Source organism: Streptomyces sp. MS191 (assembly GCF_008042125.1).
Lineage (GTDB): Bacteria > Actinomycetota > Actinomycetes > Streptomycetales > Streptomycetaceae > Streptomyces.
Genome location: NZ_RDBI01000074.1, coordinates 1 through 43,205 on the forward strand (window position 1 = coordinate 1; position 43,205 = coordinate 43,205).

Below are 43,205 nucleotides of genomic sequence, written 5' to 3' on the forward strand. Positions count from 1 at the left end.
CGTCTCCCCCTGGTTCGGCTACGCCCCGCTCGACCCGGCCCACCTGCCGACCATCGACGGCCTCGTGTACGTCGCGGACGTCCCGCGCACCTGACGCGGCGCCCCCGCCGCGCCGGTCGGGTGGGCCGGTGCTTCCCCGAACGGACGAGCCATCTCCCGGGGTTGGGCGGCGCCCGGTCCGCGGCACCCCCGCACTTCAGCGCGACGGCGGATGCGTGGTGAGCCAGTGGCGGGCGATCTGTTCGCGGGTGGCGACCCACGCGCCGCCACGCCGTGCGACGTGCCGCAGGAAGCCGTCGAGGGCGCGGATGCGGCCGGGCCTGCCCGTGATCCGGCAGTGCAGGCCGACGCTCATCATGCGCGGCCGCTCGGCGCCCTCGTCGTGGAGCGTGTCGAACGTGTCGATCAGGTAGGCGAGCATGTCCTCGGCGGTCGTGAAGCCGTGCACGATGAGGAACTTGAAGTCGTTCGCGTCGAGGCTGTACGGCACCACGAGGTGCGGCCGGCCCGCCGCCTCGACGTAGAACGGCAGGTCGTCCGAGTAGTCGTCGGAGTCGTAGAGGAAGCCCCCCTCCCCGGCGACGAGGCCCCGGGTGCGGGGGCTCGTCCGGCCGGTGTACCAGCCGACCGGGCGGCGGCCGACGAGCCGCTCGATCGTCGAGATCGAGCGCGCGATGTCCGCACGTTCGACGTCCTCGGGCACGTGCCGGTAGTCGATCCAGCGCCAGCCGTGGCTCGCCACCTCCCAGCCGGCATCCGCCATCGCCCTCGCCACCTGGGGATTGCGCTCGAGCGCCCGGCCCACGGCGTACACCGTGAGCGGGACGCCGTGGGCCGCGAGCGTGCGGTGGATGCGCCAGAACCCGGCTCGGGAGCCGTACGCGAACATCGACTCGACGTTCAGGTCCCGCCCGCCGACCACAGGGGGCGCGCCGATGATCTCGTGCAGGTAGCCCTCGGAGGCGGGGTCGCCCTCGACGACGCTCCGTTCCCCGCCCTCCTCGTAGTTGAGGACGAGGCTGACGGCGACGCGGGCGCCGCCGGGCCAAGCGGCGTGCGGCGGCTCGGCGCCGTAACCGACGAGGTCGCGCTCATGCTCGGACACGGGCCGCACCCTACCGCCGCACCACGCCGGGGCCGCGGGACCACGCCAGATCCCGCACGCCGCGCGTACGAGTGGTGCCGGGCGCCACGATCGGCCGCCGCACGGAGCCGTCGCACCCGGAAGCGGGGCACCGCCGCCGCTGCACCGCGCCCGCCTCTCCGGCCAGCGCGCCGGAGTGCCGGGGTGCCGGGGTGCCGGGGTGCCGGGGTGTCAGGGTGCCTGGCCGTCGGCGGGGAGGCCGAGCCGGGCGGCCACGGTGGTGAGCGCCGCTCCCAGCGGGAGCGCGACGCGGGTGAGGGCGTGCCGGTCGCCACGGGTCGGGTCGCGGTTGACGATCAGCACGGGTTTTCCGGCCTGGGCGGCCTCCCGGACGAACCGCAGCCCGGACATCACCGTCAGTGAGGAGCCCAGCACCAGGAGGGAGGCCGCGTCGCGGACCAGCCGGCGGCAGTGCTCGACCCGCGCGGGCGGGACGGCCTCGCCGAAGAACACCACGTCCGGTTTGAGGATGCCGCCGCAGACCAGGCACGGCACCACACGGAAGTCGCCGACCTGCTCGTCGGAGAGGTCGGCGTCGCCGTCCGGGTTGATACCGGCCGCCACCGGCTCGAATCCCCGGTTGGCCTCCTCCAGCCGCTCCGCGAGTTCACGGCGCGGGGTGAAGGCGCCGCAGGAAAGGCAGACGACCCGCTCCAGGCTGCCGTGGAGCTCCACGACGTCCTCGCTGCCCGCGGCCTGGTGCAGACCGTCGACGTTCTGGGTGATGACACCCGACAACAGGCCGTGCCGCTCGAACGCGGCCACCGCCCGATGCCCGGCGTTAGGGCGGGCACGGCCGAAGGTGCGCCAGCCGAGATGACTGCGCGCCCAGTACCGGCGCCTGGCCTGGGCGCCGGCGGTGAAGTCCTGGTAGGTCATCGGGGTGTGCCGACTCAGGCTGCCACCCTCACCCCGGTAGTCGGGGATGCCCGACTCGGTGGAGAGGCCCGCCCCGCTCAGCACCAGCACCCCGCCGGCCTCCAGCGCGTCGGCGACCGGACCCGGATCCGTGACGCCCGGCGGCAGGTCATCCGTGGGGGTCCAGCTGAGAGTGGGGCGCATCCTCATGCCGCCAGGGTACGAAACACCGGACCCGACCGCCGTCCCACCGGCGGCATCGCCCCGGCCGGCTGCGCCACGTCGCCGGTGCGGGGCGCCCCCGGTCCGGGGAAAAGCGGCTGTCCCCGCGGTTCGCGGCCCCTAGCCTGTGCCGCGTGCAGCAGCCCCGCAGGCGCGACCGGCGTCCCTCCCCCCGTGTGAGAGCGGCGCCGGCGCGCCGCCGGGTCGCGCCGCCCGTGACGGTCGCCGGGGCCGACGTGCTGGTCGTCGGCTACTTCTCCGCGAAGGAGAAGGACTTCGTCGCCCGCATGGACGCGGCGGCCGCGGAACTGGCGGCGCGGGGCGCACGGGTCGTCGGGCGGTTCGTGCAGCGGCGGGGGGTGTCGGCCGGAGGGGTGAGGAAGATGGCGTCGCCCTACTCCTCACGGACCGTCCTGGGGAGTGGAAAGGTGCGGGAAGTGGCCGCCGCCCGCGAAGCGACCGCCGCCGACGTGGTCGTCTTCGTCCGCGACTTGACCGAGTTCCAGCAGCACGCGTTGGCGGAGATCCTCGGCTGTCCCGCCGTGAGCCTCTCCGGGATCCTCGTGGCCGATTGACGGCGGCCGCGACCCGGACACGCGTCACGTCACATTCCCGGGGGCTGCGGCGTCCTACTGCTGAGACCTCGTCCAGCAACCTCCAGAGGAGACACCACATGTCGGCAGCGGGCACAGCAGGCAACACGGCGGCGCTCCACCGGTTCCACTCCGCCGTCAACAGCGGCGATCCGGACGTCGTGTCGAAGGCCATCGACGAGTTCGTCGCACCGGACGTGCGGTTCCACGCGCCCGTACCGATGGGCGCGTCCGGTGCGGAGGCTCTGAAGCGGGTGTGGGACGTGCTCCTGAGCGCGTTTCCCGACATCCGCGTCACCATCGAGGAGACGGTCTCCGAAGGAGACAGGGTCGTCGCCAGGAACACGGTGACGGGCACCCATCTGGGCGTGTACCAGGGCCTTCAGCCCACCGGAAAGTCCGTCAGCTACAACGAGATCTTCATCTTCCGCTTCGCCGAGGGGCGTATCACCGAGATCCGCGGCGTCGTCGACGTCCTCACCCAGCTGCGCCAGCTCGGCGCCCTCCCCTCCTGACGGGGAGCGGAGGGCCCGGGACTGCCGCGGGAGCGCCCGGGGCGTGACTCCCGTTCTCGTGCCGCTTGTTGTGCTCCTACGCTCGAATGTAGTACTTCTTATACATGAGCGAGCAGGTTCACAACAGGTTGGCTGTGGTCCGCGCTGAGCGGAAGGTGTCGCGACAGGCATTGGCCGAGGCAGTGGGCGTCCACTACCAGACCATCGGCTACATCGAGCGGGGCCAGTACAACCCCAGCCTGGACCTGGCTTTGAAGGTGGCCAGGTTCTTCGCGCTGCCGGTGGAGGCGCTGTTCTCCCTGGAGCCGTTCCAGCCGCTCACGGACGAGGTCTACGGGAGGAAGCAGTGATGACCACGACGCGCTACGACCGGCGGATGTACGCCGTGATGAACGACCGCCGGGCGGCCGCCTTCTACGCGACGAAGGGGCGCCGCCGGCTTCTGGTGGGGGCTCACATCGTGCTGACCGGCGTGGGGGTGGGCGCCTGGATCGGCACGGTGTCCGCCGCGGGGCTCGGGCCGGTCGTGCTCGTCGCCGCTGTTCTGGTGCCGTGGGTCCTGCTGACCGGGATGCTCAACGGGTCCACCCGCGGGCTGCTCGAACTGCGCGGTCGCATGCTGGACGAGCGCCAGCTCGTCGAGCGCGACCGGGTGCGGGCCCTGGCCCACCGGATCACCCTGTGGCTGCTGGTGGCCGCCGCGGGTGCGGCGGGCGGCTACGGCGTCGTGTCGGACGCGCCGCTGCGGGCCTCGGTGTTCCCGGTGCTCGTCGGGGTGCTCGCCGCGCACTGGATGATGCCGCTGTGGGTGGCGGGGCTGCGTGTCCAGGACGATCCGGCCGACGACTCCGACGACGAGTCGTAGTGCGGGCGCGTCGATCCCGCCCGCACCGGACCCCTGCCCTCGGGCCGTTCGACCCGGCGCCTCGCGATCTTGTGGCGGCTCCGGCGCCCGGAGTCTAGGGTTTCAGCATGTTCAAGTCAGGGGTGGGGATTCTCGCGTTGTTCGGATTCGGCTGGTGGCTGCTCGGTGCCAGCGCGTTCACGGGGGCGGTCTGGCTCGTGGCGGTCCTGGCCGGGCTCGCGGCCGCGGTCGGCCTGCTGCTGACCGCCCGGCGTCTCTTCGACGGGTCGCGGCCGGACCCGCTCGCCGACAGCGGGCGGCGCCGTCGGTTCAATCAAGTCAACGGCCTCCAGTGGCTGTTGATCGCCGGCGTGGCCGTCGGCTGCTCCGCGGCGGGCGTGCCGGTGCTGATCCCGCCGCTGGTCGCGGTCGTCGTCGGGCTGCACTTCGTGCCCCTCGCGGCGACGTTCGAACAGCCTCGTCTCAAGGTCCCGGCGGGGCTGCTCGTCGCGGCAGGGGCTGCCGGGGTGGTCGTCCATCTGGCCGACGGCTCTGACACGGCCGTGCGTCTGGTGGTCGGCATGGGCGCCGCACTGTCGCTCTGGGGCACGGCGACGGCGATGGTCCTGGGGATGCGGACGGGCGACGGGCCGCGTACCGAAGCGGCCAGGGGCTGACCGGAGCCGGTCAGGCGAGCAGGTTCACGGCGCGCTGGAACAGGCCGGGGAAGCGGACCGCCGCCGGGGTGATCAACGGGGCCAGCCGAGGCTGGTTCCGGGCCCAGAGCAACGACGTCGTCAGGAGCCGGTAGGCGCGGGACAAGCGGCCCCACGCCCGTTCGTACGCCTGCGGGCGGTCCTCCCGCAGGCACCGCACCAGCGCGTCCGCCGAGGCGAGGGCGAGCGTGAGGCCCTCGCCCGTCAGCGCGTCGACGTATCCCGCCGCGTCGCCGACGAAGAGCACCCGGCCGGCGACCCGGCGGCGGGCCTGCTGGCGAAGCGGACCGGCGCCTCTGACCGGTGTCCCCTCGGCAGAGCGCAGCCGGGACAGCAGAAGCGGGAAGTTCGCCAACTGCGCCTCGTAGGAGCCCTGGTGGGACGTCAGGAGGGCGACGCCGATCTGGCGTGGCCCGAGGGGCGTCACGTACGCCTCGCACTCGGCCGACCAGTGCACCTCCACCAGGTCGCTCCACGGCTCGACCGCGTAGTGCCGGCGCAGCCCGTAGCGCGGTGGGTGCCGCCGGGCGTCCGGCCGCACGGTCAGGCCGAGCGCGCGACGGGTGGGGGAGTGCAGCCCGTCGGCCGCCACCAGGTAGCGGGCGGTCATCCCGTCCGCGGAGACGTACGTGTCGTGCTGGCTCACCTGCCGGACGCGATGGGGGACGACCGGAACACCGAGTTCGGCGGCCCGCGCGGTGAGCGCCTCGTGGAGGAGCGTGCGGCGGGCGCCGAGGCCGTGCCCGGTGCGGAAGACGGCTTCGGCGCGTCGGCTCCCGGTGGCGTCGACATAGCGGATGCCCCGGAGCGCCTGGCCGGTCACCCGCACGTCGAGCGCCCGGAGGGCGCGGACGGCCGCGGGCATCAGCCCCTCTCCGCAGGCCTTGTCGACGGGCGCCGGACGGGGCTCGGCGACCACGACGTCCAGACCGCACCCCACGGCGTGGATCGCGGTGGCCAGCCCCGCGGGGCCGCCGCCGACGACGAGGAGGTCGATCACGGCGCGGCGCCGGGGGTGGAGAGGGAACGTGACGGCGCCAGCGCCGAGTTCTCGCAGCGGATGCGGGTCGCCAGCAGGGCCGCGTTCAGGAGCGAGAAACCCAGGGCCGTGATCCACGCGCTGTGTACCAGGGGGAGGGCCGCGCCCTCGACGACGACGGCCACGTAGTTGGGGTGCCGCAGGTACCTGTACGGGCCGGAGGTGACGAGCGGAAGGTCGGGGACGATCAGCACACGGGTGTGCCAGCGGGGGCCCAGGGTGCCGATGCACCACCAGCGCAGCCCCTGGGCGGCCAGGGTGAGGGCGAGGGCGGGCCAGCCGAGCAGCGGCAGGAAGGGCCGGTCGGCCACCCACGGTTCGACGAGACAGCCGGCCAGCAGCGCGGTGTGCAGGGCGACCATGGTGGGGTAGTGCCCGGCCCCGTACTCGCGGGCACCGCGGGCTCTGCTCCAGGCGCCGTTGCGGCGGGCGACGGCGAGTTCCGCGAAGCGCTCGGCGGTGACCAGGAGGATCAGTACGGCGTACGGCGTCATGCCGGCCTCACCAGCTCAGGAGGACGAGTTCGGACGAGACGCCGGGCCCCAGGGCGATCATCAGCCCCGTCGTCCCCGGCGGAGGTTGCGTGAGCTGCGTGTCACGGAGGATCTGCAGCACCGAGGCGGAGGACAGGTTCCCGGTCGCGGCCAGGGCGCGGCGGCTGAGGGCGAGGGCCGCGTCCGGCAGGCCGAGTTCCTCGGCGAGCGCGTCCAGGATCCGGGGGCCGCCGGGGTGGACGATCCACGCCGTGACGTCCGCGGGCTTGAGGTCGTGCCCGGCGAGGAAGGACTCGACCTCCTCGCTCACGTGCAGCCGGACGAGATCGGGGAGTTCCGGGCCGAGCACCAGGCTGAAGCCCCATTCGCCGACGTCCCAGCCGAGCAGGTGCCCGGTCCCCGGGTAGAGGCGACTGCGCGTGGCCACGACCGTCGCCCCGGCGACTCCGGTGTCTCCGCGGGCCGCGGGGGCGGCGGGAACGTCCGGAGCTCCGGCCGCGCCCGTCGGCGTACGGCGGCGGGCGCCGCCGGCGGCCACCAGCGCGGCGGCCCCGTCCCCGAAGAGGCTGCCGGCCACCAGGTTCGCCATCGACATGTCCGCCCGCTGCAGAGTGAGGGAACACAGCTCGGTGGACAGGAGCAGCGCGGTGCTGCCGGGCCGGACGCCGAGGTGGTCGTGGACGCGGGCCAGCCCGGCGGCGCCCCCCGAGCAGCCGAGCCCGAACAACGGCATGCGCGTGACGTCGGGCCGCAGGCCGATCCGGGAGGCGAGACGGGCGTCCAGGGAGGGGGTGGCGATCCCCGTGACCGTCGTCGAGACGACCAGGTCGACCTCTTCCGGACGCACGCCCGCCTCGTCGAGTGCCTGCCGGGCCGCGTCGGCACCGAGGTCGGCGGCCAGTTCGACGAAGAGCCGATTGGTCTCGCCGAAAGCGCCGAGGTCGCGGTAGCGGTCCAGGGGCAGGGCGAGATGACGCGTCTCCACGCGGGCCGCCGCGTGCAGTCGGCGCAGGAGGCCGCCGTCGGTCCCCGGCGGCAGGCTGGACACCAGGTCGTCGGTGATCTCCTGCTGCAGGTAGCGGTGCGGAGGGAAGGCCGTGCTCACCGCGAGGACGTGCGTCATCGCTCCAACATAGGGACACGGCGGCGCCCGCGGCCTGAACCCGGCCTTCGCGGGCGCGCCGTCGCCCAGGGCGTGTTGCGAAGCTGGCGCCGTCCGCCCAGAAGGGCGGGCCCTTCGCCCTGCGCTGCACCGCACCCGACGCCGCGCGCCGACCCACCTCGGATGACGGGACAACCCTTAGCGTGGTGCCATGCCCGCCACCACCGATGAGGGACCCCAGCACCGCACCGGGTATCCGCCGGGGGCGGCGACCGTCGAAACGCGCCTCCTCGTACCCCTTCTGAAGGCCAGTCATCCGGTGCCCGCGGCCGCGGTGACGGGCCTCACCGCACTGCTGGCCGTCGCCCTCGGGCTGGGGGCCGCCGCTGGGCTCAAGGCGGTCGCCGCCGTGGCCGCGGGTCAGCTGTCGGTCGGCTGGTGCAACGACCGGGTCGACCTGCGCCGCGACCGGGCCGCCGGACGCCGGGACAAGCCGCTGGCGGCCGGGACGCTGCGACCGGGTGTGGTGGGCACGGCGGCGCTCGTGGCCCTGTCCGCCTGCGTTCCGCTGTCGCTGGCCTGCGGCCTCCCGGCCGGCTCGGTCCATCTGGGCTGCGTCGCCGCCGCCTGGGCCTACAACCTGTGGCTCAAGCGCACGGTCCTCTCCTGGCTGCCGTACACCCTCGCCTTCGGCCTTCTTCCCGCCTTCCTGACACTGGCCCTCCCGGGCCGGCCGTGGCCGCCCTGGTGGCTGACGGCAGCGGCGGCCCTGCTGGCCACCGGCGCTCACTTCGCCAACGTGCTGCCGGACATCGAGGACGACCTCGCGGGAGGCGTGCGCGGACTTCCGCAGAGGCTCGGGCGGCGCGCCTCGCAGGCGTGCGCCGCCGTGACCGTGTTCGCCTCCTGCGTGGTGCTGGCGGTCGGGCCGACCGGATCCGTGCCCCCGACCGGGGCGGTCCTGATCGGGGCGACGCTGGTGCTCTGCCTGATCTCGGTGGCCGGCCCGCCCGCCCTCGCCGGCGGGCGGCTGCCGTTCGTCGCCATCATGGCCATGGCCGGAGCCGACGCCGTACTCCTGGTGCTGGCCGGCACGCACCCGGTCGGACAGGTCCGGCCGTGACCGAGGGAGGCGACGGAGGGGCGGGTGCCCGGTCCACGGAGCCGCCGGTACGGGCCCCGTAGGCTGCGGGCGACGGGGCGTCGTCGCCTTCGGCGCTCCGTCAGGCGCCACTCAGCGGCGATGCCCAGTCGGGATCGTGTCGCGACCTGTCCGTCAGACAGGTCAGCAGGTGCTCCGCCGTGTCGGAGGCGGTGTCCCGGGGCGCACCGGCCGACACCAGTGCAGCGCTGAGCCTCGGCTCCACGGCCTCCGGCACCTCCGCGTCGCCGAGCAGGGGGAGAAGCAACAGGAGCCGTACGGACATGTCCTCGACGCCTTCGGCGGCGGGGGACGACGGGGTGTCCGCGATGCGCACCAGCCGGTCCCAGGTCAGCCCGGTCCCCGAGAGACCCGAGCCGTCCTCCCGGCTCCCGACCGGCTCGGCGTCGCTCCGGTCCGGCTGCGTGAGGAGGTAGTCGACGCCGTACTCGCCCGGCATGTTGCGGCAGATCACCACCGCTCCCGGCCCGGATGCGGCCGGCACCCGGAACACCGGCCAATGCTCCGGGGAACAGAGCACCTCGGACAGGGCATCGGTATCGGCGGCGTCATCACCGAACCACTCCGGAACCGGGCGGGCGTCCCCCGGTTCATCGCCGAAGATCCGGTGGAAGTAACTCGACCAGAAGCCGGGCCTGGTCGTCAGTGACTCGCCGGCGACGAGCGGCCCGTCCTCGTATCCCTGGATCAGCACTCCTCGATCCTGCCGGCTGCCGCTGACGCGGTTCGATCCGGGAGCGGTGCGAGACCCTGCCCGGCTACGGGACTCGTCAGGTCCGGCTCCATGGTCCACGGCCAGGCGGCTTCCCGCCGGGCCTCGATGAGGCCGACCATGCGGAAAGCGGCGTCGGTGAGGCCGCCGAAGGTGTGCCGGTTGCGGCCGGTCGGCGCGTGGGCCGGCCGGTACCCGGCCAGGTTCCACGTGTAGAGCGGGACGCGGGCCGGGACCGGCTTGGTCGGTGTGACGGGGTCGTAGGAGGCCGTCTGCTCATCGGTGACGATCAGGACCCGGTCGTGGTCCCGGTAGTGCTTCCGGAGCGCCTTCGCGGTGAAGGTGCCGCCGAGACTGCGGAACCGCTTCAGCACCTCGAGCACGGGCTCGCCCGGCGCGAACGGCACCGTCGCGCTGCCCCAGCCGAACTCCACCAGGTCCGCCTCCTCGGCGCGCAGCGCGAGCGCGGTGCCGAACAAGGCCGCCGCGTCCGCGCGGGTCAGCCGGGACCGTTCGGAGACCGTGTCCCAGAACATGGAGTCGGACCGGTCGACCAGGATCAGTGTCCGGCCGGGCAGTGCCGGTACGTTGGCCAGGGAGTGACCCAGCGCCTCCTCCAGCGCGGCTGCCCAGCGCTGCGACGGCGCGTGCTGGTACGCGGCCAGGTACCGGAAGGGGAACTGACGGGACCTCGCCACCTCGGAGGCGTCCGTGAGCCGTGCGGCGACCGCGGCCGCCACCTCGTCCGAGACCCCCGCCTCGTCGAAGTTCCGCAGGTTCCGCAGGAGCGCCATCGGCGCCATCGCCGGGATGATCGCCTCCCACACGGCGGCGTCCATCGGTCCGTGCAGCCAGCCCGCCAGGGCCTCCCACGTCACGCCCGCCGCCGCCAGGCGTTCCGGGCCGCCCGGTCCCGTCACCAGAGCCCGCCGTTCGTCCGGAGCCGACTCCATCAGGGCGCGGTGGGCGGTCAGCATACGGTCGGAGGCCGGCGGTACCGCACGCTCCGGATGGTGGCGGCGGTCCAGGGCGTACCGGAAGAGCGGGCCCTGCCAGGGCTTGGCCGGGTCGGGAGAGGCGTGCACGAGATTGAGCACGTCGCCGAAGCGGAAGGCCCGGGACCCGGTGTCGTACTTGAGCAGGGACCGGGACGTGTACAGCCGGCGTACGCCGTCGGCGACGCCCCGCTTCACCGGCTGCGGCACGTTCCGCCCGTACGCCGAGATCCAGTGGGCGAGCAACTCGCCGGGCTCGTCGGCGCGTTGGAGCACCGAATCGATCACGGTCCGGTTGGACGGGCCGTGGGACACCCCGGCGTCGAGCCGGGCCCGCACGTACGCGGCGGCGCCGACCAGGGATGCCGAGCGCATGTCGGCCTCGCTCCGAAGCCAGCGCAGCAGGCCGGCCGTCCATTCGGGTTCCTGGACGGCGAGTTCGCCGACGAGCCGGGCGTAGCGGTCGTCCCGCTCCTGGCCGCTCTCGTAGAAGGTCTGCTGGGAGACGAAGTTGCCGACCGCGAGGAGGAAGAGCTCCTCACGAGGTTCCCGGACGAAGGCCGGACCACCGGTGTAGGTGAGCGGAGCCGCACCGGCGGACCCGCGAGAGAGGCGCGGTGAACGTGAGGACAGCGAACGAGCGGCCGCCGCGACATGCGGCGCCACGAGCATCTCGGGCCATTCCTTGGAGACGCGTCGGGTGTGACGAGGCAGTGAATCCCCCCGGATCCGGACGATCGGACGACCCCGGCCCTCGAGCCCGCCGGAGCGAAGACGGCCGCGCCTGCCGAGATCAGAGAATGGCGGCGGCGTCACTTGGATGTCAGAAGGAAGTAGCCGCAGCCGAGCGCATCGGAGGCGCGGTCGCGACGCCAACGTACAAGGGGCGCCGGGCCGCGCACCACCGAATATCCCCCAGGGCGGGTTGCGAGAGTCCAGCCCCCCTCCGGGCGGACGGCGCTCCTGTCGCGACTCGCCCTAGCGGGATCCGGTTTCCCGTACGGGCGCCGGTCGCGTGGTTCGGCGGTCCCGGTCGGCACCGGGACCTGTGGCGGTGAGCGGGATGCCCAGGCTCTGGCACATCCGCCGGGCCCGGGCGAGAGCGCTGAAGGTGGCGGGTGACGGGACCGGGGAGGGGAGTTCGACGAGTACCTGATCGGGCCGGTGGGCGGCGACGAGGGCTTCGATCTCCAGGGCGGCCGCCGCCCGGGTGGTGATGTCGAGTTCCCGCAGGAGCCTCACCTGCAGGACACCGTCTGCGAGCGTGTGGCCGATGACCATGCATGCCTCCCGGGCCGGCTCCGGTACACGGAGTGCGTACCCGACAGGCCAGGGGTCGAGTGTGACGAGAGGGGCCGACGGGAGCCAGCCGACGCGCTCATCGGGACCGAAGCTCCGGAGACCTCCGCCGGTGAGCGCGTCGCCGGCCGGCCCCGTGCCGGCCGCGGCGTGTACGGCCGCTGCGGGGGACCGCCTACGAGGTCGCCTCGGCGGAGGTCTGCCCGGGCAGGCGGGGGCCGTCGCCGGTCTCCCGGACCGGGCCCGGCTCGGTGGAGGGCATCGGCCCGGCGGCCGTCTCGACCAGGGCCAGGGGGATGTCCAGGCCTTCGCACCTCCTCTTCGCCCGGGCGATCGCGCTCAGCGTGGCCAGGGACGGCGGCGTGCCGGTCAGTTCGATGACGACGCGGGCGGGCCGGTAGGCGGCGATCAGCGCCTCGATGTGCAAGGCCGCCGCCGCACGGTTGGTGATGTCGAGGTTCCGGTGCAGCGTGATTCGCAGCGCACCGTCATGGGCATCGTGGCTGAGCAGCATCGGCGTTCCCTCCCGGGCCGTACGGACTGGCTGTCCGCCTGTGCCCGTATCGAAGGGGCGTGAAACCGCAGGTCAAGCCGTTCCGAGGCGCGCTGTCGATTCCCCGGGCGGGGATGCCCTCCAGCCCGTTCACGGGCGTCATCGGGTGTCACAGAGGCCTCTCGGGCCGGTCGCCGCCGCAGGCCCGCCCGGTCACGACGGCAGCGGCTGCTCCGTCCAGATGGTCTTGCCCTCGGGCCCGTAGCGGCTTCCCCACCGGCCGGCGAGCTGGGCGACGAGGAACAGGCCACGGCCCCCTTCGTCGGTGATACGGGCGCGGCGCAGCCGGGGCTGCGTGTTGCTGGGATCGCTGACCTCGCAGATCAGCGAGGTGTCGCGGATCAGGCGCAACCCCACGGGACCCTTCGTGTAGCGGATGGCGTTGGTGACGAGCTCGCTGACGATCAGTTCGGTGGTGAAGCCGATCTCGTCGAGCCCCCAGGCCGCCAGCTGTTCCGTGACGACGGTGCGGGCGCCGGCGACGGCCGCGGGATCGGTGGGGAACTCCCACCGGGCCACCGCGTCGGCGGGCAGGGACGCGGTGCGGGCCAGCAGCAGAGCGGTGTCGTCGCGCGCCGCGTGGGGACGGTCCGAGGCGACGAGAGCCCTCCCCAGGGCCTGCAGGGAGCCCGCGGGGTCATGCGGTGGCGACAGCCGGGCGACGACGTCGCTCACCTCGCCCCCGCAGCGCTCGATGAGTCCGTCGGTGAACAGCGCGAGGAGGCTCCCCGGGGGCACGTCGACCGTGGTCGTCTCGAACGGCATGCCCCCGACGCCGAGCGGTGGTCCGGGGCGCAGCGCCACGGGTTCCGCGCCGCCGTCCGGGAGGACGAGGACGGGCGGGGGATGTCCGGCGGCGGCCACCGTGCACTGGCCGGCCACCGGGTCGTGCAGCACCACCAGGCACGTGGCTCCGACCACGTCGCGCTGCCCGGGCTCCGCCTCGGCCGCCACCCGGGTCACGAGGTCGTCGAGATGGGTGAGGAGCTCGTCCGGCGCGAGCTCCAGGTCGGCCAGGGTGTGGACGGCGGTGCGCAGTCGTCCCATCGTGGCGCTCGCGTGGAGACCGTGGCCGGTGACGTCTCCGACGACGAGGGCCGTGCGCAGCGAGGGCAGGGCGATGGCGTCGTACCAGTCACCCCCGATCTCGGCGCCCCCGGAGGCCGGCAGATAGTGGCCGGCGGTCTCCAGCACCGTGGTGCGGGTGACGGCCTGGGGGAGCAGGTGCTCCTGCAGCGCCACGGCGGCACGGTGCTCGCGGGTGTAGCGACGTGCGTTGTCCACCGCCAGCGCGGCGTGTGAGGCGACCTCGGACAGCAGGTCGACGTCCCGCTGGTCGAACGGCTCGGGGCGCTCGGTGCGCCAGACCGCGGCGAGGCCCAGCACCAGCCCCCGGGCGAAGAGCGGGGCGACGGCCAGCGAGTGCCCCTTCTCCGGAGCCGTGGCCCGCACGAAGTCGGGATCGGCCAGGCCGTGCTCCAGGGTCGCGCGGTCGACGGTGACGGCGCGCCCCTGCTGGAGCAGGCGCACCAGGGGGCGGTCGGGCAGCGGCGGGATGCTCGCCCCCGGCTGCAGGAGCTCCGGCGCCCAGGGCGCGTCCCCGGGGCACACGGCGGCGCGGCGCAGGTTCAGATCGCCGCCGCCGAAGGTCTTGGACGGTTCGTCGCCGTTCAGGACGTCCGCCGCCAGGTCCACCCAGGCGAGGTCGCCGAAGGCGGGCACCAGCACGTCGGCGATGTCCTGGGCCGTCCGGATGATGTCCAGGGACCGTCCGACCGTGCTGGCCATCCGGTGGCGCAGCTCCAGCCGGTGTGCCGCCTGGAACTGCTCCGTGGCGTCGGTGAGCAGGACGACGACCCCGTCGGGGCGGCCGCCGCCGTCCTCCAGCCGCACGGCGGAGACGGAGAAGTCCCACTCCGCCGAAGGGGTGGCGAGGGAGCGTACGCGCTGCTTGCGGTTGACCACCGGCTCGCCGGTCGCCAGCACCTCCCGCAGCGACGCCTCCGCCTTCGCGGCGTCCTCGGCGTGCATCACGTCCGCGAGCCGGGTGCCCGTCCGGTACGGCACCTCGCCGAACAGGCCGGGTGTGCGGTTCGTCCGTACGACGGCCAGGTCCGTGTCCCGCAGGACGACACCGATGGCGTCCTGGGCCAGCAGCGCGCGCAGCAGCGTGGTGCCGTGCCGTACGTCCGCGGCCCGGTCGGCGGGCACGGCCAGGACGAGGAAGCGGTCGGGTGACGCCGTGGGCAGCACGCGGTACTCCACGTCGACCTGGCCCGCTCCGCCGCCGAGCCGGACCGTGCCGTCGAGGGGACCGCCGTCGGCTTCCGGGAGGCCGCGGGGAAGCCCGGCCGGGTCGGCCACCAGCCGCAGGACCGATCTCCCGCGCACGTCCTCGGCCTCCCGGGCCAGGAGGCGTGAGGCGGCGTCGGACCAGGACACGACGACTCCCCGGGCGTCGATCAGCGCGGTGGCGACGTCGGCGAGAAGGCCGTCGTCACCGGGGGAGGTCGAGCGCATGGAAGGATCACCGCCCGGTCGAGGCTGCAACGCTCTCATTATGGTGCTTCGCGCCTGTGCAGGCCTTTTCGTGTACTTCCCGCCGTTGCCGCGGGGCGGACGCGGCGGGAACGGACCGGGCGGCGCCCGACGGCTGTGCGGCCGGGCCGCGACGTGTGTCGGGGGCCGCTCCGGCACGCGGCCCACTGCTTCGACGGCGCCGAGTGCGCCGAGTGCGCGTTCTGATCGCGGGCGGCGCACCGGCCGCCGGGGCCGGTGCCCCTCAGGCGCCGCGGCCGGCGGTCCGGGACCGGCGGCGGGAGCGCGTGCCGCCGCCCTGCGCCGGATCCGTGGAGAGCCGGAACGTGACGGCGACGTGGGCGCCGCCCAGCGGGCCGCGGGTGATCCGGACGGAGCCGCGGGCGGCGAGTGCCGCGCGGCGGGCGATGTCCAGGCCGAGTCCGGAGGAGCCCGTGCTGCCGCCGCGGGCGAGGGCGCCGTCCGGGTCGGCGATGCCCGGACCGGCGTCGTGGACGACGAGCTCCACGGTGTGCGCGGTACGGCTCACGGAGATCTCCAGGGCGGCGCCCCACGGCGAGTAGCGGAAGACATTGCCCACGAGTGCGTCCACGACCGCCGTGATGTCCGATTCCGGCAGGCAGACGGGAGTCGTCTCGTCGGTGATCTCCAGGTGGCAGGGGCGCTCCTGCTGGTCGGCGAGCACGGCCCAGAACGCCGCCCGCCGGCGGACGACGTCGGCGACCTCGCAGCGTTCCGTGCCCGAGCGGCGCTCGTCGGGGGAGGCCTCCCCGCGCAGCACCCGGCCCAGCGGCCCGACGGCCAGTGGCGTGCGCGCCTCCGCGATGATCGCGTTGAGTTCCTTCTCCAGTTCGGCGACGGCCGCGTGGATGCGACCGGTGTCGGTGCTCGGCGTGATCCGCTCGACCGCCAGATGCAGCGCGGTCAGCGGGGTCCGCAGCCGGTGGGACAGGTCGGCGACCAGTTCCCGTTCCACCGCGAGCAGGTCCGTCATCCGGTCCGCCATGGTGTTGAAGGCCGTACCGGCCTCCTTGAGTTCGGGGGGTCCCTTGGGCTGGACGCGGGTGTCGAGGTTGCCCGAGCCGAGCCTGCGGGACGCCTCGGCCAGTCGCTTGGCGGCGGTGACGACGGCCGACCCCAGGCGGTCGGCGACGAGTACGGAGCCGGCCAGCAGCACCAGGGCCAGGCCGGCCATGACGCTCCACGACAGGGCGACGCCGCGGGTCAGTTCGTCGTCGGGCACGAAGTTCTCCACCACCGCCACCCGGTCCTGGGGCAGGATCACCGGCTGCAGGTAGATCCAGCCGCCGGGGACGTCCCGCGAGATGGACTCGCGTTCGTCCTCCGCCCGGCCGAGCAGGTCCGGCAGATGGATGACCATGTGCTCGGCGGCCCGCAGGCCGGCCCCGGCCTCGCGCAGTTCGGCCGCGTCGGTGGTGAGCGCCAGGATCGGCGCCATCGCCGCGGCGCTCTGCTCGGCCGCGGTGATGCTCTGCTCGCGGGCGAGCGACATCACCAGCAGTCCCAGCGGTATCAGGAACGACAGGGCGACCATCGACGTGACCGCCAGGGCCACCCCGGCCAGGGAGCGCCTCACCGCTCGGAACCGTCCGCTTCGCGGGGTGTTCGGGGACGTCGGGTCACGGGGGACAGCGCTCCAACGGGTGAGCCGCGCGTGCGGTGCGGGCGGTCTGGGGGTGTCGCGCCCTGGCGGGCTCCGACGGGGCATCCGGCACGGTTCCCGCCGCGGTGCGGCCGCCGCACGCTGCCCCGGGGGCGGCGGCCGCGAACCGTCAGCCGGCGTCGAACGACAAGCCGTCCTCGCTGGTGAGCAGGGGTACGGCCCGGTCGGCCACGGGGATCGTACACCCCTCGGTCGAACTGCAGCTCGCATAGCCGACCAGCACGTTCGCCCTGCCCGGCGCGGTCGCGCGGATCGGCAGCGTGACCGTGACGGGCCCGTCCGGATACACCGGGACCGCGCCGCGCACCCCCGGCACCTCGATGGTCCTGACGGGCGCGTCGACGGTCGGCTCGCCGGCGGCGGCGACCGCACCGCTGGTGCGCAGCTCGGTGGGGCGCCCCACCCCGTCGATGCCGTCGGCGGGAAGGGCCGTGCTGTACAGGTGGAATCCGGCGTCGTCGGGAGTGAAGGTGGCGACCAGGGTGCCCGCGGACGCCTTCCAGTCGGAGACGGTCAGCCGGACGGTGACACCGTTCTCGTTGAACTCGGTGACGGCGGCGGGACGCCGCGCCTGAGCCTCCTGCCCGCATCCGGTGAGCGAGGCGGCCGCCAGCAGCGCGGCCGCGGCCCAGGGCAGGCGTGCCCGCGCGGTGCGGCGGGCCCGGGTGGTCGGGTTCACCGTGGGTTCGTGTCGTGTCATGTCGTACGTCGTCCTTCTCTCATGCCAGGGGTGTTCGCCGGTGCGGCCGTGCCGGGCCGTGGGCGGTCGCGCTACAGACCTGCGCTCGTGCCGTCCACCCGTACCTGCAGGGCGTAGACGAGGTCGGACCAGAGCCCGGTGACCAGCAGGACACCGACCAGGACCAACAGGGCGCCGCCGCCCCGCATGACGGCCCGGTGGTGGCTCCTGACCCAGCGGAACGCGCCCAGGGCCCGCCGGAACGCCAGCGCGGTGAACAGGAACGGCGCACCGAGGCCGAGGCAGTAACAGACCATCAGCAGGGCGCCCCGCCCCGCGCTCGCCTCGTTCCAGGCCAGCGCCTGGACGGCGGCCAGCGTCGGCCCGATGCACGGGGTCCAGCCCACGCCGAACACGATGCCCAGCAGGGGCGCGCCGGCCAGGCCGAGGGCGGGCCGGCGCCGGCTGCGCAGCTCCCGCTGGGTGAAGCCGGGCAGCCAGCCCGCGAAGGCCAGGCCCATGGCGATCGTGAACAGGCCGAGGACCAGGGTGATGGTGTCCTGGTAGGTGAGGAGGTTCCGGCCGACGTATCCGAACAGGGCGCCACCGGAGACCAGGACGCTGCTGAAGCCGAGGACGAACAGGGCGGCTCCGGCGACCATCCGGCCGCGCCTCCCGCCGTCCGCCTCGGCGAGATCGGCCACCGAGAGGCTGGTGACATAGCTGAGGTAGCCCGGTACAAGCGGCAGGACGCAGGGCGAGAGGAAGGACACCAGCCCGGCGGCGGCGGCCACCGGCACGGCCAGCAGCAGCGTGCCCGACACCGTGCCGGTGGCCGCACCGGAGGCGAGCGCGGTCCACGCGGGGCCGGTCACGACCCCTCCTCGGCGACGCGGGTCACCAACGGCTCCAGTTGCGCGCGGGTGACCGGTCCGGAGACGGCGGCCGCGATCCGGCCCTGCCGGTCGACGACGAGAGTCGAGGGGATCGCCTGCGGGTTGAGCAGCGCCGGCGGGTAGGCCAGGAGGAGCTTCCCGTCGGGATCGTGGATGCTCGGGTAGTGCAGGCCGTACGCCTTCTCGAATGCCACGGCGGGTCCGGTCGACCGGTCCCGGACGTCGACGCCCACCAGTCGCACCCCCCGGGGCTCCAGGGCGCCGCGCAGCGCCTCCAGTTCGGGGGCCTCCGCACGGCAGGGGGCGCACCAGGTGCCCCATACGTTCAGGACGACGACCTTGCCGCGGTACGAGCGCAGTGCCAGGTCCCGGCCGGCGAGGTCCCGGCCGGCGGTGTCGGGGGCCGGCAGGCGTTCGGCCACGGGCAGGACGGTCGCCGTCGCGGCGGTACCGGCCCCGGCCGCCGCGGCAGGGTCGCCGCCCGGGCCGTCGGTCCCGGCCGAGGCGGCCCCGCCGCAACCGGTGACCATGGCGGACAGGAGGAGCAGGGCGGCCGCCGTGGTTCCGCGGCGTCGGGCCGCCATCAGGCCCACTTCCGCAGGAACGCGCCGAGGCCGGCGGCGGTGAGGTCCGGGTTTCCGGTCGAGTGGGTCTCGGTCACGACGTTCCCGTTGCCGTCCAGGACGACCAGCACCGGCATCTTGTACGCGCCCTCGCCGGAGCAGTAGTCGCGCAGCAGGTCGAAGGCGCCGGAGTCCTGGCTGCCGATGTCGACCTTGACGACGTGGTACGAGGCGTCCAGCAGGGCGCCCACCTCACTCGTGGCGAAGACCTTGTCCGCGGCCTTGCAGTTGCCGCACCAGTTGGCCCCGAAGTCGATCAGCACCTTCTTCCCGTCGGCCTTGGCCGCGGCGACCGCCGCCTTGACGGCCCCGCGCGCGTCCGCGCCGGTCGGGTAGCCGGACGAGAACCCCGAGGAGCCGGATCCCGAACCGCCCTTCGGAGCGGCCGGCTTGCCGGATCCGGCGGGTCTCGCCGTCCTGGCCGGCCGCGGTGCCGCCGTTCTCGCGGCGGCGCTCCTGGCGGCCGGGGAGGAGGCGGCCGGACGCGACGTCGGGGAGGCGGAGGTGGGGGGGGCGCGGAGGAGGCGGGGTTCTGCCCGGTGACCAGGTTGCGGTCGACGACCACGTGGCAGGCGAGCTTCTTCAGGACCTCCGCCGCGAGGGGCGCGGAGGAGGCGGGGTTCTGCCCGGTGACCAGGTTGCGGTCGACGACCACGTGGGGCGCCCACGGCTCGCTCACCCGGACGTCGACGCCCGCGCCCGCGAAGGGGCGGGCTTCACCTCCCTGCCGGTACGGGGGCCGGCTCAGGCGCCCGCCGCCTCCCGGGCGATCCGGTCGAACTGGGCGCCCATCGCCTCCGACAGCGCCTTGGCCGCGGACAGCGGGCGCACCATGACGGTGAAGTCGTCGATCCGGCCCGCCTCGTCGAAGTGGAGGAAGTCGCAGCCCTGGATCTCCCGGCCGTCGACGGTGGCGGTGAAGACGAGGGCGTGGTCGCGGCCGTCCGGGTTCGCGATCTCGCGGACGTACGTGAAGTCCTCGAAGACCCGCATGACACCGCGGAGGATCGCGGCCGTGATGGCCTTGCCCTCGTACGGCTTGAAGGCGACGGGGCTGGTGAAGACGACGTCCGGCGCGAGCAGCGACTCCAGGGCTTCGGTGTCTCGATTCTCGACGGCCTTGCGGAACGGGTGCATCGGACCCCACTTACTCAAGTAATTGACTAGGTGCGAGTGAGGCTATTCCGACGGCACGGCCCTGTCCAGGGCGACCCACGCACCCGACCCACGGCGACCCCGCACCCGTCGGCGGCGCCGGGCGCCGCCAGGTACCGTCCCCGTTCTCCCGCGGCCGGTCGGAGAGGTACGGTCCGACCGGCCCGGACGGCGAGGTCACCTCACGCGACGGCGGTGCCCTCGAGTTCGACCAGCTGACCGGGGATCGCCAGTCGCGTCACCCCGAGCATCGTGGTGGTCGGCGCCACCCCCGCGGCGCCCAACCGCGCCGCCAGCAAGCCGTAGTGGCGGAAGAGCAGGTCCACGTCGGTCGTGTAGACGTTGAGCCGGACGAGGTCGGCAGGCGACATGCCGGCCTCGCCGAGCACGGCCTCCAGGTTGTCGATGCTGAGCGTCAACTGCGCCGCCATGTCACCGTCGTGCCGGGGTTCGCCGTCCTTGCTCATCGCGGTCTGCCCCGAGATGTAGAGGGTCCGGGTGTGCCCGGAGACCACCTCGCCCTGATTGAATCCCCTCTCCACCGACCAGGTCACCGGGTTGATCGCGCGTCGTTCCATGGGCACTTGAGCTCCATTCGCTTCGTTCGGGGTACACGCGTCCGACGACTCCGGAGCCGTCCGCTCGACGTCGCGTGAACGAGCCTCGCAACAAATCACGACACCCTCGGTCATGTATGTCGATAGGTTTCCGGCATGCGCGCCGACCGGTTGGTCTCACTGGTGCTCCTGCTGCGGCAGCGGGGTCGGCTGACCGCCGACACGCTGGCCCGCGAACTCGACGTCTCCACCCGCACCGTGCTGCGCGACATCGAGGCGCTGTCCGCGGCCGGTGTCCCGGTCTACGCCGAACGCGGCCGGCACGGCGGCTTCGCGTTGCTGCCCGGCTTCCGGACCGAACTCACCGGCCTGAACCACGACGAGGCCCTTGCCCTGCTCGCCGCCGGATCGGGGCGCGGCGAGCAGGTGTTGGGCCTCCGCTCGGCCCTCGCCTCGGCCCGGCGGAAGGTGGTCGACGCGCTGCCCGAGGGCCACCGGGCCGCCGCGAGCGACGCGGTCCAGCGCTTTCTCGTCGACCCCGAGGCCGACCTGCTCTCACGCAGACCGGTCGCCGAGGAGGTGACCGACACCACGATGATCGAAATCCGGCGGGCGGTGCTCGCCGGGCACAGGCTCCGCATCCGCTACGCGGCCACGGGCCAGGCGCCGCGATGGCGCACGGTGGACCCGATCGGCCTGGTGACCGTACGCGACCGGGGCTACCTGCTCGCCACGAGATCCGGCGAGGACCGCACCTACCGGCTGGCACGGGTGTCCGCCGCCGAGGAACTGCCCGAGGCGGCACGACGACCGGACCGGATCGATCTGGACCTGATCTGGCGGGAGCGCTCCGCGCGGTTCCTCGCCGGCGGCGACCACGTCACCGCGCTGGTGCGGGTGAACCCGGCGCGGCGGGAGGAGCTGCTGGACACCGCGCTGGCCGTCCGCGCGGAGGAGCCGGACGCGGACGGCCGGCTGCGCCTGGAGGTGACCTTCCAGGATTCACGGCACGCCGAATGGGCGCTGTGGCAGCTCGGCATGGACGCGGAGGCCCTGACCCCGCCCGCGTTGCGCACCGCCCTCCGCGACCGCGCCGCCGCGCTCGCCGACCGCTACACGGACACGACCTGAGAACCCTCCCCCGGCCCCCTGGTCGTACGGGATGACCGGGCGCGGGCGCGCGGCGGCCGAAGGCGACCGCCCGGACAGGGCCCGGGGCTCGTCGGGCGGGACTTCCGCCACACGCCCTAGCCGGCCGGGCGTGTGGCGGTCAGTACGCCGACCTTGTCGATGCGGTGCTCGGGATTGCCCTGCGCGTCGCGCCAGTAGTTCCCCGCCGCGTTGTCCTCGGGTGTCGCGCAGGTGGAGAGGGTGATCATGGCCTTGGTGGCCTTCTCGCCGGGCTTCCCCGGCACCGCGGCGCGCTGCTCGGCGAGGGAGCGGGCGGAGCGGAAGGACGTCGTCCGAGACTCGGTGATCCGGTACTCGTACACGGTGTCACCCTGGGTGACGAAGACCGAGTCCCCCACGCGGACCGAGGGCAGCTCCCGCAGCGGTCCGCCCGCGGAGAGGCGGTGGGCGGTCACCAGGTAGTTCCCGACCTCGCCCGGTCCGACCCCGCCGCGTTTCCCGTACGGGCTGGCGGCCACGCCGCGGTCCTGGATGCGGGTACCGGCGGCGTCGTCGGTGGTTCCCTCGTAGGGGACGACGCGCAGGCCGGCGAGGCCGATCGCGGGAATCGCCAGTTCGGCGGTCCGGGTCCGGGCGACCGGCTCGGGATCGGGGGCCGGCGCCGCCACGGGGATCCGCGCCGCGGACGGCACGGGGGCGGACGACGACGCGGGGGCGGTCACCGGCGCGGGGCTGCTCGCGCTCGTGGCCACGGCGGACGCGGCGGCGTCACGCGGGCTCGGTGGGGCACCGGCCGGGGCGGCGCCCGCGCCCGTCTGGGCGGAGCAGCCGACGAGCAGGCCGACGGTCATCGCGGCTATGACGGGGAGAACGACTCGGGGACTCGGCATGGCATTCCGGAGGGTTCGTCACTCTCGGTCGCTGTCGGGTGCGCGCAGGGCGCCCGCAGAGACCGCTTCAACCAGTACAACGACCGGAATCGCGCACACATTCCCCTGGATATGTGTACGGAACGTCGCCGGCACCCCACGCCTCAGAAACACCATCGGTCACCCGCGTCTCGACTTCGGCGATTCGGCCATCCACGGTCGACCCCGGCTCCGGGCCGCACAAGGGTCCGTGGCCTCTGCATGCCGCGGCGGACGCACCGCCCCACGGATCCGTCCTCGGCTCACATACGTGTGCTCGACTCCCCCGCACTCGTCGTTGGTCCCGGTACTCACCACTCCCCCCAACGACCGCCCAGGAGAAGAGCAGTTGACCGCTGATCCCGCCCCGCGGACCGCGTCGGTCCCGTCCCCGTCCACACCGCCCGGTACACCGCCGCTGCCGCCTCCACCCGCCGAGATCACGTACGCGGGCGAGTTCGGCGTGAACCCGCTCGGAGGGGCGTCCTTCCGCGCCCTGTGCGCCCGGCTCCCCCGCGTCCTGCTGCGCATCGGACGGATGTCCTGGCGCGTCGACCGCCGTGCCGTCCTGCTGCTCCTCGGATGCCAGCTGGTCACGGGGGTCGCGGCAGCGGTCCTGCTGACCGCGACCGCCCGGGCCCTGCGGTCCGTCCTCGGAGCGGGGGCGATCGCGGACCGCCTGGACCAGGCGCTGCCGGCCCTCGTGGTCGTGGGCGTCGCCGCCGGCCTCACCCGTACTGCCGTCGCCCTGTCCGGCTACGCGGAGCGGCTCCTCACGCCGGGACTCACCACCGGGACCGACACTGCGCTCGTCGAGGCGGTCTGCCGGGTCGAGGCGGCGGCCTACGCGGTGGACGGCTTCGCCGACCGCCAGGAGGCGGCGGAGATGGGGGTGATCCGGGCCCAGGTGATGGTGGCCGACGCGCAGCGCTTCCTGTCGGCGCTCGTCCGCATGGTCACGGCCGCCGGAGCGCTCGCGGTGCTCAACCCGCTGGTGGTGCCGCTGCTCCTCCTCGCCGTGCTGCCGGCGGGTGCCGGGGCGGTGCTGACCGCCCGGGTGGACTACGAGGTGCACTACGCGAACATCGCCGACCGCAACGTGCGCGGCATGATGCGCTGGTGGGCGACGAACACCAAGTACGGGGACGAGGTCCGCGCCAACGGGATGACCGGCTACCTCCTCTACTGGTTCCGCTCGCTGTCCGAGCGCTGCGACCGGCGCACGCTGGCCGCGGCCCCGCGCACCCTGCGCATCGCGCTCGCCTCGTCCTTGGTCGCCGGTGTGTTCCTCGTCGCGTCCTGGGCGGCGCTCGCCTGGCTGGCCATGACCGGCCGGATCGCTCTCGCGCTGGCCGCGACCGCCGTCGTCGCCGTCCAGACGACACTGGGCGCCCTGTCGCAACTGGTCCTCAACGGCGCCGCGCTGTTCCACACGGGTCTCTACCTCGGCGACATGGGGTCCTTCCTCGACGACGCGGCCGCACGCGCGCCCCGACGCGGCTCCGCCACCGTGAGCGCCCCGGTCGACGAGATCCGGCTCGACGAGGTCGTGTACCGGTACCCGGGCAAGGACAGGCCCGCCGTCGACGGCGTGTCCCTGACCCTGCGCCGTGGGGAGATCCTGGCGATCGTCGGCGTGAACGGCTCCGGGAAGTCGACCCTCACCCGCCTGCTCACCGGCGTCTTCCTGCCCGACGAGGGTCGGGTGACCTGGAACGGAACCGATCTCGCCGACGTCGACCCGGCAAGCGTCTGGAGCTGCACCGGACTGGTCCCGCAGATCTTCGCCCAGTGGCCGCTGCGGGTACGGGAGAACGTCACCCTCGGACAGCCGCGCACATCCCACGACGGTCCGGTCTGGGACGCCGTCGACGCGGTCGGGATGCGCGAGGCGGTCGAGGACCTGCCGGCCGGTCTGGACACGCTCCTGGCGCGGGAGCTCTTCGGCGGCGCCGAGCTGTCCGGCGGCCAGTGGCAGCGGCTGGCCTGCTCACGCGCCCTGTACCGCCGCCCGCCGCTGCTCATCCTGGACGAACCCACCTCGCAGATGGACCCACGCGGCGAGCACCGCGTCTTCGAGCGGATCAGGTCGATCGCCGGCGACCGCATCACGATCGTGGTCACCCACCGTCTGGAGAACACCCGGATCGCCGACCACATCGTGGTGATGGAACACGGCCGCATCACCGAACAGGGCCGCTACGACGACCTCGTCCACGCGGGCGGCACGTTCGGGGAGCTCCTCGCCCTCTCCCTCGACCGCTGACATCGGCCCCGGCCGCCGAGAGGCCGGGGGCCGGAGGGCGGAGCCGGTCGGGCGAGCCCGGGGCCCCGTCGGCGCGGAGGCGCACGCACCGGATCGGGCCTGCGGCGCCCTGCCCGCTGCCGCCCCGCCCCGACGGCGACCGGTCCTACGGGGGCCGGCCCCGCTCCTCGCCGGGGCGCGGGGCCGGGCCGGTCGGGTGGTGTCAGTCGCCCTCCGGGGTGGCCGGGCGGCGGCGGTGGAAGCCGTCGGCCTCCGGATTCAGGTCGAGTATGTCGAGGAGGGCCGCCAGATCCGCGGCGTCGGTGGCGTGCTTCGCGACGGTCAGGCGGGCCGCGCGCCGCTGCGCGAGGGCAGGCTCGCTTCCTTCTGCTCGCTCCATGACCACGATGCGACCACGCCGGGTGCGTCGGCGCAGCCCGGGTGCGGGCCGTTCAGGCGCGCCCCGCGGCCTTCTGGGTCTTCCGGGAGAGGGAGTCGACCACCACGGCGGCCAGCAGGACCGCACCGGTGATCATGAACTGGACGGCGTTGCTGACACCCATGATGTTCATCCCGGACTGGATGGATCCGATGACCAGCGCGCCGAGCAGGGCGGACCAGACCGAGCCGCGCCCGCCGAACAGGCTGGTGCCGCCGATGACGGCCGCGGCGATGACGTTCATCAGCAGGTTGCCGCCGCCGGAGGTCTGGCTGGCGGACTGGATCTGCCCGGCCAGGAAGAGGCCGCCGACCGCGGCCATCGTGCCGGAGATCGAGAAGACGCTCATCCGGACGAACGGCACGCTGATGCCCGCGCGGCGGGCACCCTCGATGTTGCCGCCGACCGCGAAGACGCGTCGGCCGTACGTGGTGCGGCGCAGGACGAAGTCCAGGACCACCAGCAGGATCAGGAAGATCAGGAGCGCCAGCGGCAGGCCCTGGTACTGGTTCAGGATGTAGGCGGTGACGAAGGCGATCGCGGCGAGGACCACGGTGCGCAGCACGATCTCGGCGAGCGGCCGGGCCGGAACCCGGGCCGCCCTGCGCCGTTTGGCGTCCAGGAGGGAGGCGGCGAGGAAGAGCCCGACTCCGACGGCCGCGGTCACGTACGCGGCGGCGGGGCTGTGGAAGATGGTCGAGTAGAGCTCGGAGACGATGCTGTCGCTCGGGATGTTGACCGTGCCGCTGGTGCCGAGCACCTGGAGCATCAGTCCGTTCCAGGCCAGGTTGCCTGCCAGGGTGACGACGAAGGCCGGCACACCGACCTTGGCGAAGAAGAACCCCTGGATGAGCCCGACGGCCGCGCCGCCCGCGATGGCGATCAGGAGCGCCAGCCACTGGTTCATGCCGTTGATGACGTTCAGTACGGCGAAGATCGCCGCGCACAGGCCGCTGACCGAGCCGACCGACAGGTCGATCTCGCCGAGCAGCAGGACGAAGACGATGCCGACCGCGATCATGCCGGTGCCGACGATCTGCTGGCTGAGGTCGGAGAGGTTCTGGGCCGACAGGAACGTGCTGTTCAGGCTGCCGAAGACGGTCCAGATGATGATCACGGCGAGGACGACGGGGAGGGAGCCCAGCTCACCGCTGCGCAGCTTGCGCCGGAACTCCCCCAGGTACCCCTTGATGCCCTCCTCGCGGACGAGGAGACGGGTGTCGACCGCGGGCATGGAACCGCGGGCCGGGTCCTGGGACGAGGTGTCGTCGGTGCCTCGGTCGCGGCTCATGATCCCTCCCCCAGCTTGCGGGCCTGGCGGCGGGTGACGGCGCTGTCGGTGGCGCCGGTGATGGCGGAGATGATCTCCTCGGTGGTGGTGGAGCGCTTCTCGAAGAAGCCGTTGTTCCGGCCGAGGCGCATCACCGCGATCCGGTCGGCGACCGCCATCACGTCGACCATGTTGTGGCTGATCAGGATGGTTCCCAGGCCCTGCTCGCGAAGCCGCTCGACGAGGTCGAGGACTTCGGCGGTCTGCTCGACGCCCAGCGCCGCGGTCGGCTCGTCCAGGATGACGACCTTGGGTTCGCCGATCAGCGAGCGGGCGATGGCGACCGTCTGGCGCTGCCCGCCGGACAGCGACGCGACGGGGATGCGGACGCTGGGGATGCGGATGGACAGCGTCTGGAGCAGCTCCCGCGCGCGCTGGTCCATGCGGACCTCGTCGAGCACGCCGAAGCGGCGCAGTTCGCGGCCGAGGAAGAGGTTGCCGACCACGTCGAGGTTGTCGCACAGGGAGAGGTCCTGGTAGACGGTGGCGATGCCGAGGTTCTGGGCGTCGTGCGGCCGGTTGATGGACACCGGGCGGCCCTGCCACTCGATGACGCCTTCGTCGGGCTGGTTCACCCCGGCGATCGTCTTCACGGCGGTGGACTTGCCGGCGCCGTTGTCGCCGACGAGGGCGACGACCTCTCCGGGGTGGACCTCCAGGTCGAACTGGGACAGCGCCTGGACCGCGCCGAACCGTTTGGAGATGCCCCGGAGTGTGAGCACAGGTGCTTCCGTCACGGAAACCGCCTCCTCCGCTCGCCCGCTGGTGCGGGCCGCCTCGCCCCCGCCGGGATGAAACGCTCAAGCGGTCAGGTGAGTCCGGCCTCCTTGCAGGCTGCGGCGTAGGTCGGAGTGCAGATCTCCTGGACGGTGTACATGCCGTCCTTCACGACCGTGTCCTTGATGTTGTCCTTGTTGACGACGACCGGCGCCAGCAGGGTGGCCGGGACCTTGTCACCGCTGCCGTTGGTGACGGTGACGGGGGTCAGGTCCTTGGGCAGTTCCTTGCCCTCGGCCAGGTTGACGGCCATGGTGGCGGCGATGTCCGCCTCGGGCTTGTACGGCTTCTGGACCGTGATGGTCTGGGTGCCGAGCAGGATGCGCTGGATCGCGTCGAGCTGGGCGTCCTGACCGGTCAACGGCACGTTGATGCCGGACGACTTGAGGGCGGTGGCGATGCCCGCGGCCAGCCCGTCGTTGGCGGAGTACACGCCCTGGATGTTGTCCTTGCCCAGCGCGCTGATGGCACCGGACATCTGCTGGTTGGCGTTGTTCGGGTCCCAGTTGGGGGTGTCGTACTCCTTGCCGATCTTCACCTTGCCGTCGAGGACGGAGTGGGCGCCGGCCTTGAACTCGGCGGCGTTCGGGTCCGTCGGCGAACCGTTGTGCATGACGATCTGGCTGTCGGCGGCCTTCGAACCGAGCGCGGCCAGCAGCGCCTTGCCCTGCAACTCGCCGACCTTGCGGTTGTCGTACGAGACGTACGCGTCGACGGGGCCCTGGGCCAGGCGGTCGTAGGCCACGATCTTGACGCCCGCGGCGTTGGCCTTCTCCACGGAGGACTGGATCGACTTGGCGTCCACGGCGTCCAGGATCAGCACCTGGTCACCCTTGGCGAGCGCGGTGTTGACCTGCTGCTGCTGGGTCGTCGCGCTCTCGGCGGCGTTGTAGTAGTCGATCTGCGCGTTGGGAGCGAGTTCCTTGATCTTCTGCTCGATGTACGGCCGGTCGAACTTCTCGTACCGCGTGGTCTTGCTCTCCGGCAGCAGCAGACCGATCTTCACGTCGTCCTGCTGCGCCGCGGAGCTCACGTCCGGCCCTGCCGCGACGCTCGTCGCCACCACGCTCAGGGACAGGGCCGCGGCTCCGGCCAGGGCTATCGCGCCCCGCAACATACGGGTCATCGGAGGCTCCTTTCGCGCTCCCGCGCCCCCGGGCACCGAGAGGGTGACAGGAGGGGAGTGCACCTTTGGCCTATATATCGACATTAGCCGCAACCCGGGCTCCGGCAAGCGGGTGAATGCGTACCGGCGGCCCGGAAACCCTCTCCGACCTGGGCGGACCTCTTCTGATGCGCCGTTCGACGTCGGCGGCGCGGCCACCCGGAGCGGTGCCCGCCCACTCTGCGTGACGCCGGTGGGCGCCCGGGCCCGGGCCGCGGGCGGTCCGCCGAAATCGCCGCCTGACCGACCAGGCACCCCTCAGGAAGCGTCCTCCGCGGCGGCGGGGTGCCGGAGGTACAGGTAGAGACCGGCGCCGGCGGCCAGGACGGTGACGCAGGCGGTGAACGTGAGCCCGGCCGTGTCCAGGCCCACCCACATCGTCAGCGCCCCTACGCCCACGACGGGCAGGGAGATCCCGGTGTAGGCGACGACGAAGAACGAGGAGATCGTGGCCGCCCGGTGCGCGGCGGGCGCCGCGTCGCCGACCGCGCTCAGGCCGGCGCGGAAGGCGAGCCCCTGGCCGAGGCCGCCGCACATCCCGCCCACCACCAGCAGCGCCAGGGTCTCCACCCACAGCGACGCGCCGACCAGCAGGAGGCCGGCGACGAGCACCAGGCAGCCGAGCGGGAGGGCGGTGCTCACCGGCATCCGGCCCGTCAGCGACTGTCCCGCGGTCGAGGCGAGGAACACCGAGAAGACGACCAGCCCGGTCACGGCCAGATTGTGGATGTCGAGGGTCTGGGAGACGAAACTGGGAGCCACCGCGGTGAACAGGCCGAGCAGCGAGAAACCGGCGAAGGCGGCGACGGCCGAGGGGGTGAAGACGCCGCGGACCTGCGCCGGCACGTACAGCCCCTGCGGCCTGGGCCGCGCCCGCAGCCGCGGCTGACGGACCGTCTCCGGCAGCAGCAGGACGACGACGCAGGCCACGGCCACCAGCCCGAGGTGCACGAGGAAGGGAAGGGTCAGCGGATCCGGGGCGTACTGCGCGAGGAAGCCGGCGAGCAGGGGGCCGCAGCCGAGCCCGCCCATGTTCGCCGCGGTGGCGGCGAATCCCGCGCGGGACTTCTGCTCGGGCCGGGCGAGTTCCAGCACGGTGACCGTCCCCGCACCGCTGAGGAGTCCGGCGGAGAAGCCCGAGAACAGCCGGCCGGCGAAGAGCAGCGGCAGACCGCCCTCGTTCAGGAAGCAGACCGCGCTCGCCGCCGCCATGGCCAGCGCGCACCACAGCACGGGACGGCGCCCGACGACGTCCGAGTGGTTGCCGACCAGCAGGAGGGTGGCGATCACGCCGACCGCGTAGCTGGCGAAGATCACCGTCACCATCAGCTCGGAGAATCCCAGCTCCTGACGGTAGAGACCGTAGAGCGGGGTGGGGAGCGTCGTGCCCGCCATGCCGATCGCGAAGACGGCGGCCGCCGCCGGATAGCCCAGGCGCCTGCCGCGGGACGGTTCGAGCCGGGCTGGACGTGATCCGCTGGTCATGCCGAGCACCCTAGGTCCTGTCCGGGCGATCTTGGAGGATCGGCCCGCGGCGTCGGATGTGGTGCATCGCAAGGCGGAGGATCGCCCTCGTACCGGGTGTACTCGGGCGACTCCGACAACGCAGCGAGGTGCCGCAGCCGTCGTCGCCGGCCCGGGAAGACCGCCCGGGAAGACCGCCCGGACAGGGCCTACGCGGTGCTGACCCCGCTGCGGGCGAGCGCGAACACCCCGAAGACGATCAGGCCGACACCCATCACCTCCGGCACCAGCCACCACCCGCCGCGCACGTGCTCCTCGTACAGGAGCACGCCCAGCAGGAGGCTCAGCAGCGCGTCCCCGAGCGTGAGCGCCGGCTGCGAGGCCACGAGGGGGCCGCCCTGCATCGCGTGTTCCAGCAGCAGGAGCGCCGCGATGCCCGTCACGCAGAAGGCGTACGTCTGCCAGGTCGTCAGAAAGGCGCCCAGGCCGCCGTCGTCCAGGATGTGCATGGCGGCCTTCATGAGCGCCGCGGTCAGCGCGTAGCAGATCGCCGTGGCGGCGCCGAGGCAGGCGGCGCGGGCCCGGCCCGGTGGCCTGCGCAGTCCGGCGGCCGCCAGGGCGACCGCCGCGACACCGCAGGCCACCAGTGCCGGCACCCAGCGGTCCAAGGCCACGTGGGTCCGGTTCCCGTCGGGCGAGGCGGCGACCAGGGCGACGCCGAGCCCCGCCACGACTCCCGCGACCGCGAGCCACTGGCCCGAGGGCAGCCGCTCCCGGGCCAGCAGCGACGCGATCAGCAGCGCGAGCGGCAGTTCCAGCACGAACAGCGGCTGTACGAGCGACAGCGGCCCGGTCGCCAGCGCCGCGGCCTGCCCCACCCCGGCGGCGATCACGGCGACGATGCCGGCCAGCCAGAGCGGCCGCTTCAGCAGGTCGAGGATCAGGCCCGGCCGGAAGGAGTCGGACTGGGGAACGGTCAGCGCGGCCCGGCGCTGCAGCACCGTGGCGAGCGCGTTGCTGAACGCGGCGAACATGGAGAAGAGGACCGGCAGCACGACGCCCATCCCCCGATCCTCTCCGGCGCCGGCCGACGAGCCGGTGCCGACACCGGCGCGGGCTCCCGGTTCACCCGGCATTCGCCCGTCCGGCCCCCGGCCGGACGCGTGTGGGTGACGGTCGGGCGAATGTACGGCCTCGGGCGTGGACGGCCGGGGCCACGGTGGTACGTGGTTGGCCATGCAGCCAGGCTCACCACCCCCGGTGGTTCCGTTCCTTCGCACCGCCGCCGCCTACGCATGGCGCCTGCTCGTCGTCGGAGCCCTCGTGTACAGCCTGTTCGCCCTGCTGGGGCGTTTCCACGAGATCGGCGTGGCGGTGTTCCTCGGGCTGGTGGCGACGGCGCTGCTGCGGCCGGTCGCCGACCTGCTCGACCGGTGGCTCCCCCGTCCGCTGGCCGTCACCGTCACCGTGCTCGGCAGCATCGTGGTCGTGCTGGGCGTGCTCGCCCTGGTCGGCGAGGCCGTGGAGGGCGAGCGGACGACCCTGGTGAGGGAGTTCCGGACCGGCATCGACCGGATCGAGGACTGGCTGGAGCGGCCGCCCTTCCGGCTGAACCCGGACGCCCTCACCGACCTCCAGTCCCGGATCGGGCAGTTCCTTTCGAGCCACCGCTCGACCCTGGTGAGCGACGCGCTGAGCGGTGCCCACCGTCTGGTGGCGGTGCTGACGACGCTGGCGCTGGCCTTGTTCACCTCGGTGTTCTTCATCCACTCGGGCGACCGTCAGTGGGCCTGGCTGCAGGAGCAGTTGCCGGCGTCCGTGCGCGGCCGGACGGAGATCGGCGGCCGCGCCGCCTGGCGCACCTTCACCGGCTACACGCACGGCATCGTGCTGGTGGCCGCGGTGAACGCGACCCTCGTCGGGCTCGCCCTGTGGCTCCTGGGGGTGCCGCTCGCGGTCCCGCTGGCACTGCTGGAGTTCATGGCCGCGTTCGTCCCGCTGATCGGCTCGCCGGTCGCCCTCGCGGTGGCCGCGGTGGTGGCGCTGGCCGCGAAGGGGCCCTTGGTGGCGGGGATCGTGGTGGCCCTGATCGTGGTCATCGGGCAGATCGAGGGCCATCTGCTGCACCCGCTCGTGATGAGCTGGGCGGTCCGGCTGCACCCGCTGGTGGTCGCGATCTCGGTGATCGCGGGGTCGATCGCGGCCGGCATCGTGGGAGCCGTGGTGGCGGTGCCGATGGTGTCGGTGATCTGGTCGGTCCGCACGGCACTCCGGGAGGCCCGCGAACCGGCCGAGGCGCCGGACACCGGCGGGGTCGCGCCGGACGCCGACGGGGCCGGGTGACGACCCGGCGAGCGGCAGCCGGTCCGACCGGGGCCGGGCGGACCCCGTGCGAGTCCGGTGCCGAGCCCGCGACGGAGTGCGAGACCCGAGACCGGACGCCGCGGGCCGGGCAGGGCGGGCCCGTCCGKGGACGGGCCCGCCCGGTGTGCCTTACCCGATGCCGGGGATCTGCCGCGCCGTGAACGCCGCGCGGACGGCGTCGGCCGCCCCCTTGCCGTACATGCGCTCGGCCGTCGCGATCGTCTGGCGTGCCGCGTCCGCGAAGCTCGTGTCGGGCGCGAAGCCGAACTGGGCGTTGACGATGACGCGGTCCGCGGCCCGGGCCCCGAGCGCTCCGCGGATGTCGAGCAGGGCGCGCGACCAGATCTCGCCGTCCGCGTGCACCTCGCCGACCCGGTCCGCGTACACCTTGGTGCCGTCGATGCGGCGCAGGCAGTGCGGGGCGGCGCTGTACTCGACCGCGTCCCAGTCGGCGACGCACGCCGGGTCCGCCTTCTGCGGCCAGCCGTGCCGCGCGGCGGCGTTGGTCCCGACCGCGACGGCCAGGTAGTCGCCGAACGCCTCGCCGATCGCACCCGCCTCGGGGCTGGTCCCGAAGCCGGGCACCTGCGCGTTGTGCACCGCGTGGCCGTACTCGTGGACGATCACCTCGGCGTCCTCGGCGTCGTCGACGCCGCCCTTGCCGAAGCGGATCTCGGCCTTCTTGTCGGTGAAGAAGGAGTTGTCCGCGCCCCACTGGTTGATCCGGACCGGCTGCACGCGGTCGTTCGCGCCGGGCAGTTCGCTGCCGAACCCGAGGCCCTGGAGGTACTCCTGCGCCTCGTTGACCCAGAAGTAGGCCATGACCTGCTCGAACTGGTCGTCGTGACGGTCGTACGCGCCGACGTCGGCGACCTTCGCGGAGCCTCCCGTGTCGGACCTCACGGCGGCCCATCGCCCGGAGAGCGAGCCGCTGCCGTCGAGGTTGCGCAGGGCGGCCGTGGCGTAGGCGCCGGCGGGGACGGCGGAGGCCGCGTCCTTGCCGTCGGTGAGCGCCTGGTCGCCCGTGGACTGCACGGGGTTGACCATGAAGATCCGGGCCTGGGGTGCGGCAGCCGGGGCCGGCGGGGCCGAGGCGGCTGCGGCCGGGGCGAGCAGAGCCGCGGTGGCGGTGGCCGAGGCGACGGCGATCAGACCGCGGGGTATGCGGCGAGCCATGGACGTCCTCCCGTTGAGGGAATGGGGGTGGCGTGGTGCGGGCGTGATCCTTGCGCACACGCACCGGTTTTGACCAGGCCCCGAGCACGCTCGTCGGACATCGAGCGGGTCCACCAACAACAGGTCGGCGTCGGCGGAGAGTGAGCCCTCCGGCGATCCCGCTCGTCCGTCCTGGCGCCGGGAGTGGGTGCCGATCGCCGCCGAACGCGACGGCTTCCACGGCTGGTTCGTGGACACACGCACCGGAAGCATCGGTTCGTGGCGCGAGGGCTCGTTCCCCGAAGAGGGGCGGTTCGCCTCGCTGTCCGCCTTCTTCCAGGAGGTGGCGGACCACCTGGAAGGGGTCCGCCGCGGTCACGCGCTGCGGACGGCCGGAGGCCGGGCGCGCGACGCCGGTCCGGGGATCGACGCGATACGCGCCTGGGCGCGCGTGAACGGCTACGTGGTCAACGACAGGGGACGCGTGCCGGCGGCCGTCCGCGAGGCCTTCGAGTCGTCCCGCTGAGCGCGGCGCCCGCCGGACACGATCCGGCCGGGCGCCGGCGCCGCGGTGACCTGCGCCGGGTGACGGAAGCGGGTCGTCCGTCACCCGGCGGCCTCACGGACGGGCGAAGGTGCCGACCCGGTCGGTCACGCCGCCGCCCGGGTGATCCAGCGCTGGAGGGCGAGGTGCGTGGTGTCGTCCAGGGCGCACAGTGCCTCGATGGCGTCGAGGTCGCCCGGCAGCGGGGCGATGCCGGCCGTGGTCAGTGCCGCGTGCAGGTCCAGGCGGCGCCGGTCGGCCGGCCGCAGGGGCAGGGGGATGCGGCTGCCCGGCGCGGGCGCGGGCAGCGGGTACTCGGCGGCCTCCATGAAGCCGTGGACGGAGTGCGTCTCCTCGGGGAGGTCCTCGATGAAGAGGGCGGGGAAACGGTACGGGTCGAAGTCCAGCCGCGAGGTCGGGGCGGTGGGGAATTCCTGGAGCCGCGTCATGGGTGCCTCCTCGGGTGTCGTGCAACTGGTACGGAGGACTGCACGAGGGGTCCGGGCAGTTGCACCGGACGCCGCTTACCACCCGAATGCCGTCAATCCCATCTCGTCACAAGAACGATGAGCCCACGCACCGGGGCCCGTCGCTCCTCCCGGCGACGGGCGGGCGCGGCCGCGTCGTCGCCGGGGCCGGTCCACGGGCCTCGGCGGCGACGGGGCCGCCGCGACGGTTCCGGACCGCCGGACGGGCTGTCCGGCCGCCGCGCCGCCCCCTCGTCCCGCGCGTCACGTGGGGATCGCCGCGGCACCGTCCTTCGTGATCTCGAATCGGTAGACGCGACGGGCGAGGACGTGGTCCCCGCCGTCGACCAGGGCCACGCGCACCTCGTACACGCCCCGGGCCCGCGGTCCGATCGGGAGCCGTTCCGGGGGCAGCGACAGCTCGTACGGACCGCCGTGCCGGAAGTCGCCGAGGGCCACCTCGCGCCCGCCGACGGCGACGCCGTCGCGCAGGCGGCGGTCCACGACGCGCAGGCCCGTGGCCTGCCGTCCGAGGACCTGGAACTCCACCACGGCCCGGCACTCGATCCCCTCCCGCAGCGGGAAGGCGTCCGGTTCCTCGCCCGCCGGGGCCACCGGGACCGCGACCGGGGCGTCGGGCTCGGCGAAACGCAGACTCAGGCGGATCAGTTCCACGCCCGATCCGGCCCGCGCGGACGTCGGGCCGGGGGCATCGGCAACGGAGATCATGACGTCCTCACTCCATGTCGTCGCCGTGCTTCTTCATCCGGCGCATCGCCTCGGCCGCCGTGACCTTCGCCTTGCCCGCCACCTGTTCGCCACGGCCCTCGGCCTGCATCCGGCGGTCGCCGACGGTCTCGCCGATCTGTTCCTGGGCCTTGCCCTTCATCTCCTGGGCCTTGCCCTTGGCCTTGTCCTTCGACTCGCTCATGACGTCGCCTTCCGTGTGGCTCCCCCGGTGAGGGGGCTCGGCATGGACGTCCCGCGCCTACCCCTCCCGCGGTCCCCCACACGTCGACCGTGATCCGCCTGTCACAAACCATCCAAAAAGGGGCAAGAGACACATAGGACAGCTACGGCTACCCACGAGGAGGAGGGCAGCACATGGAGGCCCATGGCCGGACCGGAGACCGGAACGCCGCGCGCACGGAGAGGTTCCTCGTGGAGACGCGCCAGGCGGGGACGCCCGGCGTGGTCGTCCTGGCGCTGACCGGCGAGCTCGACCACGACACGGCGCAGCCCCTGCAGAGCGCGCTGGAGGCGCAGGATGGCACGACGAGGATCGTGATCGACTGCTCGGACCTGCGGTTCTGCGACTCCACGGGACTGAACGTCCTGCTCAGGACGCGGCTACGGCTGATGGAGACCGGAGGGCGGCTGGATCTCGCCGGGCTGCACGCGCCGGTGGACCGGATGTTCGAGATCACCGGGGCGCGGAGGGTCTTCCGGGTGTACGACGGTCTCACGGATGCGCTGGCGGACAGCGGGCAGGGTGAATAACCACGCGGGACCCGCGGCTGCGGAGGGAGACATGGGCGACCAGGACGGCAAGATGGCACAGGTGCGACGGCTCGTACTGTCCGGCACCAAGGGCGTGGTCGGCCGGTGCCGGGACTTCACCACGGAGGCTCTCGCGGACTGGGGCTGGATCCCCGCCGAGAGCGAGGAGGCCGAGCAGCGGGTGGACGACGTCCTGCTGCTGGTCTCGGAGGTGGTGACGAACGCGTGCCTGCACGCCGGCGGACCGGAGGAGCTGGTGCTCCGGCACGCGGACGGGTACCTGCGCTTCGAGGTCTCGGACGCGAACCCCGAGCACCCGCACGCCTACCCGGCGCGTTCACCGTCCCTGCCCGGCGGGCACGGGCTGATGGTGCTGGACCGGCTGGCGGGCGACTGGGGCTCCGAGGTCCGGGGCGGGGGCGCGGCCGGCAAGGTGGTGTGGGTGGAGGTCAGACGTCCGTCCCGCCCGCCGTGGCACCGGGGTCGCCGAGAAGACCGTCCTTGAGGTCGTCGAGTATCCGGGCCAGCAGACGCGAGATGTGCATCTGGGAGAGGCCGAGGCGCTCGCCGATCTGCGCCTGCGTGAGTTCCTGGCCGAACCGCAGCGACAGGATCTCCCGGTCCCGCGCGTCGAGCCCGGCGATGAGCGGCTTCAGCGACTCCAGGCACTCGACCAGCTCGTAGGAGGACTCCTCGGCGGCCAGGTGCCGGGTGCCCGTACCGGGGTCGGCGCGGTCCTCACCGGCCGGCGCGTCGAGCGAGCGGGCGACGTAGCCGTTCGAGGCCAGTTCGCCCTCGGCGACGCTCTCCACGTCGACGTGGAGGTGGTCGGCGAGTTCGGCGCGGCTGGGACGGTGGCCGAGCTGCTGCTCCAGGACGTCGACGGCCTTCGCCACGTCGATGCGCAGTTCCTGGAGGCGGCGGGGCACCCGGACGGCCCAGCTGGTGTCACGGAAGAAGCGCTTCATCTCGCCGACCACGGTCGGCAGGGCGAACGCCGAGAAGTCGATGCCGCGCTCGGGGTCGAAGCGGTCGATCGCCTTGATCAGGCCGATCGTGCCGATCTGGATGATGTCCTCCATCGGCTCGGCGCGGTTCCTGAACCGGCGGGCGGCGAACTTCACCAGGCTGAGGTTGAGCTCGATGAGGGTGTTGCGGACGTACGCGTACCCGGGTGTCCCTTCCTCCAGCTCCGCCAGGCGTGTGAAGAGCGCCGCGGAGAGGGTGCGGGCCTCGCCCGTCGGGACGGCCGTCGGCCTGGCTATCTCCGGCACCCCGCCCAGCGCCTCCCGACGCAGCGCGGCGTCGGTCTGCGTCCGGTCGATGACATTCGGTGTGCCGGTGGTGGATGACATGCGGTTCCCTCCACGAAGGCGAAGGTCCTCCGCCGTGGCCCGGCAGGCGACGGCGGGGCCGTCGGGCAGGCGCCCTGCATAAAGAATGCCCCCTTTGAGTGGTTTGACACGGAATGGCCATGGAAAGCGGCACAGCATGGCCATCGGCAACGACCGGGCGACCTCCCGCACACGGCGGTACGACCTGCGTGGCGGGTCCGGAGTGGTGAGCGAGTGCCGCGACCTGACCCGCCTGGCCCTCTCGGACTGGTTCGGCCCGGCGGGCGACCCCGGGCGGCTGGCCGCCGGCGACGCCCTGCTCCTCGTCTCGGAGATCGTCGCGAACGCGTGCGCCCACGGTGGCGTCCCGTACGAACTGCGGCTCGACCACACGGACGGCCGCCTCTGGGTGCAGGTCAGCGACACGAGCCCGGTACGGCCCCGGCCGCACGGCCCCCATCGGGCGGAGCGCGCCTCCGGTCACGGTCTGTACCTCCTGGAGCGGCTCTCGGCGGCCTGGGGCTCGGTACCGCGGGGCCCGGGCAAGGCGGTCTGGTTCGAGGTGGAGGTACTGGCCCCGGACGAGCCGTCTCGCTGATCCGGCCTGATCGACGGGACACGCCCCAAGGGCTGTCCCGTCGTCCGCGGCGGGTCGGCGGAGCCGGCGTCGTGCGCCCGCCGGGGATCACGGGACAGCCCTTAAGGTGGAGACGTGGTGCGGCAAGCGACCGTGCTCCGCGCCTCGGGCCGTTGACCGATCGTCCTGTGCGAGGTCCTCATGGCAGAGCGCAGACCACCCGCCGGCGCGGACCTGACGCACGCCGAGTTCGGCGAGGACGGCCTCCGTCAACTGCTGGCCGGACTGACGGCGGTGCGGGACGGAGACCTGTCCGTCCGGCTGGCCGGGGCCGCCGGAGGCATCCACAACGAGATCGCCGGGGTCTACAACGACATGGTCGCCCAGCTCACGCTCGTCACCTCCGAGGTCACCCGGGTCGCCGGCGAGGTCGGCGGACAGGGGCTGCTCGGCGGCCGGGTCCGCGAGCCGCGGGCGCGCGGCGTGTGGCAGGAACTGACCTCCGGGTTCAACCAGATGGCCGACAACCTGACGTCCCAGGTGCGGTCGATCGCACAGGTGGCGACGGCCGTCGCCCGCGGGGACCTCACACAGAAGATCCGGGTGGACGCGCGCGGGGAGATCCTGGAGCTGAAGGAGACCATCAACACCATGGTCGACCGGCTGTCCTCCTTCGCCGAGGAGGTCACCCGGGTCGCCCGCGAGGTCGGCACCGAGGGCAAACTCGGCGGCCAGGCCACGGTCCGCGGGGTCTCCGGCACCTGGAAGGACCTGACCGACAACGTCAACTCGATGGCGGACAACCTGACCAACCAGGTCCGCAACATCGCCCAGGTCACCACCGCCGTCGCCCAGGGCGACCTGACCAGCCGGATCGACGTCTCGGCGCGCGGCGAGATCCTGGAGCTGAAGACCACGATCAACACCATGGTCGACCAGCTGTCCTCCTTCGCCGCCGAGGTCACCCGGGTCGCCCGCGAGGTCGGCACCGAGGGCAAACTCGGCGGCCAGGCCGAGGTCGAGGGGGTCTCCGGCACCTGGAAGCGGCTCACCGAGAACGTCAACGAACTCGCCGGCAACCTCACCCGGCAGGTCCGCGCCATCGCCGAGGTCACCAGCGCCGTCGCCGAGGGCGACCTGACCCGCTCCATCGCCGTCGAGGCGCCCGGCGAGGTCGGGGAGCTGCGCGACAACATCAACTCGATGGTCGAGTCGCTGCGGGCCACCACCCGGGCCAACGAGGAGCAGGACTGGCTGCAGACCAATCTCGCCCGGATCACCGGGCTCCTCCAGGGCACCCGGAGCCTGCCGCAGATCGCCGAACTGAGCATGACCGAGGTGCCGCCCCTGGTCTCCGCCCAGTACGGGGCCTTCTTCCTCGCGCGGGACGACGAGCGCGGCACCGAGTTCGTCATGACCGCCTCCTACGGCTCCCCCGACGACCCGGACGAACCGCAGCGCCGGTTCCGCGCGGGTCAGTCCCTGGTGGGGCAGGCCGCCCGCGACCGGCGCGCCCTCGTCGTCGAGCAGGTGCCCGCCGGGTACGCGACGATCGTCTCCGGAGCGGGCTCCGCCGAGCCGAGCACGCTGGTCGTGCTACCGATCGTGGTGGAGGAACAGGTCCTCGGCGTGGTCGAGTTCGCCGCGCTGCGTCCCTTCACCGCGTTGCAGCGCGACTTCCTCGACCGGTTCGTGGACAGCGCGGGAGCCGTCCTGAGCTCCCTGTTCGCGAACCTGCGCACCGACGAACTGCTCGGCCAGTCCCGGCGCCTGGCCGACGAACTCCGCTCCAGTTCCGAGGAGCTGCGGATCCGGCAGCAGGAACTCCAGCGATCCAACGCGGAGTTGAAGGAGAAGGCGACGCTCCTCGCGCAGCGCAACAGGGACATCGAGTCCAAGAACCTGGTCATCGAACAGGCGCGCCAGGAGCTGGAGGTGCGGGCCCAGCAGCTGTCGCGGACCTCGATGTACAAGTCGGAGTTCCTCGCCAACATGAGCCACGAGCTGCGGACCCCGCTCAACAGCCTCCTGATCCTGGCGCGGCTGCTCGCGCAGAACCCCCAGGGGAACCTCACGGACAAGCAGATCGACTACGCCGAGGTCATCCACTCCGCGGGCTCCGACCTGCTCCAGCTGATCAACGACATCCTCGACCTGTCGAAGGTCGAGGCGGGCAAGATGGAGATCCGGCACGAGCCGTTCGCCCTGCGCGAGCTGATCGAGTACCTGGAGGCGACCTTCGGTCCGGTGGCCGACGAACGCGCGCTGGAGTTCGCCGTCACGGTCGCGCCCGACGTGCCCGAGGAGCTCACCACCGACGAGGCGCGGCTGCGGCAGATCCTGCGCAACCTGCTCTCCAACGCGCTGAAGTTCACCGACGAGGGCCGGGTCGAACTCTCGGTCGCCTGGGCGGATCCGCAGGAGGCGCCGGCGGCCGTGCGCGAGGGCCGGCCCGTCCTCGCGTTCCGGGTGACGGACACCGGCGTCGGGATCCCCGTCGAGCGGCTGGAGAACATCTTCGAGGCGTTCCAGCAGGGCGACGGCACCACCGCTCGCCGGTACGGCGGCACGGGCCTGGGTCTCTCCATCAGCCGCGAGGTGGCCGGGCTCCTCGGGGGCACGATCGAGGTGGCGAGCACGCCGGGGCGGGGCAGCCGCTTCACCTTCTACCTCCCCACCGCACACCCGGCGGGCGGCGGCGCGGCGGGCACGGCCTCGGAGGCGGGCCGGGAAGCCGCCCGGGGGGTCGCCGTCGCCACCGGGACCACCGCCGCCGGCACTCCGGCGGGGGGTGCCGGAGAGGCGACCGTCCTCGTCGTCGACGACGACGTCCGCAACGTCTTCGCCCTCACCGAGGTCCTCGAGGGCCAGGGGCTGCACGTCCTCACGGCGGACGGCGGCCGGGCCGGGCTCGACCTGCTCGCCGCGCACGACGAGATCCGGCTCGTCCTGATGGACGTGATGATGGCCGGCATGGACGGCTACACGGCCATCAAGGAACTGCGGAGGCTGCCCGGCCGGGCCACGCTCCCCGTGATCGTGGTGACGGCGAAGGCCATGCCGGGCGACCGGGCGCGCGCTCTGGAGGCGGGCGCCGACGACTACGTGGCCAAGCCGGTGGACGAGGCGGAACTGGCCGCCAAGATCCGCGCCTGGCTGCGGGACTGACGGGCGGACCGGACCGGCTCGCACGGCCGGCTCGCACGGCTCCCGCACGCGCTCGTCCGTGCGGTCGTGGGCGCGTGCGGTCGTCCGTGCGTGCGCCAGCGCCCCGTGGCACCGGCGGACCCGTGGCGGCCCGCCCGTCCGCCCCGTGACGCCGCGGCGGACCCGTGGCGGCCCGCCCCCCGTCGCCTCAGTGGCCCCGGGCCCGCCCGCGGAGCCGTACCGCGACGATGCTCGTGTCGTCGTCCGTGTCGCCGGTGGCTGCGCTGAGCAGGCCCTCCACGAGCCGGTCCGGTGCCCGGCCCGCGAGGCGCTCCGCCTCGGCCGCCAGCCGCTCCAGGCCCGCGCCGAGATCGCCGTGGCGGCGCTCGATCAGGCCGTCGGTGTAGAGCAGCAGCGTGTCGCCGGGGCGGAGCGGGGTGCGCTGTTCGCGGTACGCGATCGCGGGCGCGGCGCCGAGCAGGATGTCGCGCGGCGGGTCGAGCAGACGGGCCCGGCCGTCCCTGATCAGCAGCGGGGGCAGGTGCCCGGCGCTCGACCAGACCAGGCCGCGGTCCTCCGGGTCGTACAGCGCGCACACCGCGGTCGCGGTGATGCCGCCGCCGGTGCGCAGGGTGACCTCGTTGAGCCAGCCCATCAGGCGTCCCGGCGGGTGGCCGGTGAAGGCGAGCGCGCGCTGGGCGTTGCGGAGCGCGACCATCCCGGTGACGGATTCGATCCCGTGGCCCGCGATGTCGCCGACGGTCATCAGGACATGGCCGTCGGGCAGTTCCAGGACGTCGTACCAGTCGCCGCCGACCCGGTACTCCTCCGCGGCCGGCCGGTAGCGGACCGCCACCACCAGGTCTCCGGGGAGCTCCTGGACGCCCGGGACCTCGGGCACGATCGCCTGCTGGAGCTGGAGGGCGAGCTGGTGCCGCATCTCCGCCTGGTTGCGGACCTCGGTGAGGTGGTCGAAGGTCGCCGTCAGCGCGACCTCGGTGCGCCGGCTGTCCGAGACATCCTGGAACACCCCGGCGAAGCCGGTGAGCGTGTCTCCCGTGAGCAGCGGTTCGGCCGCCACGCGCACGTGGCGCACCCTCCCGTCGGGGAGCACGATCCGGAGCACCGTCTGCGCCCCGCTCCGGCGCCGGGTGAGGGTGGTCAGCAGCTCGGTGAGGGCCTCGCCGTCGTCCCGGTGCACCCGCGCCCGCAGCCCGAGCAGGGGCACCGGCGTCTCGTCGCGCGCCATGCCGAACATGTCGAAGGCCTGCTCCGACCAGACCGTCCCGGCGTCGGCCAGGCTGTCCTGGAAGGTGGCCACGCTCTGCAGTCGCGCCACGGCCCGGCGCGTGGCCATGCCCACGTCGCCGACCGTGTGCCAGAGCACCACGGCCCGCTCGGCGCCGGCCGGCAGGACCCGCACGTCGAGCAGCGGCGCCTGTCCGGACCGGGCCGTCGCGGGGAGGCGGGCGGCCCGCTGGACGCGGGCGCTGTCCACCGCCCGGCGTGCCAGGTGGGCGAGGTCGCTGTGGACCAGCGGGAAGACGAGGGAGAGGGAGCGGTCGCCGGCGGGGGACGCGTCCCCGAGCGCCGCGACGCCCTCCTCGTMGACGTGCTCCACGGTCGGCGAGCCGGCGTCCCCGCCCGCGCGCAGCAGCATGGCGGGGCGGGCGAGCGCGTCGAGCACGTCCACGAGCACCGGGGCGGCCGGCTCCTCGGTGTCGTCGGTGTCCAGGACCGTGCCCGCCACCTCCATCAGGCCGGTGACGGCTCGTCGGACGGTGGTGTCGAGCTTGGTGGGGCCGGGCCAGCCGACGAGGGCGAGACCGACGGTCGTGCCGCGCCGGCGCAGCGGCAGCACGGCGCGGGCGGCGTGCGCCGACGGGCCCGGGAGGGGCGTGTCACCCTGCGGTCCGTCGTCCAGCCAGACGGGGACGCCGTCCTTCAGGACGGTACGGAAGGGCCCGGGCGCCGCCGGGGGGATCCACTGCCAGGCCGCGGCCTCGGAGGCGCCAACGCCCGCGTGTCCGGCGAGCCGCAGGCAGCCGGAGTCCGCGCTCCGCCACAGCCACAGGCTCTCCGCGCCGTGGGGGGCGAGTCCGTCCGCCAGCAGGGTCCTGGCGGCCTCGCCGACGCTGTCGGCGGTCTCGGCCGCCGCGGCGGCGCGGCGGGCCGTGCGGGCGGGGCCTCCGTCCGCCAGCAGGGTCCTGGCGGCCTCGCCGACGCTGTCGGCGGTCTCGGCCGCCGCGGCGGCGCGGCGGGCCGTGCGGGCGGGGCC

The 43,205-nt window shown here is 73.5% G+C and carries 44 protein-coding genes and 1 pseudogene; 14 read left to right on the forward strand and 31 right to left on the reverse strand.

Translation table 11 applies throughout. The features are described 5' to 3' along the window. Positions 1-196 precede the first annotated feature (196 nt). Both puuE and EAO71_RS33190 read right to left on the reverse strand, forming a co-directional pair. Complete coding sequence (gene puuE / locus EAO71_RS33185) at positions 197-1,105, reverse strand: allantoinase PuuE (RefSeq protein ID WP_147981536.1); 909 nt, start codon at positions 1,103-1,105, stop codon at positions 197-199. A gap of 210 nt (positions 1,106-1,315) precedes the next feature. After that, positions 1,316-2,212 carry an NAD-dependent protein deacetylase gene (locus EAO71_RS33190; protein WP_147981537.1) on the reverse strand — a complete coding sequence of 299 codons (897 nt, stop codon included), beginning with the start codon at positions 2,210-2,212 and terminating at the stop codon, positions 1,316-1,318. Between the two features lie 248 nt (positions 2,213-2,460). Between EAO71_RS33190 and EAO71_RS33195 the strand changes: the two genes are divergently transcribed. The 5 genes from EAO71_RS33195 to EAO71_RS33215 all read left to right on the forward strand — a co-directional run bounded on the left by EAO71_RS33195 (position 2,461) and on the right by EAO71_RS33215 (position 4,853). Further along, positions 2,461-2,799 carry an HflX-like GTP-binding protein gene (locus tag EAO71_RS33195; protein WP_261992469.1) on the forward strand — a complete coding sequence of 113 codons (339 nt, stop codon included), beginning with the start codon at positions 2,461-2,463 and terminating at the stop codon, positions 2,797-2,799. Between the two features lie 98 nt (positions 2,800-2,897). Continuing rightward, entirely contained in the window at positions 2,898-3,332 is a 435-nt protein-coding gene (locus tag EAO71_RS33200) for an ester cyclase (protein ID WP_147981538.1), read from the forward strand. A 104-nt stretch (positions 3,333-3,436) separates the two neighbouring features. After that, positions 3,437-3,682: a helix-turn-helix transcriptional regulator gene (locus EAO71_RS33205; protein ID WP_147981539.1), complete on the forward strand. Its 246-nt coding sequence runs from the start codon at positions 3,437-3,439 to the stop codon at positions 3,680-3,682. Then, entirely contained in the window at positions 3,682-4,197 is a 516-nt protein-coding gene (locus EAO71_RS33210; RefSeq protein WP_147981540.1) for a hypothetical protein, read from the forward strand. The genes EAO71_RS33205 and EAO71_RS33210 overlap by 1 nt, the downstream gene beginning before the upstream one ends. Positions 4,198-4,304: 107 nt before the next feature. Further along, positions 4,305-4,853: a hypothetical protein gene (locus EAO71_RS33215; RefSeq protein ID WP_147981541.1), complete on the forward strand. Its 549-nt coding sequence runs from the start codon at positions 4,305-4,307 to the stop codon at positions 4,851-4,853. A gap of 10 nt (positions 4,854-4,863) precedes the next feature. Here the strand turns inward: EAO71_RS33215 and EAO71_RS33220 are convergent, their stop codons facing one another. From EAO71_RS33220 to EAO71_RS33230, 3 genes are read right to left on the reverse strand one after another with little or no spacing between them, the layout of a single operon-like run. Further along, positions 4,864-5,892 carry an NAD(P)/FAD-dependent oxidoreductase gene (locus tag EAO71_RS33220; RefSeq protein ID WP_147981542.1) on the reverse strand — a complete coding sequence of 343 codons (1,029 nt, stop codon included), beginning with the start codon at positions 5,890-5,892 and terminating at the stop codon, positions 4,864-4,866. After that, positions 5,889-6,425, reverse strand: coding sequence for an isoprenylcysteine carboxyl methyltransferase family protein (locus tag EAO71_RS33225; protein WP_147981543.1), 537 nt, complete (start codon positions 6,423-6,425; stop codon positions 5,889-5,891). The genes EAO71_RS33220 and EAO71_RS33225 overlap by 4 nt, the downstream gene beginning before the upstream one ends. A 7-nt stretch (positions 6,426-6,432) precedes the next feature. Beyond that, positions 6,433-7,548 carry a type III polyketide synthase gene (locus EAO71_RS33230; RefSeq protein WP_147981544.1) on the reverse strand — a complete coding sequence of 372 codons (1,116 nt, stop codon included), beginning with the start codon at positions 7,546-7,548 and terminating at the stop codon, positions 6,433-6,435. A gap of 190 nt (positions 7,549-7,738) precedes the next feature. Between EAO71_RS33230 and EAO71_RS33235 the strand changes: the two genes are divergently transcribed. After that, positions 7,739-8,650: a UbiA family prenyltransferase gene (locus EAO71_RS33235; protein ID WP_147981545.1), complete on the forward strand. Its 912-nt coding sequence runs from the start codon at positions 7,739-7,741 to the stop codon at positions 8,648-8,650. Between the two features lie 100 nt (positions 8,651-8,750). Here the strand turns inward: EAO71_RS33235 and EAO71_RS33240 are convergent, their stop codons facing one another. The 13 genes and pseudogenes from EAO71_RS33240 to EAO71_RS33295 all read right to left on the reverse strand — a co-directional run bounded on the left by EAO71_RS33240 (position 8,751) and on the right by EAO71_RS33295 (position 20,401). Further along, positions 8,751-9,383: a hypothetical protein gene (locus tag EAO71_RS33240; protein WP_147981546.1), complete on the reverse strand. Its 633-nt coding sequence runs from the start codon at positions 9,381-9,383 to the stop codon at positions 8,751-8,753. Then, positions 9,377-11,068 carry a TROVE domain-containing protein gene (locus tag EAO71_RS33245; RefSeq protein ID WP_147981547.1) on the reverse strand — a complete coding sequence of 564 codons (1,692 nt, stop codon included), beginning with the start codon at positions 11,066-11,068 and terminating at the stop codon, positions 9,377-9,379. Before EAO71_RS33245 ends, EAO71_RS33240 begins: the two co-directional genes overlap by 7 nt. Positions 11,069-11,374: 306 nt before the next feature. Beyond that, positions 11,375-11,677, reverse strand: coding sequence for a hypothetical protein (locus tag EAO71_RS33250; protein WP_147981548.1), 303 nt, complete (start codon positions 11,675-11,677; stop codon positions 11,375-11,377). A gap of 193 nt (positions 11,678-11,870) precedes the next feature. Further along, positions 11,871-12,209 carry a hypothetical protein gene (locus EAO71_RS33255; protein ID WP_187282927.1) on the reverse strand — a complete coding sequence of 113 codons (339 nt, stop codon included), beginning with the start codon at positions 12,207-12,209 and terminating at the stop codon, positions 11,871-11,873. 192 nt (positions 12,210-12,401) lie between these two features. Further along, on the reverse strand, positions 12,402-14,768 hold the full coding sequence (locus EAO71_RS33260; RefSeq protein ID WP_147981549.1) for an ATP-binding SpoIIE family protein phosphatase: 2,367 nt from the start codon (positions 14,766-14,768) through the stop codon (positions 12,402-12,404). A 262-nt stretch (positions 14,769-15,030) separates the two neighbouring features. After that, a complete protein-coding gene (locus EAO71_RS33265; RefSeq protein WP_147981550.1) occupies positions 15,031-16,383 on the reverse strand; it encodes a HAMP domain-containing sensor histidine kinase in 1,353 nt (450 codons plus the stop codon). Positions 16,384-16,579: 196 nt separating this feature from the next. Continuing rightward, a complete protein-coding gene (locus EAO71_RS33270; protein WP_147981551.1) occupies positions 16,580-17,170 on the reverse strand; it encodes a protein-disulfide reductase DsbD domain-containing protein in 591 nt (196 codons plus the stop codon). Between the two features lie 71 nt (positions 17,171-17,241). Next, a complete protein-coding gene (locus EAO71_RS33275; protein ID WP_147981552.1) occupies positions 17,242-18,024 on the reverse strand; it encodes a cytochrome c biogenesis CcdA family protein in 783 nt (260 codons plus the stop codon). Then, positions 18,021-18,629, reverse strand: a complete 609-nt coding sequence (locus EAO71_RS33280; protein ID WP_147981553.1) for a TlpA family protein disulfide reductase — start codon at positions 18,627-18,629, stop codon at positions 18,021-18,023. Before EAO71_RS33280 ends, EAO71_RS33275 begins: the two co-directional genes overlap by 4 nt. Further along, a complete protein-coding gene (locus EAO71_RS33285; RefSeq protein ID WP_261992470.1) occupies positions 18,629-19,240 on the reverse strand; it encodes a thioredoxin family protein in 612 nt (203 codons plus the stop codon). The genes EAO71_RS33280 and EAO71_RS33285 overlap by 1 nt, the downstream gene beginning before the upstream one ends. 2 nt (positions 19,241-19,242) lie before the next feature. After that, positions 19,243-19,365 (reverse strand): annotated as a pseudogene (locus EAO71_RS39375) (type 1 glutamine amidotransferase domain-containing protein); the annotation flags it as partial. A gap of 47 nt (positions 19,366-19,412) precedes the next feature. Further along, positions 19,413-19,805 carry a nuclear transport factor 2 family protein gene (locus EAO71_RS33290; protein WP_147981555.1) on the reverse strand — a complete coding sequence of 131 codons (393 nt, stop codon included), beginning with the start codon at positions 19,803-19,805 and terminating at the stop codon, positions 19,413-19,415. 200 nt (positions 19,806-20,005) lie between these two features. Further along, complete coding sequence (locus tag EAO71_RS33295) at positions 20,006-20,401, reverse strand: RidA family protein (protein WP_147981556.1); 396 nt, start codon at positions 20,399-20,401, stop codon at positions 20,006-20,008. Positions 20,402-20,536: 135 nt separating this feature from the next. Here EAO71_RS33295 and EAO71_RS33300 point away from each other — a divergent pair, with 135 nt between their 5' ends. Then, positions 20,537-21,511: a helix-turn-helix transcriptional regulator gene (locus EAO71_RS33300; protein WP_147981557.1), complete on the forward strand. Its 975-nt coding sequence runs from the start codon at positions 20,537-20,539 to the stop codon at positions 21,509-21,511. Between the two features lie 116 nt (positions 21,512-21,627). On the opposite strand, the gene EAO71_RS33305 is transcribed toward EAO71_RS33300, so the two are convergent. Next, entirely contained in the window at positions 21,628-22,401 is a 774-nt protein-coding gene (locus EAO71_RS33305; RefSeq protein WP_187282928.1) for a class E sortase, read from the reverse strand. A gap of 556 nt (positions 22,402-22,957) precedes the next feature. On the opposite strand from EAO71_RS33305, the gene EAO71_RS33310 reads away from it, so the two are divergent. Continuing rightward, on the forward strand, positions 22,958-24,685 hold the full coding sequence (locus EAO71_RS33310; protein ID WP_261992471.1) for an ATP-binding cassette domain-containing protein: 1,728 nt from the start codon (positions 22,958-22,960) through the stop codon (positions 24,683-24,685). Between the two features lie 202 nt (positions 24,686-24,887). Here the strand turns inward: EAO71_RS33310 and EAO71_RS38000 are convergent, their stop codons facing one another. The 6 genes from EAO71_RS38000 to EAO71_RS33335 all read right to left on the reverse strand — a co-directional run bounded on the left by EAO71_RS38000 (position 24,888) and on the right by EAO71_RS33335 (position 30,903). After that, positions 24,888-25,064: a hypothetical protein gene (locus EAO71_RS38000; protein ID WP_187282929.1), complete on the reverse strand. Its 177-nt coding sequence runs from the start codon at positions 25,062-25,064 to the stop codon at positions 24,888-24,890. Between the two features lie 52 nt (positions 25,065-25,116). Further along, positions 25,117-26,394, reverse strand: coding sequence for a sugar ABC transporter permease (locus EAO71_RS33315; protein ID WP_147981559.1), 1,278 nt, complete (start codon positions 26,392-26,394; stop codon positions 25,117-25,119). Then, complete coding sequence (locus EAO71_RS33320) at positions 26,391-27,170, reverse strand: ATP-binding cassette domain-containing protein (RefSeq protein WP_147981560.1); 780 nt, start codon at positions 27,168-27,170, stop codon at positions 26,391-26,393. Before EAO71_RS33320 ends, EAO71_RS33315 begins: the two co-directional genes overlap by 4 nt. A 71-nt stretch (positions 27,171-27,241) precedes the next feature. Beyond that, the gene (locus EAO71_RS33325) at positions 27,242-28,336 is read right to left on the reverse strand and encodes a substrate-binding domain-containing protein (protein ID WP_147981561.1); all 1,095 of its coding nucleotides are present in this window, start codon (positions 28,334-28,336) and stop codon (positions 27,242-27,244) included. A 297-nt stretch (positions 28,337-28,633) separates the two neighbouring features. Beyond that, positions 28,634-29,860, reverse strand: a complete 1,227-nt coding sequence (locus tag EAO71_RS33330; RefSeq protein ID WP_147981562.1) for an MFS transporter — start codon at positions 29,858-29,860, stop codon at positions 28,634-28,636. A gap of 188 nt (positions 29,861-30,048) precedes the next feature. Then, positions 30,049-30,903 carry a DMT family transporter gene (locus EAO71_RS33335; protein WP_147981563.1) on the reverse strand — a complete coding sequence of 285 codons (855 nt, stop codon included), beginning with the start codon at positions 30,901-30,903 and terminating at the stop codon, positions 30,049-30,051. Positions 30,904-31,075: 172 nt separating this feature from the next. Between EAO71_RS33335 and EAO71_RS33340 the strand changes: the two genes are divergently transcribed. Next, complete coding sequence (locus EAO71_RS33340; RefSeq protein WP_147981564.1) at positions 31,076-32,182, forward strand: AI-2E family transporter; 1,107 nt, start codon at positions 31,076-31,078, stop codon at positions 32,180-32,182. Between the two features lie 150 nt (positions 32,183-32,332). Here EAO71_RS33340 and EAO71_RS33345 read toward each other — a convergent pair whose 3' ends face one another. Then, a complete protein-coding gene (locus EAO71_RS33345) occupies positions 32,333-33,379 on the reverse strand; it encodes a M4 family metallopeptidase (RefSeq protein ID WP_147981565.1) in 1,047 nt (348 codons plus the stop codon). Positions 33,380-33,566: 187 nt separating this feature from the next. On the opposite strand from EAO71_RS33345, the gene EAO71_RS33350 reads away from it, so the two are divergent. Continuing rightward, positions 33,567-33,884 (forward strand): Lsr2 family DNA-binding protein, encoded by a 318-nt coding sequence (locus EAO71_RS33350; RefSeq protein ID WP_147981566.1) that lies wholly within the window; start codon positions 33,567-33,569, stop codon positions 33,882-33,884. A gap of 125 nt (positions 33,885-34,009) precedes the next feature. On the opposite strand, the gene EAO71_RS33355 is transcribed toward EAO71_RS33350, so the two are convergent. The 3 genes from EAO71_RS33355 to EAO71_RS33365 all read right to left on the reverse strand — a co-directional run bounded on the left by EAO71_RS33355 (position 34,010) and on the right by EAO71_RS33365 (position 35,300). Continuing rightward, the gene (locus EAO71_RS33355) at positions 34,010-34,351 is read right to left on the reverse strand and encodes a hypothetical protein (protein ID WP_147981567.1); all 342 of its coding nucleotides are present in this window, start codon (positions 34,349-34,351) and stop codon (positions 34,010-34,012) included. Positions 34,352-34,633: 282 nt separating this feature from the next. Beyond that, a complete protein-coding gene (locus EAO71_RS33360) occupies positions 34,634-35,098 on the reverse strand; it encodes a rho GDP-dissociation inhibitor (RefSeq protein WP_147981568.1) in 465 nt (154 codons plus the stop codon). 7 nt (positions 35,099-35,105) lie between these two features. Further along, complete coding sequence (locus tag EAO71_RS33365) at positions 35,106-35,300, reverse strand: CsbD family protein (RefSeq protein ID WP_147981569.1); 195 nt, start codon at positions 35,298-35,300, stop codon at positions 35,106-35,108. Between the two features lie 173 nt (positions 35,301-35,473). Here EAO71_RS33365 and EAO71_RS33370 point away from each other — a divergent pair, with 173 nt between their 5' ends. Then, positions 35,474-35,869 carry an STAS domain-containing protein gene (locus EAO71_RS33370; protein WP_147981570.1) on the forward strand — a complete coding sequence of 132 codons (396 nt, stop codon included), beginning with the start codon at positions 35,474-35,476 and terminating at the stop codon, positions 35,867-35,869. 31 nt (positions 35,870-35,900) lie between these two features. After that, a complete protein-coding gene (locus tag EAO71_RS33375) occupies positions 35,901-36,374 on the forward strand; it encodes an ATP-binding protein (RefSeq protein WP_147981571.1) in 474 nt (157 codons plus the stop codon). On the opposite strand, the gene EAO71_RS33380 is transcribed toward EAO71_RS33375, so the two are convergent. Then, entirely contained in the window at positions 36,319-37,224 is a 906-nt protein-coding gene (locus tag EAO71_RS33380) for a SigB/SigF/SigG family RNA polymerase sigma factor (RefSeq protein WP_147981572.1), read from the reverse strand. The genes EAO71_RS33375 and EAO71_RS33380 overlap by 56 nt on opposite strands. 136 nt (positions 37,225-37,360) lie before the next feature. Here EAO71_RS33380 and EAO71_RS33385 point away from each other — a divergent pair, with 136 nt between their 5' ends. After that, entirely contained in the window at positions 37,361-37,801 is a 441-nt protein-coding gene (locus EAO71_RS33385) for an ATP-binding protein (RefSeq protein ID WP_147981573.1), read from the forward strand. Between the two features lie 180 nt (positions 37,802-37,981). Further along, the gene (locus EAO71_RS33390) at positions 37,982-40,948 is read left to right on the forward strand and encodes a hybrid sensor histidine kinase/response regulator (RefSeq protein ID WP_147981574.1); all 2,967 of its coding nucleotides are present in this window, start codon (positions 37,982-37,984) and stop codon (positions 40,946-40,948) included. Positions 40,949-41,135: 187 nt separating this feature from the next. Here EAO71_RS33390 and EAO71_RS33395 read toward each other — a convergent pair. Then, on the reverse strand, positions 41,136-43,205 hold a 2,070-nt coding region (locus tag EAO71_RS33395; protein ID WP_147981575.1), incomplete at its 5' end, for a GAF domain-containing SpoIIE family protein phosphatase.

What these genes read in the sequence shown, in the direction of transcription:
- EAO71_RS33270 (WP_147981551.1), bottom strand. Translation starts at nt 17,170, where the DNA reads ATGACACGACACGAACCCACGGTGAACCCGACCACCCGGGCCCGCCGC.
- EAO71_RS33235 (WP_147981545.1), top strand. Translation starts at nt 7,739, where the DNA reads ATGCCCGCCACCACCGATGAGGGACCCCAGCACCGCACCGGGTATCCG.
- EAO71_RS33390 (WP_147981574.1), top strand. Translation starts at nt 37,982, where the DNA reads ATGGCAGAGCGCAGACCACCCGCCGGCGCGGACCTGACGCACGCCGAG.
- EAO71_RS33300 (WP_147981557.1), top strand. Translation starts at nt 20,537, where the DNA reads ATGCGCGCCGACCGGTTGGTCTCACTGGTGCTCCTGCTGCGGCAGCGG.
- EAO71_RS33215 (WP_147981541.1), top strand. Translation starts at nt 4,305, where the DNA reads ATGTTCAAGTCAGGGGTGGGGATTCTCGCGTTGTTCGGATTCGGCTGG.
- EAO71_RS33190 (WP_147981537.1), bottom strand. Translation starts at nt 2,212, where the DNA reads ATGAGGATGCGCCCCACTCTCAGCTGGACCCCCACGGATGACCTGCCG.
- EAO71_RS33365 (WP_147981569.1), bottom strand. Translation starts at nt 35,300, where the DNA reads ATGAGCGAGTCGAAGGACAAGGCCAAGGGCAAGGCCCAGGAGATGAAG.
- EAO71_RS33345 (WP_147981565.1), bottom strand. Translation starts at nt 33,379, where the DNA reads ATGGCTCGCCGCATACCCCGCGGTCTGATCGCCGTCGCCTCGGCCACC.
- EAO71_RS33225 (WP_147981543.1), bottom strand. Translation starts at nt 6,425, where the DNA reads ATGACGCCGTACGCCGTACTGATCCTCCTGGTCACCGCCGAGCGCTTC.
- EAO71_RS33305 (WP_187282928.1), bottom strand. Translation starts at nt 22,401, where the DNA reads ATGCCGAGTCCCCGAGTCGTTCTCCCCGTCATAGCCGCGATGACCGTC.
- EAO71_RS33330 (WP_147981562.1), bottom strand. Translation starts at nt 29,860, where the DNA reads ATGACCAGCGGATCACGTCCAGCCCGGCTCGAACCGTCCCGCGGCAGG.
- EAO71_RS33200 (WP_147981538.1), top strand. Translation starts at nt 2,898, where the DNA reads ATGTCGGCAGCGGGCACAGCAGGCAACACGGCGGCGCTCCACCGGTTC.
- EAO71_RS33370 (WP_147981570.1), top strand. Translation starts at nt 35,474, where the DNA reads ATGGAGGCCCATGGCCGGACCGGAGACCGGAACGCCGCGCGCACGGAG.
- EAO71_RS33340 (WP_147981564.1), top strand. Translation starts at nt 31,076, where the DNA reads ATGCAGCCAGGCTCACCACCCCCGGTGGTTCCGTTCCTTCGCACCGCC.
- EAO71_RS33375 (WP_147981571.1), top strand. Translation starts at nt 35,901, where the DNA reads ATGGGCGACCAGGACGGCAAGATGGCACAGGTGCGACGGCTCGTACTG.
- EAO71_RS33315 (WP_147981559.1), bottom strand. Translation starts at nt 26,394, where the DNA reads ATGAGCCGCGACCGAGGCACCGACGACACCTCGTCCCAGGACCCGGCC.
- EAO71_RS33290 (WP_147981555.1), bottom strand. Translation starts at nt 19,805, where the DNA reads ATGCACCCGTTCCGCAAGGCCGTCGAGAATCGAGACACCGAAGCCCTG.
- EAO71_RS33295 (WP_147981556.1), bottom strand. Translation starts at nt 20,401, where the DNA reads ATGGAACGACGCGCGATCAACCCGGTGACCTGGTCGGTGGAGAGGGGA.
- EAO71_RS38000 (WP_187282929.1), bottom strand. Translation starts at nt 25,064, where the DNA reads ATGGAGCGAGCAGAAGGAAGCGAGCCTGCCCTCGCGCAGCGGCGCGCG.
- EAO71_RS33260 (WP_147981549.1), bottom strand. Translation starts at nt 14,768, where the DNA reads ATGCGCTCGACCTCCCCCGGTGACGACGGCCTTCTCGCCGACGTCGCC.
- EAO71_RS33310 (WP_261992471.1), top strand. Translation starts at nt 22,958, where the DNA reads ATGTCCTGGCGCGTCGACCGCCGTGCCGTCCTGCTGCTCCTCGGATGC.
- EAO71_RS33245 (WP_147981547.1), bottom strand. Translation starts at nt 11,068, where the DNA reads ATGCTCGTGGCGCCGCATGTCGCGGCGGCCGCTCGTTCGCTGTCCTCA.
- EAO71_RS33360 (WP_147981568.1), bottom strand. Translation starts at nt 35,098, where the DNA reads ATGATCTCCGTTGCCGATGCCCCCGGCCCGACGTCCGCGCGGGCCGGA.
- EAO71_RS33280 (WP_147981553.1), bottom strand. Translation starts at nt 18,629, where the DNA reads ATGGCGGCCCGACGCCGCGGAACCACGGCGGCCGCCCTGCTCCTCCTG.
- EAO71_RS33210 (WP_147981540.1), top strand. Translation starts at nt 3,682, where the DNA reads ATGACCACGACGCGCTACGACCGGCGGATGTACGCCGTGATGAACGAC.
- EAO71_RS33325 (WP_147981561.1), bottom strand. Translation starts at nt 28,336, where the DNA reads ATGACCCGTATGTTGCGGGGCGCGATAGCCCTGGCCGGAGCCGCGGCC.
- EAO71_RS33380 (WP_147981572.1), bottom strand. Translation starts at nt 37,224, where the DNA reads ATGTCATCCACCACCGGCACACCGAATGTCATCGACCGGACGCAGACC.
- EAO71_RS33385 (WP_147981573.1), top strand. Translation starts at nt 37,361, where the DNA reads ATGGCCATCGGCAACGACCGGGCGACCTCCCGCACACGGCGGTACGAC.
- EAO71_RS33250 (WP_147981548.1), bottom strand. Translation starts at nt 11,677, where the DNA reads ATGGTCATCGGCCACACGCTCGCAGACGGTGTCCTGCAGGTGAGGCTC.
- EAO71_RS33255 (WP_187282927.1), bottom strand. Translation starts at nt 12,209, where the DNA reads ATGCTGCTCAGCCACGATGCCCATGACGGTGCGCTGCGAATCACGCTG.
- EAO71_RS33335 (WP_147981563.1), bottom strand. Translation starts at nt 30,903, where the DNA reads ATGGGCGTCGTGCTGCCGGTCCTCTTCTCCATGTTCGCCGCGTTCAGC.
- EAO71_RS33230 (WP_147981544.1), bottom strand. Translation starts at nt 7,548, where the DNA reads ATGACGCACGTCCTCGCGGTGAGCACGGCCTTCCCTCCGCACCGCTAC.
- EAO71_RS33355 (WP_147981567.1), bottom strand. Translation starts at nt 34,351, where the DNA reads ATGACGCGGCTCCAGGAATTCCCCACCGCCCCGACCTCGCGGCTGGAC.
- EAO71_RS33205 (WP_147981539.1), top strand. Translation starts at nt 3,437, where the DNA reads ATGAGCGAGCAGGTTCACAACAGGTTGGCTGTGGTCCGCGCTGAGCGG.